Source organism: Streptomyces sp. XY006 (genome assembly GCF_002237655.1).
Taxonomy (GTDB): domain Bacteria; phylum Actinomycetota; class Actinomycetes; order Streptomycetales; family Streptomycetaceae; genus Streptomyces; species Streptomyces levis.
Window position 1 is genome coordinate 1 of sequence record NZ_NOKT01000015.1, and the last position, 57,671, is coordinate 57,671.

Here is a 57,671-nt window from a genome sequence, read left to right on the forward strand (position 1 = left end):
CGGCGCCCCGCCCATGCCGGCCGCGCCGCCGCCCGGCGGCCGCCCCGGCGGGTACGGCTATCCGCCGGCCGCGGGCGCCCAGCGCCCCCCGGCCTCCCCGGCCGCCGGCGGACGGACCCGCCACTGGATCGAGATCAACGGCACCCGCCACCAGATCTCCCGCCCGACGCTCGTGCTGGGCCGCAGCACCGACGCCGACGTGCGGATCGACGACCCCGGCGTCTCCCGCCGGCACTGCGAGATCCGGACCGGAACGCCCTCGACGATCCAGGATCTCGGATCCACCAACGGCATCGTGGTGGACGGACAGCACACCACCCGCGCTACGCTCCGCGACGGCTCGCGGATCGTCGTGGGCAGCACCACCGTTATCTATAGGCAAGCCGAAGGGTGAAGCGGGGGCAATGTCAGAGCTGACCCTCACGGTCATGCGGCTGGGGTTCCTGGCCGTACTGTGGCTGTTCGTGATCGTGGCCGTGCAGGTCATCCGAAGTGACCTGTTCGGGACGCGGGTCACCCAGCGCGGATCGCGCCGCGAGGCCGGCCGCCAGCAGCAGGCCGCCCGCCAGGCGCCGCCGCAGCAGCGCCAGCAGTCCGGCGGCGGCCGGCGCGGGCGCAACGCCCCCACCAAGCTGGTCGTCACCGAGGGCACCCTCACCGGCACGACGGTCGCGCTCCAGGGCCAGACCATCACCCTGGGCCGGGCGCACGACTCGACGATCGTGCTGGACGACGACTACGCCTCCAGCCGCCATGCCAGGATCTACCCGGACCGCGACGGCCAGTGGATCGTCGAGGACCTCGGCTCCACCAACGGCACGTACCTGGACCGGACCCGGCTGACGACTCCCACACCGATTGCACCGGGCGCGCCGATCCGCATCGGCAAGACCGTCATCGAGCTGCGGAAGTAGTGCTACATCATGGATAGGCGCGAGCGGAGCGAGCACGCAGTGGCGGGCCCCACCCCGGGCCCCGGCGCGCTCCCGACCGGAGGGTGGGCAGTGTGGCTCGACACGACCGGCTGTACCCGGAGCCGACAGGCGAGGTGCGCATGAGTCTGTCACTGCGCTTCGCGGCCGGATCGCACAAGGGCATGATCCGGGAGGGCAACGAGGACTCCGGATACGCCGGCCCGCGCCTGCTCGCCATCGCCGACGGCATGGGCGGCGCCGCCGCCGGTGAGGTCGCCTCCTCCGAGGCCATCTCCACCATCGTCGCCCTCGACGACGACGTCCCCGGCTCCGACCTCCTCACCTCACTCGGCACGGCGGTGCAGCGCGCCAACGACCAGCTGCGCTCCATGGTCGAGGACGACCCCCAGCTGGAGGGCATGGGGACCACCCTCACCGCCCTGCTGTGGACCGGTCAGCGGCTCGGCCTGGTGCACGTCGGCGACTCCCGCGCGTATCTGCTCCGCGACGGTGTGCTCACGCAGATCACCCAGGACCACACCTGGGTGCAGCGCCTGGTCGACGAGGGCCGCATCACCGAGGAGGAGGCGACCACGCACCCGCAGCGCTCGCTGCTGATGCGCGCCCTCGGGTCGGGCGACCACGTCGAGCCGGACCTGTCCATCCGCGAGGTCCGCGCCGGCGACCGCTACCTGATCTGCTCCGACGGCCTGTCCGGGGTGGTGTCCCACCAGACGCTGGAGGACACCCTCGCCAGCTACCAGGGCCCCCAGGAGACCGTCCAGAACCTCATCGAGCTGGCCCTGCGCGGCGGCGGCCCCGACAACATCACGGTCATCGTCGCCGACGTCCTCGACCTCGACACCGGCGACACCCTGGCGGGGCAGCTCTCCGACACCCCGGTCGTGGTCGGCGCCGTCGCCGAGAACCAGCACCAGCTGCACGACAACGGCATCATGCAGACCCCCGCCGGCCGCGCCTCCGGGCTCGGCCGCCAGGGGCACGGCGGCGGTGGCGGCGAGTTCGGCCCGCCCGGCTCCGGCGACACCACCGGCTACATCCCCGCGGCCGGCTTCGACTACGACGACGGTGACTTCACCAAGCCCCGCAAGAAGGGCCGCTGGCTGAAGAGATCCCTCTACGGCGTCCTGGCCCTGGCCGTCGTCGGCGGCGGCCTGTACGGCGGCTGGCGCTGGACGCAGACGCAGTACTACGTCGGCGCCGAGGACGAGCACGTCGCGCTGTACCGGGGCATCAGCCAGGACCTGGCGTGGGTGTCGCTGTCGAAGGTCGAGAAGGACCACCCCGAGATCGAACTCAAGTACCTGCCGCCCTACCAGCAGAAGCTGGTCAAGGCGACGATCGCCGAGGGCGACCTGAAGAACGCCCAGGCGAAGATCGAGGAACTGTCGGTGCAGGCCTCCGCGTGCAAGAAGGAGGCGCAGCGGCGCGAAGCCGAGAGCAACAACGCCAGGACCGGCGAAGGCGAGGCCGGGGGCACCACGGGAACCACTCCCGCCTCCTTCACGTCCAAGGCCACACCGACGCCGAACCCGTCGAATCCGTCGGGCTCGCCGTCGGCGCCTGAGAAGTCCACGCCCCCGACCACGACCGCACCCACTCCCAGCCCCGGCCCCAGCCTCTCGGAGGAAGAGCAGAAGGTCGTCTCGCTGTGCGGTAAGCAGTAGGCAAGCCGTGAGAGGCCCCGTCACACGATGAGCAGTACTTCCAACTCGCCGACGCACCACACGTCCACCATCGGCGCGATCGGCGCCCCGAGCCGCCGCAACACCGAGCTGGCACTGCTGGTGTTCGCCGTCGTCATCCCGGTGTTCGCCTACGCCAACGTCGGGCTGGCCATCAACGACTCGGTGCCGCCGGGCCTGCTGAGCTACGGTCTCGGACTCGGCCTGCTCGCCGGTGTCGGCCACCTGGTCGTACGGAAGTTCGCGCCGTACGCGGACCCGCTGATGCTGCCGCTGGCGACGCTGCTGAACGGACTCGGCCTGGTCGTCATCTGGCGGCTCGACCAGTCCAAGCGGCTCAGCAACTACGCCGAGGCCGCTCCGCGCCAGCTGCTGTACTCGGCGATGGGCGTCGCGCTGCTCGCGGTCGTGCTGATCTTCCTCAAGGACCACCGCGTCCTGCAGCGCTACACGTACATCTCCATGGCCGGTGCGCTGTTCCTGCTGATCCTGCCGCTGGTGCCGGGCCTCGGCGCGAACATCTACGGCGCGAAGATCTGGATCAAGATCCCCGGTCTCGGCACGCTGCAGCCCGGCGAGTTCGCGAAGATCGTGCTCGCGGTCTTCTTCGCCGGCTATCTCATGGTCAAGCGGGACGCGCTGGCCCTGGCCAGCCGCCGCTTCATGGGCCTGTACCTGCCGCGCGGCCGCGACCTCGGCCCGATCCTCGTGGTCTGGGTCATCTCGATCCTCATCCTGGTCTTCGAGACCGACCTCGGTACGTCCCTGCTGTTCTTCGGGATGTTCGTCATCATGCTGTACGTCGCCACCGAGCGGACCAGCTGGATCGTCTTCGGTCTGCTGATGTCCGCGGTCGGCGCCGTCGGCGTGGCGAGCTTCGAGCCGCACATCCAGACGCGTGTGCAGGCCTGGCTCGACCCGATGCGCGAGTTCGAGCTGTCCCGCGCCGGCGTCCAGGACGGCGTCGTCCACTCCGAGCAGGCCATGCAGGCGCTGTGGGCCTTCGGCTCCGGCGGCACCCTCGGCACGGGCCTCGGGCAGGGCAACTCCGACCTCATCGGCTTCGCCGCCAACTCCGACTTCATCCTCGCCACGTTCGGCGAGGAACTCGGGCTGGCCGGCGTCATGGCGATCCTGCTCCTGTACGGCCTGATCATCGAAAGGGGCGTGCGCACCGCGCTCGCGGCCCGCGACCCGTTCGGCAAGCTGCTGGCCATCGGCCTGTCCGGCGCCTTCGGCCTCCAGGTCTTCGTGGTGGCCGGCGGTGTCATGGGCCTCATCCCGCTGACCGGTATGACGCTGCCGTTCGTGGCCTACGGCGGTTCCTCCGTGATCGCCAACTGGGCGCTGATCGGCATTCTGCTGCGCATCAGCGACACCGCCCGACGCCCGGCCCCCGCTCCCGCCGCCAACCCCGACGCCGAGATGACCCAGGTGGTCCGCCCGTCATGAACAAGCCCCTGCGCCGGATCGCGATCTTCTGCGGCCTGCTCGTGCTGGCTCTGCTGATCCGCGACAACTGGATCCAGTACGTCCAGGCCGACGAGCTGAGGACCGACCCCAAGAACCGTCGCGTCATCATCGAGCGGTACGCCGCCCCGCGCGGCGACATCATCGTCGGCGGGAAGCCGATCACCGGCTCCACCGAGACGTCGGGCAGCGACTTCAAGTTCAAGCGGACCTACAAGGACGGCCCGATGTGGGCGCCGGTCACCGGGTACGCCTCGCAGGCCTTCGGCGCCACGCAGCTGGAGTCCATCGAGGACGGCATCCTCACCGGCAACGACGACCGGCTCTTCTTCCGCAACACCCTCGACATGCTCACCGGCGAGAAGCAGGGCGGCGGCAACGTCGTCACGACGCTCAACCCCGCCGCGCAGAAGGCCGCGTTCAACGGTCTGAAGCAGCAGGGCGGCAAGGGCGCGGTCGTCGCCCTCGAGCCGTCGACGGGCAAGATCCTGGCGCTGGCCTCCTACCCGTCGTACGACCCGTCGTCCTTCGCCGGGAACTCCACGACCACGGACACCAAGGCCTGGCAGAAGCTCCAGAAGAAGAACAACGCCAACGACCCGATGCTCAACCGGGCGCTGCGCGAGACGTACCCGCCCGGCTCCACCTTCAAGGTGGTCACCGCGGCGGCGGCCCTGGAGAACGGGCTGTACACGGACCCGGACGCGAAGACGGACTCGCCCGACCCGTGGGTCATGGAGGGCACCACCACCAAGCTGCCCAACGAGGGCAACATCCCCTGCAAGAACGCGACGCTGCGGGTGGCGCTCCAGTACTCCTGCAACACCGTCTTCGGCAAGATCGGCTCCGACCTCGGCAACGAGAAGATGCTGAAGGAGGCGCAGGAGTTCGGCTTCGGCGAGGAGCAGTTCACGCCGGTGCGGGCCAACGCCTCGGTGTTCTCCGACGACATGAACCCCTCGCAGACCGCGCTGTCCTCCATCGGCCAGTTCAACACCGCCGCCACGCCGCTGCAGATGGCCATGGTGGCCTCGGCCGTCGCCAACGACGGCAAGCTGATGAAGCCGTACATGGTCGACGAGCTCCAGTCGCCCGGCCTGGACCCGGTCGAGAAGACGGACCCGGAGGAGCTGAGCCAGCCGCTGTCCGCGGAGAACGCCCAGATCCTGCAGTCGATGATGGAGACCGTCGTCGAGAAGGGCACGGGCTCCAACGCCAAGATCGACGGCGTCAAGGTGGGCGGCAAGACCGGTACCGCCCAGCACGGTGTGGACAACAGCGAGAACCCCTACGCCTGGTTCATCTCCTACGCCAAGAACGCCGACGGCAGCGCACCGGTCGCCGTCGCGGTCGTGGTCGAGGACGACAACGCCGTGCGTGACGACATCTCCGGCGGCGGCCTCGCGGCGCCGATCGCGCGGAACGTGATGGAGGCGGTCGTCAACGGCAAGAAGTGACCCCGCTCACGTCTGCTTCACATCGGTGCACGGTGCGATACCGGTCCTGTATCGGCTGACGGGCTTGGCCAGGTCACACAAAGCGAGCCGGGTACGGTAGGCCCGGACGGCAGCCTCCGACCGTACAAGCGTGCCGGTCGGGACCGACGGAGAGGGCTGGTAGGTAGCTATGGAAGAGCCGCGTCGCCTCGGCGGCCGGTACGAACTGGGCCAGGTGCTCGGGCGTGGTGGCATGGCGGAGGTCTACCTCGCGCATGACACCCGCCTCGGCCGCACCGTGGCGGTGAAGACGCTGCGCGCGGATCTCGCGCGCGACCCTTCCTTCCAGGCCCGGTTCCGCCGGGAGGCCCAGTCGGCCGCCTCGCTCAACCATCCCGCGATCGTCGCGGTCTACGACACGGGCGAGGACTACATCGACAACGTGTCGATCCCGTACATCGTCATGGAGTACGTGGACGGCTCGACGCTCCGTGAGCTCCTGCACTCCGGCCGCAAGCTGCTGCCGGAGCGTGCCATGGAGATGACCATCGGCATCCTCCAGGGCCTGGAGTACGCCCACCGCAACGGCATCGTCCACCGTGACATCAAGCCCGCGAACGTCATGCTGACGCGCAACGGCCAGGTCAAGGTGATGGACTTCGGCATCGCCCGCGCCATGGGCGACTCCGGCATGACGATGACGCAGACCGCGGCCGTCATCGGCACCGCCCAGTACCTCTCCCCGGAGCAGGCGAAGGGCGAGCAGGTCGACGCCCGCTCGGACCTGTACTCCACGGGCTGTCTGCTCTACGAGCTGCTGACGGTCCGCCCGCCCTTCGTCGGCGACTCCCCGGTGGCCGTCGCGTACCAGCACGTGCGGGAGGAGCCCCAGGCCCCGTCGGTCTTCGACCCCGAGATCACGCCCGAGATGGACGCGATCGTACTGAAGGCCCTGACGAAGGACCCCGACTACCGCTACCAGTCGGCCGACGAGATGCGCGCCGACATCGAGGCCTGCCTCGACGGCCAGCCGGTCGCGGCGACGGCCGCGATGGGTTCGGTGGGTTACGGCGGCTACCCGGACGACCAGCCGACCACGGCCCTGCGCGCCGACTCCGGCGCCGGCGCGACGTCGATGCTGCCCCCCATGAACCCGGACGACGGCGGCTACGGCTACGACGAGCGCCCCGACCGGCGCCGCGGGCAGCAGCGCAAGTCCAGCACCTCCACGATCCTGCTGGTGGTGGCGGGCATCCTCGTCCTGGTCGGCGCGATCCTGATCGGCCGGTGGGCGTTCAGCGGCGACGGCGCGGGCGACGACACCCTGCCGGCGCCGAACTTCGTCGGCGAGACCGAACAGAACGCCCGCAAACTGGCGACCAACTCCGACCTGGAACTGACGTTCTCGAAGAAGCCCTGCGAGAACCAGGCCAAGGGCAACGTCTGCTCCCAGAACCCCAAGGCCGGCACGGACGTCCAGAAGGGCGACACGATCGAACTGGTGGTGTCGACCGGGGCGCCGAAGGTGACGGTCCCCGACGTCACGGGCTTGACCTACGAAAAGGCCAAGGCCGAACTTGAAGACAAGGGCTTCCAGGTCGAGCAGAAGACCGAAGAGTCGGATCGCACCCCTGGGGTGGTCACCAAGCAGGATCCCAGTGGCGACACGGAGCAGGAGAAGGGCTCCACGATCACCTTGACCGTGGCCAAGGAGGCCGCAAAGGCCACTGTTCCCGACGTGCTCGGCCAGAGCTGTGACGCGGCCAAGCAGCAGATGCAGGCCAGCGACCTGGTCGGCAACTGCACCGAGGTCGAGACCGACGACGACAACCAGGTCGGCAAGGTCATCCAGACCACGCCGCAGGCCGGCACCTCCGTCGACAAGAACTCGTCGGTCACCATCCAGATCGGCAAGAAGAAGCAGCAGCAGAAGGTGCGCGTCCCGCAGGTCGTCGGGCAGACCGTCGGCCAGGCCAAGCAGACCCTGGCGGCGGCCGGCTTCACGAACATCCAGTTCGCGAACGGCAGCGACCAGAACGACAACGCCCGCGTCGTGGCCCAGGACCCCCAGGGCAACCAGGAGGTCGACAACCCGGCGGGCACCACGGTGACCCTGCAGACTGTCAACTTCGACGGGACCGGCGGCAACAACAACGGCGGCAACGGCAACGGCGGCATCTTCGGCGGCCTCAACGGCGACGACTAGGACGACTGGCAGCACGTTGCATGGGTGGGGCTTCCACCCCCTTCAAGGGGTGGAAGCCCCACCCATAGTCATGCGTCTCCTGAATACCAGTCAGTTATCATGTTCACGTAAGTCGCTCAGAGACCTCATAAGGCTCACATCACTCAAGGGGGGATACGCTTGAAGAGGGCAGCGCAGATGCTTGGAGTGGCAGCGACCGCAATGCTCATCGGGACTCTGACCACCAGTCCCGCTCAGGCGGCAGCAGTAAGCCCGGGCTGCACGACCAAGGGCGCAGAGGGCTTCATCTACATACCGAAGTTCGACGGCCCGGTGACGTCACTCAAGCTCGAGTGGCACATCACGGACATCCTGGCGGATGATCACCACGCGCGTATCCGCTTCCTCTCCAAGCAGCACAACGGGAAGATCCATTACTGGCCGTGGCACAAGGCCATGGGTGGTAAAGGTGACCATCAGTACGCTCCCACCACCGCAAACGACGACTATGGGATCTTCGACGTCGGCGCGGAGGTGGCCCGGTTCGAAGGCAACACCAAGCTGAACTCGTGCGTCGAATGGGCGTGACGAACGGGTCTTGACTCCGAATGCCATTGGGGCGCCGCTTCGGAGCTCAACCTGTGGGACTAGCCGCATGGCTGTGATCGAGGCCCGAAGCAGCAGTGGGAATCTGCGGCTTCGGGCCTCTCTCGTAATGACGACTACTTCCCGCGACCGCCACTGTCAGCCAAGTTCCTTCGGTGGGGTCCGGTTCTCGTCGACCTTCTCGACTCGCTCCAGTTCGCCCCAGACCACGTAGCGGTAGGTGCTCGTGTAGACCGGCGTGCACGTCGTCAGCGTGATGTAGTGGCCCGGCTTCTTGCGGCCGGACTCCTTCGGGACGTTCGAGAGGACCTTGACGTTGAACTTCGACGTCTCGGGAAGGATCGCGTAGGTCTTGTAGACGTACCACTTGTCCTTCGTCTCGAAGATGATCGGGTCGCCCTTCTCGATCTTGTCGATGTTGTGGAACTTGGCGCCGTGCCCGTCGCGGTGCGCGGCGAGCGAGAAGTTGCCCGGCTTGCCCGACATCGGCAGGGTCGCCTTGACGGGGTCCGTGTAGTACCCGGCGACACCGTCGTTGAGGATCTTGTTCGAGGTGCCCTTCTCGACCAGGACCTCGCTGCCGCTCATCGCCGGCACGTGCAGGAACCCGATGCCGTTCTTCGTGTCCAGCGCGCCGGGACCACCGCGGCCGTGCGCCCAGTCGTCCCGGACCTGGTCCGCCTGCCGGCCGGCCGCGCGGTCCGCGACGACGTTCGTCCACCACAGCGAGTAGACGACGAACAGGCCGAGGACCAGGCCCGCCGTGATGAGAAGTTCCCCGAAGAAGCTGACCGCCCTCGCGATCGGGCCGGGCCGGCGGCGGACCGCGGGCGGCCGGGACGCCGTGCCGGTGTGCTCTTCGTGCTCCGTGTCGGTGGTCGCTGCCACTGGTCATCTGCCCTTAATTGACGAGCGCATCCGGCTTGCCCTTGCTGCGCGGCCGTTCCTCGACCATCTTGCCCCAGACGATCATCCGGTACTTGCTGGTGAACTCCGGCGTGCACGTGGTCAGCGTGATGTAGCGGCCGGGCTTGGTGAACCCCGACCCCGTGGGGATCGGATTGAGGACGCTCGTGTTGCTCGGCGACGTCACCGGCAGGATCGAGGCCATCTTGTAGACGTAGTACTCGTCCTGCGTCTCCACGACGATGGGATCGCCGGGAGCGAGCCTGTTGATGTAGCGGAACGGTTCTCCGTGGGTGTTGCGGTGCCCCGCGAGCCCGAAGTTCCCGGTCTTGTCCCCGGGCATCGCGGTCTTCAGCGCGCCCTCGGCGTAGTGCCCGACCATGCCCCGGTCGAGCACGCCCTTGCTGCTGGTGCCCTCCGCGATCGGCACCACCACGTCCAGCTTGGGGATGTGCAGGATGGCGAAGCCCTGCCCCGGCTCGAAGACACCCGGGTTGCGCTTGCCGCTCGCCCAGTCGTTCTGGAGGCTGCTGGCCTCCTTGCCGGCCTGTGCGTGCGCCCGGACGTTGGTCCACCAGAGCTGATAGGTGACGAACAGCAGCATCAGCACACCGGTGGTGATGAACACCTCGCCGATCGCCCGGCTGGCCACGACCGCCGCACCCGGTTTGCGGGCCCGCGCCTGCCGCCGGGCCTCGACGCGGGACAGCGGCGCCCGGGCCCCTTCCCGGGCCGTGGCGGGCGTCGAGGCCTCCGCGGAGTTCCCCTGGCGCCCGTGGCGGCGTTTGGCGGCCTTTCTGCGGGCCGCACGGCCTCCGGGGGCGGACCGGTCCTGCCGCGCACGGGAAGCGGCCCGAGAGCCCGGTACGGGGCCGTCCGGAGCCTCCCCGTCCGCGGGCGGTGGATCCGGTATCCGCAGCGCCACCGTCTCCTCGTCGACGGGCGGCAGGAAGGACTCCCCGCCACCGGCTCCGTACGCCCCCGCGTACGGCTCCGGAGCCGGCTCCGGCACGAAGGGCTGTGCCCCCGGCTCATAGGCCTGCTGCCCCGCCTCGTACGGCTGCGGCCCCGCTGCGTAGGGCTGCGGTCCCGCAGCGTAGGGCTGCGCCTCCGGCCCGTGCGGGTACGGTCGCTGCGGGTAGGGCCCCTGCGGGTGGGGCCCCTGCGGGTGGGGCTGCGCCTCCGACCAGCCCTCCGACGCGCCCGGCACCCCGTACGACTGCTGCCCGTACGAGGTGTCGGACTCGCGCTCGGGGCGCAGCGCGGTCACGCCGTGGCCCTGCCCACCACCGGGGCGAGCCCGGCCGACCTCGCCACCGCGCCCTGGTCGCCGCACTCCACCAGCCAGTTGGCCAGCATCCGGTGCCCGTGCTCGGTCAGTACCGACTCGGGGTGGAACTGCACGCCCTCGACCGGCAGTTCACGGTGCCTGAGGCCCATGACGATGCCGTCGTGCGTCCGGGCCGTGACCTCCAGCTCGGCCGGGACCGTCGCCGGCTCGGCGGCCAAGGAGTGGTAGCGCGTCGCCGTGAAGGGCGACGGCAGGCCCGCGAAGACGCCCCCGCCGGTGTGCTCCACCAGCGAGGTCTTGCCGTGCAGCAGCTCGGGCGCCCGGTCGACCACACCGCCGTACGCCACCTGCATCGACTGCATGCCGAGGCAGACGCCGAAGACGGGCACACCGGTCGCGGCGCAGTGCCGGACCATGTCCACGCACACCCCGGCCTGCTCCGGCGTCCCGGGTCCCGGGGAGAGCAGGACCCCGTCGAAGCCGTCCTGGGCATGTGCCGTGGAGACCTCGTCGTTGCGCAGGACCTCGCACTCGGCGCCCAGCTGGTACAGGTACTGAACCAGGTTGAAGACGAAGCTGTCGTAGTTGTCGACGACGAGAATGCGCGCGCTCACTGGTTGTCCACCGTCACATCGTTGAAGGGCAGCAGCGGTTCCGCCCACGGGAAGACGTACTGGAAGAGGACGTAGACCACGGCCACGACCAGGGCGAGCGAGATCACTGCCTTCACCCACGTGTTCCCCGGCAGATGCCGCCAGATCCAGCCGTACATGCCGTCCCTTCCGTCGTACCACGGCACCAGACCCACGCCGTACAGCCACCAGACTAACGGCGCAACGCCTCAGGTTTCCCGGCCTCCACAGGCTGGGTGGAGTCCAGGTGCGCCCAGACGATCAGCCGGTGACTGTGCCCCCACTCGGGTTCGCACGTGGTCAGCGTCAGATACCGGCCCGGACGCGTGTACCCGGAAGTACGGGGGAGAGGGTCGATCACCTCGATGTCGGAGGGCACTGTTTTGTACGGGCCTTTGTCGATCCGATAGGTGAACCAGGTCGTGCCGTCCGTCAGCACCACCGCGTCCCCGCGCCTGAGCCGGGGAAAGTCCTTGAAGGGGTCGCCGTAGGTGCGGCGGTGGCCGGCGACGGCGAAGTTCCCCCGCTGTCCCAGCTGGGCGGTCTCCGCGTAGTGGCCGAGCCCCTTCTTCAGGGTGGAGGTGGCGGTGCCCTCCAGCACCGGCTTGTTCCACGTGAAACCAAGCCGCGGGATGTACATGATCGCGAAAGGCTTGCCCTTCACGTAGGGCTTGGGCTTCTCGGGGCCCGCCGGTAAGGCGTCACCGGGCGGGCGGGGCTTCGACCACTCCTCGCGGAGCCGGTCGATCTGGTCGTCCATGACGCCGTCGGCCCGCACGCCCGTCCAGAAGAGCGCGTACACGACGAACAGCACGATCAGAGTGCCGACGGTGACGCAGAGTTCGCTGACGGTCCTGACGATCACGCGCACCGGCGGCTCCCCCGGCCTGGGCTGCTACTCCACGGGCTTCGCGTAGTGCAGATCCACTGTGCCCGAGTAGCCGGGCAGAGTCACCGGGCCGTTCTCCTCGACTTTCCATCCGAGTCCGTAGACATTGACGTAGACCATGTAGTTCTGGATGGCCGGGGACGCCGCGAGGGCCTGCTTCAGCTTCCCCGGGTCGCCGACCGCGGTGATCTTGTAGGGGGGCGAGTAGACGCGGCCCTGGAGGATCAGGGTGTTGCCCACGCAGCGCACCGCGCTCGTGGAGATCAGCCGCTGGTCCATGACCTTGATGCCCTTGGCCCCGCCCTGCCACAGCGCGTTCACCACGGCCTGCAGGTCCTGCTGGTGGATGACCAGGTAGTCGGGCTGCGGCTCGGGATATCCGGGCAGCTTGGCGGTGGCGTCCGGCGGGGCGTCGTTGAGCGTGACCGTGAGCGAGTCGCCCGTGAGCTTCTGCGTGCCGGCGCGCTTCTCCAGCGCGGCGAGCTTCGCGTCCTCGGCCTTGGTGGAGCCGTCGTCCCGCTCGGCGAGCGCCTCTATGTCCTTGCGGAGGGCGCCGTTGGTCTCGTCCAGCTCGCCGTTGGCCCGGCTGCGTTCCTGGATCAGGTCGGACAGCTTCAGCAGCGAGGTGTCCGAGCGGATGTTGGTGCCCTTGGCGGTGTTGAAGCTGGTGAAGAAGATCAGTCCGGCCAGGGCGAAGACGGCCGCCGTGAGGATCCGCACGGGCCGGAAACGGCGCGCGCGCTCAGGGGTGGATCCCGTCCCGGGGAAGTCGGCAGAATTGCTCAACGTACCCTTATCTCCTTCGGCGCGGCGGAAGCACTACGCTAACGGACGCCCGGGGGAGCATTCGGAGTCCCCTTACGCTGCCCCGAGACCGACCCAGTTACCTGCGCGGCCACGCAGCGCATCGACAGGAGAGACCCTCGTGCCGAAGTCACGTATCCGCAAGAAGGCCGATTACACGCCGCCGCCGTCGAAGCAGACGACCGCGATCAAGCTGAACAGCCGGTCCTGGGTCGCACCGGTCATGCTGGCCATGTTCCTCATCGGCCTGGCCTGGATCGTCGTCTTCTACGTCACCGACGGCTCGCTGCCCATCGACTCCCTGGGCAACTGGAACATCGTGGTGGGCTTCGGCTTCATCGCCGCCGGATTCGGCGTCTCCACCCAGTGGAAGTAGCGGTCGCCGGCCGGTGAACGCAGCTCTGCCCAGGGCTGTTCGCTGAGTTATCCACAACCGTTATCCACATGGGGAAAAAGAAAGACGATCTGTGGATAACTCATCGGGCGTTGACGCCGGTATGACGGAAGTACCGCGACTCGAAAACGTGTTCGCCCCCTGCCTGACCTGCGGAAACGCGGCCCGGTGACAGGGGGCACATGTGTTCCCGCACACTGTGCACAAGATCCGGCACCCGCTGTGGACAACGGGCGCGCTCAGCTGAGCTGGGCCGTCCTCAACAGGGTCACCAGCACCACCACCGCCAGGACCAGGGCGCATGTGCCGTACTGGATCAGGGCCCGGCGCTCGCGCGGCGCGTGGACCATGGCGTACCCGATGACGACACCGGCGACGAGGCCGCCGATGTGGGCCTGCCAGGAGATGTTGAAGCCCGGGCTGAACGTGAAGATCAGGTTGATCGCCAGCAGCGCGATGATCGGCCGCATGTCGTAGTTGAGCCGGCGCATCAGCACGGCCGTGGCGCCGAAGAGGCCGAAGATCGCACCCGAGGCGCCGAGCGTGGCCGTGTTCGGGGCGGTCAGCAGGTAGGCCAGCGCGCTGCCCGCGAGGCCCGAGACGAGGTAGAGCGCGAAGTAGCGCACCCGTCCCAGGGCCGCTTCGAGGGGGCCGCCGAGCCACCAGAGACTGAGCATGTTGAACGCGATGTGCCAGATCTCCTGGTGCGTGAAGACCGACGTCACCATGCGGTACCACTCGCCTCCCGCCACACCCTGGACGGGAGTGAAGGGCGCGGGCGGCCACGCGCCGAGCAGGACGAGATCGCCGAGGAGCGACTCGTGGACCTTGACGGCGATGAAGACCGCGAGGTTGATCCCGATGAGGATCTTCGTGAGCAGGCGGGGGTCGGAGGCGATGCTGCCGCCGGCCAGGGTCCGGGGCATCGAGGCCGAGGGGGCGTGCCCGGTGCCGGAGCCGGTGCGGACGCACTCGGGGCACTGGAAACCGACGGAGGCGTCGACCATGCACTCGGGGCAGATCGGGCGCTCGCAGCGGGTGCAGCGGACGCCCGTCTCACGGTCCGGGTGGCGGTAGCACATGGGGACGCTGTGGGCGTCCTGCGGGCTGCCCGCAGCCTGCTCGTCCATGGGTTCCCCTCGGTCGTGGTGGAAAAAGCCCGCCCTGCCCATCCCTACGGATGAGCAGGGCGATTGGTTCCCTGCGAAGGCCCCGGTGGGCGCCTCAGCGGGTCTCGATCACGACGGACTCGATGACCACGTCCTGCAGCGGGCGGTCGGTGCGCGGGTTCGTCTGCGTGGTGGCGATGGTGTCCACGACCTTCTGGCTGGCCGCGTCGGTGACCTCGCCGAAGATCGTGTGCTTGCGGTTCAGCCACGCCGTCGGGGAGACGGTGATGAAGAACTGCGAGCCATTGGTGCCCGGGCCGGCGTTGGCCATCGCCAGCAGGTAGGGCTTGTCGAAGCGCAGGTCCGGGTGGAACTCGTCCTCGAACTGGTAGCCGGGGCCGCCGGTGCCGTTGCCCAGCGGGTCACCGCCCTGGATCATGAAGCCGCTGATCACCCGGTGGAAGACCGTGCCGTCGTAGAGCCTGTCCGTGGACTTCTGGCCCGTCTCCGGGTGCGTCCACTCCCGCTCGCCCTGGGCGAGCTCGACGAAGTTCTTGACCGTCTTGGGGGCGTGGTTCGGCAGCAGCCGGACCTCGATGTCGCCGTGGTTGGTCTTCAGGGTGGCGTAGAGCTGCTCAGCCACGATCTGCCTTCCGTTGTCTTTCTGTGACTCCCTGATCCTCGCATGGACGGGCCGCCGCGTCGCCCGACCTCGGCGCAGCGGGGGGAAACCCTCGGCGGGCGGTCACGGAAAACCGGTCGAGTAGTGCCGGGGCGGGGGCGCTCGGCAACGATCCGTGGCATTGTCGACGACAAGCTCCTGTTGCCCCCTATTCATCCGCTCTTGCACGTACTCGGCATGGGATGCCGGTTTCCGTGACCCGGATGCTCGCTCGCGCATGCCTGGTCGTGCACCCGGAGGCATGATCCGTAAAAGGGTGGAAAGTCGAAATACCGTACGCCACCGAGGAGGAGGAACCCGTGACCCGCATCGACAGCGTGCGCGCCGCGACTGGTTCGGCGAAGGACAGCGTGCTGCACGCCGCGGAAGTGGTGGCGCCCTACGCCGACACGGCCAAGGACAGGGCCGCGCACTACGCACACGAGGCGCGCGTACGGCTGGCGCCCAAGGTGACGCAGGCCGCCGGGCAGGCACGTGTCCAGTACGGCGCCCATGTGCAGCCTTATCTGGAGCAGGCCCGCTCACACGTGCCGCCGAAGGTCGACCAGGCCGCCCATGAGGCCGCCGTCCGCACACGCAAGGCCGCCCGTCAGGCGGCGGAGTACTCACGGCCGAGGCTGGAGCAGGCGATGGCCGCGGCCGTGCCCGTGACGACCGAGGCCGCCGCCCGCAGCGCGGCGGCGATGGCCGCACTGCGCGGTCAGGTCTCGTCGAAGGAGATCCAGAAGCTGGTCCGCCGGCAGGAACGGCGGGCGAGGGCCGGTAAGGCCGTGAAGACTCTGGTGATCCTCGGCGCCCTGGCGGGCGGTGCCTTCGCCGCGTGGAAGTGGTGGGACAAGCAGGCCAACCCGGACTGGCTCGTCGAACCGCCCGCCGCGACGGAGGTCCCCGAGTCGGGCCGGCTGTCCGCCGTGGACGGCACGGGCCAGTCGTCTCTCGACCCCGAGGTCCAGGCCAAGGAGGCCGAGGAGGCCGCAAACCGCGACGACCGTTCCTGAACGTCGCCGATCAACAACGCGGCGGGGCGGGAGACTTGAGGTCTCCCGCCCCGCCGCACTGTTTCACGTGAAACCCCCACCGCCCACCAGCCCCGGACTCACGAAAAACGCCCCCCGCATCTGCGTTTCCGCAGATCGGAGGGCGTTTCCAGTGGAGCCTAGGGGAGTCGAACCCCTGACATCTGCCATGCAAAGACAGCGCTCTACCAACTGAGCTAAGGCCCCGGAAGAAGACGTCCGACCGGAGATGTCTCGTCCCGGCGGGCGTCGGAGACCAGAGTACCGGGTCACCCCCGTGATTCCGCAAAAAGATTGGGGGTCCCCGTCGCCGACCACTCTCCGTAAGATGCTCGGCGTGGTTCGCTACCGCGAACCGCCGTACTTGGGGAAGCGATGGGGAGACGCAATGGACGCCGCACAGCAGGAAGCCACCGCAAGAGCGCGGGAACTGCAGCGGAACTGGTACGGGGAGCCGCTGGGGGCGCTCTTCCGTAAGCTCATTGACGATCTTGGTCTCAACCAGGCTCGTCTCGCGGGGGTGCTGGGACTGTCCGCGCCGATGCTGTCGCAGCTGATGAGCGGTCAGCGGGCGAAGATCGGCAACCCTGCCGTGGTGCAGCGCGTGCAGCTGCTGCAGGACCTGGCGGGGCAGGTCGCGGACGGCAGCGTCAGCGCGGCCGAGGCCACCGAGCGCATGGAGGAGATCAAGAAGTCGCAGGGGGGCTCGGTGCTCAGCAACACCACGCAGACGACGAGCAGTTCCGGGGCCCCCACGGTCAAGCGGGTCGTCCGCGAGATCCAGTCGCTGCTGCGCTCGGTCGCGGCCGCGGGCGACATCATCGACGCCGCCGACACCCTCGCCCCGACCCACCCGGAGCTGGCAGAGTTCCTCCGGGTCTACGGCGCCGGACGTACCTCGGACGCGGTCGCGCACTACCAGTCCCACCAGAGCTGATCCCTCCGTCCGGCCACCGAAGGGGGTGGGGCAGCCGGCGCGGGGTGAGGTGACGGGGCGCGTCACAGTGACGGGGGTGCGTGACGGTGACGGGGGTGCGTCACGGGGCGGGCGGGCACGAGGGGGCGTGTGCCGCGCGGGGGACCGTCGGAGGACCGTGGAGCGTCGGGGGAGTCGTAGCGCTCGCCGCGGGGGAAGCAAGGGGGGAGACCACAGGGGGAGGAGCGACGTACAGCCATGGGTGAGGTCTTCGCCGGCCGGTACGAACTGGTCGACCCGATCGGACGCGGAGGCGTCGGCGCGGTCTGGCGCGCCTGGGACCACCGCCGTCGCCGTTATGTGGCCGCCAAGGTCCTGCTGCAGAGCGACGCGCACTCGCTGCTGCGCTTCGTCCGCGAGCAGGCCCTGCGGATCGACCATCCCCATGTGCTCGCCCCCACCAGCTGGGCCGCCGACGACGACAAGGTCCTGTTCACGATGGACCTGGTCGCCGGGGGATCCCTGGTCCATCTCGTCGGGGACTACGGCCCCCTGCCGCCGGCGTTCGTCTGCACCCTGCTCGACCAGTTGCTGGCGGGCCTGGCCGCGGTGCACGCGGAGGGCGTGGTCCACCGGGACGTTAAGCCCGCCAATGTCCTGCTGGAGGCCACCGGCACGGGCCGGCCACGGCTGCGGCTGTCCGACTTCGGCATCGCGATGCGGCTGGGCGAGCCCCGGCTGACCGAGACCAACCTCGTGGTGGGGACGCCCGGCTACCTCGCCCCCGAGCAGCTGATGGGCGCCGAGCCGGACTTCCCCGCCGACCTGTTCGCCGTGGGTCTGGTCGCGCTGTATCTGCTGGAGGGCGCGAAGCCGGACAGCAAGGCGCTGATCCAGTACTTCGCCGAGCACGGCACGCCGGGAGCGCCCAAGGGCATCCCCGAACCTCTGTGGCAGGTGGTCGCCACCCTGCTGCAGCCCGACCCGGAGGCACGGTTCCGCACGGCGACGGGGGCGCGCAAGGCGCTCGCTGCCGCGGCCGAGCTGCTCCCCGAGCCGGGCCCGGACGACGAGCTGATCGAGATCTTCGACCAACTCGGGCCGCTGCCGAAGGGGTTCGCCCCCGAGGGACCGCTGGAGCGGGCTCGGGGACTGGGGCCGAGGGAGGACGACCGGACGCCATCGGAGCCGGGGAAGGACGGCAGCAGTCATTCGGGCTCGGCAGCGGACGAGGACCCACTGGCGGCCTCGCAACGACGAGCGGCGGCCTCACGGCAGGAAGCGGCGGCCCCGCAACGAGAACCGGTCGCCCCGGGGCAGGAAGCGGCGACCCCGCGGCGAGCGGCCCAGGACCCGGCCCCGGCCCCGGCCCCGGCCCCGGCCCCGGCCGGAACGACATACACGGGACCCCGGCAGCGCGCCGACGCCTCCGCCCAGGACAACGACCGGCCGGACGCGAGCACAGACTCCGCACTCCCCGACCCCCGCCGGTCACCGGCTGCGGCGCCCACTCCCACTCCGCAGCCCTCCATGTCGGACACCGGCAGCTTCCACCTGCCGCCTCCGCAGCCCACGGTCACCACCTCCTCCCCCACACCGGACGCGCCCCACCCGGCGCAGGGCCAACTCCCCGACCACCAGCCCCGGTTCTCCCCCTACGACCCCACGCACCCCCGGCCCGCCGCCCAGCCGCTCCCCCCGGCGTACCCGAGCCCGCACCTGCCCCCGGCCCAGCCGCACCGCGCCGACGCCATCACCGCCTCGTACACCGCCCACAGCCCGGCGGCCCCGCAGGCACCGCAGGCACCGCAGGACACGGGCGGCCGGCAGGCGTCCCGGCACCGGGCCCGACGGCCCGCCCGCCCCGGTCCCCCGGCCACCGTGGCGGTCCCTCTGCTCCTGCTGGCCCTGGTCTGCTACGCCGTGGGCTTCTGGGCGCTGACCCGCATCTGAGGTCCCGGCCCGGGGCGACGGCCGGGCACGGCTACGCGGCGCTTCGGCGCCGAGCCACCAGGGTCCACACCCCGAGCCCCACGAGCAGCGCGCTCCCGGTGCCGATGCCGCCCACGGCGACCACCCGCATCACGGCGTCGTCGTCCGACGCGGGCACGCCCTCCGCCGCCGCCTCCCGGTCCTGCTCCGAGACGTCGAAGACACCCTCCGGCCGGGACTCCCCCGCGTACCCGGGCCCACTCCGGGGCTCGCCGGTCACCCGCACGCGCAGGGTCATCTTGAACGGCCCGTCACCGAAGCTGTCGGCGACGTTCGGCGCGAGGTGGGCGACGAGGTAGTAGGAGCCGGCGAAGCGCATCGCCCCGACCTGGGCCACGGCCCCGTAGCGGTTGGCGTGGTCGACCGGCGGCAAGGGGGGCAGGCTGCCGGACGCCTGATCGCCGTCGTAGCCGACGCTCACACCGGCGACACGGCCGCGCGCGGGGTTGTAGAGGGCCAGGTCGAGGGCGCCGGACGCGTAGCCGGTGCCGCCGGAGTCGGAGCTGCCCAGGTCAGCCGTTACCGCGAGCTGCCGGCCCCAGTCGACCGGCACCTCGTAGAAGAGCGTCTGGCCGGGCCGGATGTCGTCGCGCCAGACCCCTTGGTCGAGAGGGGTCGCCCCGGCGAATCCCGCCCCGCCGTGCCGGGGCTCGGGGTCGCCCTGGAGCGGCTGGGGGGTGGCGGAGTTCCACACCTGGGGCGCGCCGGTGGCGCCGGTCTTCGCCGTCGGCTCGGTCGTGGTGAACAGTTCCAGGTCCCAGGCGCCGGGTGAGGAGCCCTCGCCCTCGGGGTCGGCGCGCTCGACGGACACGTAGTACGCGCCGGCCTCCTGGCACAGCGACTTGGTGGGGGAGATCTCGCGCACGCCCCACGCGGCGATCGGGTGGGGGCTGCGCGCGGCGCCGAAGCTCGCCGTGTCGCCGGAGCAGGAGTTGCCCTCGGCGTCCTGCACGGACACCTTCAGCCCGTCGATGACGGAGACGGTGCTGCCCGGGGGAGGGACGGCGGTGACGGAGACGTACGCGCTGGACGTGGCGTCGAGCTGGAGGCGGTAGTTGACCTTGCCGCTGTCCGGCAGGGAGCTCCGATAGGCCGTGCCGAGCGCCAGGCGTTCGGCGTCGGCGGTGCTGCGCGCTCCCTCGACGCTGCGGGCGCCCTCGGCGAAGGCGTACGGGCTCGGCGTGGCCGCCCGGGCGGAGTCACCGGCGGCCCATGCGGCCGGGGCCGGTCCCACGGCGGCCGTCGTGCCCAGCACCAGGGCGACGGCGCCCAGGCGCACGGCCGTCGACGACCGGCCGCGCCACGCCCCCGTACGCCGCTCGCGCGCCGTACACCACCGTCCCCTCACGCGCCACCTCTCACCGTCGCCGGACCTCGGAACCGTGAACCGGGGCCCATCCTGCCTCGCCGCGCGGGTTCACGACCGGCCCTCGGTACACAAAACCCCGACCGCGAGGCGGCCGGGGTGTGCTCGAAAGGGGTTGTCGTGACTCACGAACCCGTGGGCACGGAGTCAGTCGCCTCCGTCCACAGATCCTGCTCGGCGCGATCCGCCTGGATCTGGCGGTACACGAGGAGCCCGCCGATGGCGGCCAGTGCGACCAGGAGAAGCTTCTTCACCGCGCGACCTCGTCTTTCCTTGACGTAGGGGACCTCTGGCGCCCGACTATACACACCGACCGATACCGATCGGTGACCTGCTCCGGCTGTCAACTCCCGTCCCGGACACCGGGATAGAAGCGGAGTTCACCGCTCCGATCGGAGGGTGATCACACGCCGACACAGGGTTACTTCGCCCCCTCTCCTCCCCTCTCCTCACGTTTCCGGGCCTCTTGCGTCCATCCGGGTGGTGTTCATCAGAACATCGCCGCGCCACGGCCGGAGGTCCACCACTTCCCGGCCCCCATACACATCATGAGGAAAGTACGCAAATCGCCCAACCCGAAAGTGAGGGGCCATGGCCCGGAACAAGGTCATGAAGCTGTGGACCGCGATCGTCACCGCCTTCCTCGCCCTGTGCACGGCGCTCGGATTCATCACCACGACCGCGGCGGCCGCGGTACCGCAGGCCGAGCAGAAGCGCAACAGCGGTGAGCGCATCCCGCACCAGCGGACGGCGCCGGCGGCCGCCCCGTGGTCCCAGGCGAGGGCCCTGCCCCCCACGATGAAACAGCGCATCCGCGCCGAGGCCCACGGCAAGTCCCCGCGCTGCCGCCACCGCTCCCTCACGGACTCGACGGCGACGACCACGACCGACTGCACGGACGAGGACACGGACGACCAGGGCGACCCCGCCCCCGCGCACCTCACGCCCCTCAAGCGCTGACCGCCCGGTCCCTGGTACGTCCTGGCGATCTTGCGTACCCCCACGACCCACCAGAGACCCGGAAGACCCCGGCCACTCCCGGCCGGGGTCTTCGCATGTCCCGGCCGGACCTCAGCCGGTGGCTCGCCGGTCCCGGAGATCGGCTACGCCTGTCACCCCGGCGGCAGGCATCCTCGCGACCACAAGGTCCGGAAGCACGGCCTCAACGCATCGACTGATGTCCGCCACGGACGCGAAAGACCCCCAGTCGCTACCGACTGGGGGTCTTCTCGCTGGTGGGGCTAACAGGATTTGAACCTGTGGCCTCATCCTTATCAGGGATGCGCTCTAACCAACTGAGCTATAGCCCCGCCGCGCTCTGCGGTGTGTGTCCCGCGCGCTGACTCCTGAAGATTAGCGCACGACATGGGCAGTCCCAAAATCGGTTGTCGGGGCGAGAGCGCAGGGCCGTCACTCGTCCTCGGCGAGCGTCAGCTCCACCCCGCCCACGAAGCCCGCGGAGAGGTTGTAGATGAACGCGCCGAGCGTCGCGAGGGCCGTCGCGAGGACGACGTCGATGACCGCGATGACCGACGTGAACAGCAGGACGTTGGGCAGCGACAGGAAGGCCTGCAGGTCGAAGCCGTTGGACTCGTTGGAGCCGGTGGCCTCGGAGATCGTGCCGCCGACCGTCGAGAACACGCCCATCGCGTCCATGACCATCCACAGCACCGCGGCCGCGACGATCGTGCAGATGCCCAGCGCGATGGAGAGCAGGAAGCTGACCTTCATCACCGACCACGGGTCGGCCTTCGCCACCCGCAGGCGCGCCTTGCGCACCCGCGGCGTGGTGCGCGCCCCCGTGCGCGGCCGCCGCACGGCGGCACCTGCCCCCGCGTCGGCCCCGGGCGCAGCCCCCTGCTGCGCCGGGTAGGCCTGCGGCGGGTGGTACGGCCCGGCCTGCTGCTGTGTCCGCCGCTCCCCCGGCAGCGGAGAGGCCGGCTGCGCGGCGCCCTGGTCCTGGGCGGCCGGCTGCGGCTGCGCTGCCGCACCGGTGGCGGCCGGGCCCGCTCCAGGCTTCTGCTGGGTCTGCGGACCTCGGGTGTCCGTCACAGTTCCCCCCTGTGATCCATGCGTGTCAGGCGAGGACGAGTCCTTGGTCGGGGACTTGATCGCCTTCAGGTTGGTCGTGTGCGGATCCGCCGCACGCGCGGCGGAGCCACGGCCGCCGCCGTCCGTCTCCGTACCCTTCGAGGTACCGGCCGGTCCGGCGCCCGTGGCTCCGCTCACGCTGACTCACTCCTCGTGCTACTCGGCCGAGGGCGCCTCACCCTCGTCCGTGCCGGTGGTCGCGGGACCCTCGGCGGTCTCGTCGACGACCACGTCGCCGTCGACCTCCTCCGCCTCGCGTCCCGCCTCGGCGTTGCGAGCGATGCCCACGACGGCATCGCGCTTGCCCAGATTGATCAGTTGGACGCCCATGGTGTCACGGCCGGTTTCCCTGATCTCGTTGACTCGCGTACGAATCACACCGCCCGACAGCGTGATGGCGAGGATCTCGTCGGTCTCCTCGACCACCAGCGCGCCGACGAGGGAACCGCGGTCCTCGACGATCTTGGCGGCCTTGATACCGAGGCCGCCGCGACCCTGGACGCGGTACTCGTCGACGTTGGTCCGCTTCGCGTACCCGCCGTCTGTGGCAGTGAACACGAACGTACCGGGTCGAACAACATTCATCGAGAGGAGCTCGTCCCCTTCGCGGAAGCTCATGCCCTTCACGCCCGAGGTGGCACGGCCCATGGGACGCAGGGTGTCGTCCGATGCGGTGAACCTGATCGACTGCGCCTTCTTGCTGATCAGAAGCAGATCGTCATCGGCCGAGACGAGTTCGGCACCGATCAGTTCGTCGTCCGAACCATCCTCCATCGACCGCAGATTGATCGCGATCACACCGCCGGAACGGGGCGAATCGTAATCCTTCAGAGGCGTCTTCTTCACAAGTCCGGCCTTGGTGGCGAGCACCAGGTACGGAACGGCCTCGTAGTCGCGGATCGCCAGGATCTCGGCGATCGCCTCGTCCGGCTGGAAGGCGAGCAGGTTGGCGACGTGCTGGCCGCGCGCGTCCCGGCCGGCGTCGGGCAGCTCGTAGCCCTTGACGCGGTAGACCCGGCCCTTGTTGGTGAAGAACAGCAGCCAGTGGTGCGTGGTGGACACGAAGAAGTGGTCGACGATGTCGTCTTCCTTGAGCTTCGCGCCGCGCACGCCCTTGCCTCCGCGCTTCTGGGCGCGGTAGTCGTCGGTCTTGGTGCGCTTGATGTAGCCGCCCCGGGTGACCGTGACGACGATGTCCTCCTCGGCGATCAGGTCCTCGATGGACATGTCGCCCTCGTACGGGATCAGCTTGGTCTTGCGGTCGTCGCCGTACTTCTCGACGATCGCGGCCAGCTCCGCGCTGACGATGCCCCGCTGGCGGACCGGGGATGCCAGGATCTCGTTGTACTCGTTGATCTTCGCCTGGAGCTCGTCGTGCTCCTGGACGATCTTCTGGCGCTCCAGTGCGGCCAGCCGGCGCAGCTGCATCTCCAGGATGGCGTTGGCCTGGATCTCGTCGATCGTCAGCAGGTCCATCAGGCCGCCGCGGGCGATCTCGACGGTCTCACTGCGCCGGATCAGCGCGATGACCTCGTCGATGGCGTCCAGGGCCTTCAGCAGACCGCGCAGGATGTGCGCCCGCTCCTCGGCCTTGCGCAGCCGGAAGCGCGTACGGCGGACGATGACCTCGATCTGGTGTGTCACCCAGTGGCGGATGAACGCGTCGAGCGAGAGCGTGCGCGGCACGCCGTCGACCAGGGCCAGCATGTTGGCGCCGAAGTTCGTCTGCAGGTCGGTGTGCTTGTAGAGGTTGTTCAGCACGACCTTGGCGACCGCGTCCCGCTTGAGCACGATCACCAGGCGCTGGCCGGTGCGCGAGGACGTCTCGTCGCGGACGTCCGCGATGCCGCCGATCTTGCCGTCCTTGACGAGGTCGGCGATTTTCTGGGCCAGGTTGTCCGGGTTCACCTGGTACGGCAGCTCGGTGACCACCAGGCACTGTCGGCCCTGGATCTCCTCGACCTCGACCACCGCGCGCATGGTGATGGAGCCGCGGCCGGTGCGGTACGCCTCCTCGATGCCCTTGCGGCCGACGACGAGCGCGCCGGTCGGGAAGTCGGGGCCCTTGATGCGCTCCAGGAGGGCGTCCAGCAGCTCCTCGTGCGAGACCTCGGGGTTCTCCAGGTACCACTGGGCACCGGCGGCGACCTCGCGCAGGTTGTGCGGCGGGATGTTGGTCGCCATGCCGACCGCGATACCGGCCGAGCCGTTGATCAGCAGGTTCGGGAAGCGGGCCGGCAGGACGGTCGGCTCCTGGGAGCGGCCGTCGTAGTTGTCCGTGAAGTCGACGGTCTCCTCGTCGATGTCACGGACCATCTCCATCGACAGCGGCGCCATCTTGCACTCGGTGTACCGCATGGCCGCGGCCGGGTCGTTGCCCGGGGAGCCGAAGTTGCCGTTGGAGTCGACCAGCGGCATGCGCATCGACCAGGGCTGGGCGAGGCGCACGAGCGCGTCGTAGATGGAGGAGTCGCCGTGGGGGTGGTAGTTGCCCATGACGTCGCCGACGACGCGGGCGCACTTGTAGAAGCCGCGCTCGGGGCGGTAGCCGCCGTCGTACATGGCGTACAGCACGCGGCGGTGCACGGGCTTGAGGCCGTCACGGACGTCGGGCAGCGCACGCGAGACGATGACGGACATCGCGTAGTCGAGGTACGAACGCTGCATCTCCGTCTCGAGCCCGACGGGCTCGACACGCATCGCGAGGTCGCCGCCCTGCTCGGGGGTGACGGGAGTGTTCTCGTCGGTCATTGCTGGTGAAGATCCTTCCTGGTGCGGTCAGCTGAGACCGACTCAGATGTCGAGGAAGCGGACGTCCTTGGCGTTGCGCTGGATGAACTGGCGGCGCGCCTCGACGTCCTCGCCCATCAGGACCGAGAACAGGTCGTCGGCCTGCGCGGCGTCGTCCAGGGTGACCTGGCCGAGGACCCGGTGCTCCTGGTCCATCGTGGTCACGCGCAGCTCCTCGGCGTTCATCTCGCCGAGGCCCTTGAAGCGCTGGATCGAGTCCTCGCGGACCCGCTTGCCGCGCTGGCGGCCCATCTCGATGAGCGCGTCGCGCTCGCGGTCCGAGTAGGCGTACTCCACGTCGTCCCGGCCCCACTTGATCTTGTACAGCGGGGGACGGGAGAGGTACACGTGGCCGGCCTCGACCAGCGGCCGCATGAAGCGGAACAGGAAGGTCAGCAGCAGGGTGCTGATGTGCTGGCCGTCGACGTCGGCGTCCGCCATCAGGATGATCTTGTGATAGCGGAGCTTCTCGATGTCGAAGTCCTCGTGCACACCGGTGCCGAAGGCCGAGATCAGCGCCTGGATCTCCTGGTTCTGCAGGATCTTGTCGATCCTGGCCTTCTCGACGTTGAGGATCTTGCCGCGGATCGGGAGGATCGCCTGGTACTGCGGGTTGCGGCCGGACTTGGCCGAGCCGCCGGCGGAGTCACCCTCGACGATGAAGATCTCGCACTTGGTGGGGTCGTTCGACTGGCAGTCCGAGAGCTTGCCCGGCAGGGACGCGGTCTCCAGCAGGCCCTTGCGGCGGGTCAGGTCGCGGGCCTTGCGGGCGGCCACGCGCGCGGTGGCGGCCTGGATGCCCTTGCGGACGATGTCCGCGGCCTCGTTCGGGTTGCGGTCCAGCCAGTCGTTGAGGTGCTCGTAGACGGCCTTCTGGACGAAGGTCTTCGCCTCCGTGTTGCCCAGCTTGGTCTTGGTCTGGCCCTCGAACTGCGGCTCGCTCAGCTTGACCGAGATGATCGCGGTCAGACCCTCGCGGATGTCGTCGCCCGTGAGGTTGTCGTCCTTCTCGCGGAGCAGCTTCTTGTCGCGCGCGTACTTGTTGATCAGGTTCGTCAGCGCCGCGCGGAAGCCCTCTTCGTGGGTGCCGCCCTCGTGGGTGTGGATGATGTTGGCGAAGGAGTACACGCCCTCGCTGTAGCCGCTGTTCCACTGCATGGCGACTTCGAGGGAGAGGGACTTGTCCTTGTCCTCGGCCTCCAGGTCGATCACCGACGGGTGCACCGCTTCTCCCTTGCGGGAGTTGAGGTACTTCACGAAGTCGACGATGCCGCCCTCGTAGTGGTACGTGACCGTCTTGACCTCGGCGGTCTCGTCCGCGCCGGCCTCGTCCGCCCCGGAGGTGGCCTTCGCCGACTCGCGCTCGTCCGTGAGCTTGATGGTCAGGCCCTTGTTGAGGAACGCCATCTCCTGGAAGCGCCGCGACAGCGTCTCGAAGGAGTAGTCGGTCGTCTCGAAGATGTCGCCGTCGGCCCAGAAGGTGACCGAGGTGCCGGTCTCCTCCGTGGCCTCGTGCTGGGCGAGGGGGGCCGTCGGGACGCCCATCTTGTAGTCCTGCGTCCAGCGGTGGCCGTCGGTCTTCACCTCGACGGAGACCTTGCTGGACAGGGCGTTCACGACCGAGACGCCGACGCCGTGCAGACCACCGGAGACCGCGTAGCCGCCGCCGCCGAACTTGCCGCCCGCGTGGAGCACGGTCAGCACGACCTCGACGGCCGGCTTGCCCTCGGACGGGACGATGCCCACCGGGATGCCACGGCCGTTGTCGACGACCCGGACGCCGCCGTCGGCGAGGATCGTCACCTCGATCGTGTCCGCGTGCCCGGCCAGCGCCTCGTCGACGGAGTTGTCGACGACCTCGTAGACGAGGTGGTGCAGGCCGCGCTCACCGGTGGAACCGATGTACATACCGGGTCGCTTGCGGACCGCGTCCAGACCCTCGAGGACGGTGATGGCACTGGCGTCGTACGACGCCGTTACGGAGGCCTCGGCGACTCCGGCCGGGGCCTCGGTGGACGGGATGTTCTCGTTGGGGTTGCCGGAATCGGCCACGAAGCGCCCTTTCTGGCACAGCACGAGCCAGGCTCTGGGGGTCCCCCCTCCGGGGGAGGGTTGCCGGAGCGGCTGCGGCATGTTGCGTTGGTAAGCCTTGATCAGCGTTGCTCAGCTTTTCCCGGACGGTCCCCAGCGAGTGGGGCGGGATTGCTTCCAGTCTACCGGTAGCACTGACACTGATGGGGGTTTGCCGGTACCTGAGTCCGCATGTGCCGCCCTCGACGGGTCTTGCCCGACTCCCGATATACGGATGGGGGCTCCAAGAGGCTCACAGAGCCACTCAGCGCTTCCAGCCGTCAACCCTTGGCTACTTCGGAGTCAGGTCGCGATTCGCAACCGTGTGCGGTGCCGCGACGGGACGGCCGCGCAGGCCGGTCCGGGGCAGGAAGACGTGATGTAAGTCACCTGTAGGAAGGGCCAGGACCACCGCTGCCGGGGGCGCGCAGGGGGCCGTAGCGGCGCGTGGGAGCGCTGGGGCCGACCACCTTGATCTGCCGCACGGTGCCGTGTCCCAGGTCCTCGTTGAGCCGCGCGACGAGCACGGGCGCCAGCCGGCGCACCTCCGTCGCCCAGGCCGGCGACTCGCACTGCACGACCAGGACCCGCTCGTCCTCGTCGTACCGCTGCGGGGTGCAGTGGTCGGCGAGCTTCTCGCCGACGATCTGCGGCCAGCGGCCCATCACACCGCCCACCGCGGCCGGGGCCTCCCAACCGCGTTCGGTGATCAGCCGGTTGATCGCGGGGCCGAGCGCCATGGGGTCGCGGCCGTCGGCGCGCGCGCCGGAGCGCAGCCCGCCGCCCCGGCGTGCCTGCTTCTTCTGCTGCGCCGCGTCCCCCCGCGCGCGGGCGGCCTCCTTCGCGGCGCGCAACGCCACGCGCGCGAGGTCCACGCCGGAGGGCTCGGGGTCCTTCTTCGGCTCCTGCGTGCTCATACGCGCTCCACCGTCCCCTCGGACACGGCGAACCGCACCCCGGACAGCACGTGCGGGACGTCGTCGTCCACCGCCGCGGTCACCAGGACCTGCTCACCGGGCGCGACCAGCTCGGCGAGCCGCTCGCGCCGGCGGGTGTCCAGCTCGGCGAAGACGTCGTCGAGCACCAGCACCGGCTCGTTGCCCTCCGCCCGCAGCAGGTCGTACGAGGCCAGGCGCAGCGCCAGCGCGTACGACCAGGACTCGCCGTGGGAGGCGTAGCCCTTGGCGGGCAGCTGGCCGAGCTTGAGCAGCAGGTCGTCCCGGTGCGGTCCGACCAGCGTGACGCCCCGCTCGATCTCCTGCTTGCGGGCCTCGGCGAGCGCGGCCGTCAGCTGCTCGAACAGGTCGTCGCGGGTGTGCGCCTCGCCCGGCGCGGACGGCTTGTACTCCAGCGCGACCGGACCGCCGCCGGGGGCGAGCTGCTCGTACGCCTTGTCGGCCAGCGGCTGGAGCGTGGCGATCAGATCGAGCCGCTGGGCGAGCAACTCGGCGCCCGCGCGCGCGAGGTGCTGGTCCCAGACGTCCAGGGTGGACATGTCCATGGAGCGGCCGCCGTGCCGCCGGGCCAGCGCGGCCGACTTCAGCAGGGTGTTGCGCTGCTTGAGCACCCGGTCGTAGTCGGAGCGGACGCCGGCCATGCGCGGGGAGCGGGCGGTGATCAGCTCGTCGAGGAACCGGCGCCGCTCCCCGGGGTCGCCCTTGACCAGGGCGAGATCCTCCGGCGCGAACAGCACGGTCCGTACGATCCCCAGCACGTCACGTGGTCTGACCTGCGTGGACCTGTTGATCCGGGCACGGTTGGCGCGGCCCGGGTTGAGTTCCAGCTCGATCAGCTGCTGCCGCTCGCCCTGCCGCACCTGGGCCCGGACGATCGCGCGCTCGGCGCCCATGCGGACCAGGGGCGCGTCGGAGGAGACCCGGTGGCTGCCGAGGGTGGCGAGATAGCCGACGGCCTCGACGAGGTTGGTCTTGCCCTGTCCGTTCGGCCCGACGAAGGCCGTGACCCCCGGGTCGAGGGGGACCTCGACCCGGGGATAGGAGCGGAAGTCGGCCAGCGACAGATGCGTGACGTGCATGGTCGTTTCGCCGACCTCCCTCGGTGCTCGGTTACTTCTTCTCGACCGCGTGGCCGCCGAACTGGTTCCGCAGCGCCGCGATCATCTTCATCTGGGGCGAGTCCTCCTGGCGGGAGGCGAACCGCGCGAACAGCGACGCGGTGATCGCCGGCAGCGGCACCGCGTTGTCGATCGCGGCCTCCACAGTCCAGCGTCCCTCGCCGGAGTCCTGTGCATAACCCCGGAGCCCGTCCAGGTGCTCGTCCTCGTCGAGCGCGTTCACCGCGAGGTCGAGCAGCCAGGAGCGGATGACCGTGCCCTCCTGCCAGGAGCGGAAGACCTCCCGGACGTCGGTCACGGAGTCGACCTTCTCCAGCAGCTCCCAGCCCTCGGCATAAGCCTGCATCATCGCGTACTCGATGCCGTTGTGGACCATCTTGGCGAAGTGGCCCGCGCCGACCTTGCCGGCGTGCACCGAGCCGAAGTCGCCCTCCGGCTTGAGGGCGTCGAAGACCGGCTGCACCTTCGCGACGTTCTCCGGGTCGCCGCCGTACATCAGCGCGTAGCCGTTCTCCAGGCCCCAGACGCCGCCGGAGACACCGCAGTCGACGAAGCCGATGCCCTTGGCCGCCAGCTCCTCGGCGTGCTTCTCGTCGTCCGTCCAGCGGGAGTTGCCGCCGTCCACGACGACGTCGCCCGGCTCGAGCAGCTCGGCGAGCCGGTCGATGGTGGACTGGGTGGCCTCGCCCGCCGGGACCATCACCCAGACCACGCGCGGTCCGCTGAGCTTGCCCACAAGCTCTTCCAGGCTGTGGACATCGGCGAGGTCCGGGTTGCGGTCGTATCCGTAGACGGTGTGGCCCGCGCGGCGGATCCGCTCGCGCATGTTGCCGCCCATCTTGCCGAGGCCGACGAGACCGAGCTCCATCAGTTGTTTTCCTTAGGTTTGCAGGTGTCCGACGTGGCGCTGCGGCACTGGTGTGCCGCGTCCGAGCCTAATCCCGGACGCTCGTGCACATCTGTGGGCATACGCGCTCACTCGCACGCCCTCACCTGCGGGTTTCCCCCAGCCTGTGGACAGCCGGCGGAGCTCAGCCGCTGAGGCGCACCGGCATGATCAGGTACTTGTAGGCCTCGTCCGCCTCGGCGTCCAGCGCCGGCTTGCCGCTGAGCAGCGCGGGCTTGGTGGACGTCGTGAAGGACAGCTGGGCGACCGGGGAGTCGATGGCGCTCAGACCGTCGAGCAGGAAAGTCGGGTTGAAGGCGATCGAGATGTCGTCGCCCTCCAGCTGGGCGTCGACCCTTTCCACAGCCTGTGCGTCGTCGCTGGAGCCGGCCTCCAGGATGAGCACGCCCTGCTCGAAGCTGAGCCGCACCGGGGTGTTGCGCTCGGCGACCAGGGCCACACGCTTGACGGCCTCCACGAAGGGGGCGGTCTCGATCACGGCGACGCTGTTGAACTCCGTCGGGAACAGCGTGCGGTACTTCGGGAGGTCGCCCTCCAGCAGGCGGGTCGTGGTGCGGCGGCCGGCGCCCTCGAAGCCGATCAGGCCCTCGCCCGAACCCGAGCCGGACAGCGCCAGGGTCACCTGGTCGCCGCTGGTCAGGGCCTTGGCGGTGTCCAGGAGCGTCTTGGCGGGCACCAGGGCGACCGCGGAGGCGTCCGGGTTCTCCGGCTTCCACAGGAACTCGCGGACCGCGAAGCGGTAGCGGTCGGTGGAGGCCAGCGTGACCGTGTCGCCCTCGATCTCGATGCGGACGCCGGTGAGCACGGGCAGCGTGTCGTCACGGCCGGCGGCGATGGCGACCTGGGCGGCCGCGGAGGCGAAGACCTCGCCGGGGACCGTGCCCGTCGCGTTCGGCATCTGCGGCAGGGCCGGGTACTCCTCCACAGGCAGGGTGTGGAGGGTGAACCGCGAGGAGCCGCAGACCACCGTCGCCCGTACACCGTCTGTGGAAATCTCCACCGGGCGGTTGGGGAGCGCACGGCAGATGTCCGCGAGCAGGCGGCCGGAGACCAGGACCGTGCCCTCCTCCTCGACCTCGGCCTCGACGCCCACCCGGGCGGAGACCTCGTAGTCGAAGCCGGACAGGCTCAGCTGGCCGTCCTCGGCCTTGAGGAGCAGGCCGGCGAGGACAGGCGCCGGCGGACGGGCCGGGAGGCTGCGAGCCGCCCAGGCCACTGCCTCCGCGAGTACGTCGCGTTCCACCCGGATCTTCACTGTTGCCGCCTCCTGCTGTTGCCGGCGCTTCTCGCTCTGCCTGGCCCTCGTCGTCTGTCTCGGTGTCGACGGTCCCTGAGACGGGGAGGACACCGGGGACCAGTCTGACGCACGGCACTGACAGTAGGTGCCTCTCGGGGTCAAGTCGTGACGAGGGGCGGCCGGGCTCCGGAGAGCGAGTTGTGCACAGGGCCCACTTCGAAACGAATTCCGCTCTCTCTCTAGTCGGGAGTAGTAGTAGGGCCTGTGGATACCGTGGATAACCACGTTTGCCCAGCTCAGAGCGGAAATTTTGTCCACGGGGCCTGTGGGTGACGGCGGTGGACAACCCGGCGTCTCTGTGGAGAACGGAAAGTTCTGCACACCCCGTGCACAGGAGGAGGCGAGTTCTCCCCAGTGCCGTCCCCAGGTTTACCCACCTTTCCCACAGCCCAACCCGGCACCTTGGTGTGACGCCTTTCACTCGACCCGGTGAGGAGGCGCGTCGGGTTGCCGAACAGTGGACAGCCATGTGGAGAAGCGGCCGATCGCTGGGGACAACCGCCCCCAGCCTGTGGGCAGCCCGTGGACAACTTGGTGCACAGCCTGTGGATCACCGCTTCGTCCACAGTCTGTGGAGATCGTTCGTCCACCAATCCACAACCGGCTGAGCTGGTCTGATGGTCTTTCGACAGTGCTCCCTGTGGACACGATCTGGACAACTCCCCGGTCCCCAGGATGTGGACGGCAGAAAGTCCCCGAATCTGTGGAGGGAGGCCGTAACCCGGCGACTATTCGAACACCGGGCTGCGGCCGCGGGCCGGCACGAGCCCCCGCGGATATGCGCGAGGGCGCCCCCGGGAGGCTCCGGGGGCGCCCTCAGCGGTCTGGGGAGCGGCGCTCAGCCGTTCTTGATGCGGTTGGTGAGCTCCGTGACCTGGTTGTAGATGGAGCGCCGCTCGGCCATCAGATTGCGGATCTTGCGGTCCGCGTGCATGACCGTCGTGTGGTCCCGGCCGCCGAACAGCGCGCCGATCTTCGGCAGCGACAGGTCCGTCAGCTCCCGGCACAGGTACATGGCGATCTGCCGGGCGGTGACGAGGGCCCGCCCGCGGGAGGTGCCGCACAGGTCCTCGACGGTCAGCCCGAAGTAGTCCGCCGTCGCGCCCATGATCGCCGTGGAGGTGATCTCGGGCGCCGAGTCGTCGCCGCCGGGGATGAGGTCCTTGAGGACGATCTCCGTCAGCCCCAGGTCCACGGGCTGGCGGTTCAGCGAGGCGAACGCCGTGACCCGGATCAGCGCGCCCTCCAGCTCACGGATGTTCCGCGAGATCCGGGACGCGATGAACTCCAGGACCTCCGGCGGCGCGTTCAGCTGCTCCTGCACCGCCTTCTTGCGCAGGATCGCGATCCGCGTCTCCAGCTCGGGCGGCTGGACGTCCGTGATCAGTCCCCACTCGAAACGGTTCCGCAGCCGGTCCTCCAGCGTCACCAGCTGCTTGGGCGGCCGGTCGCTGGAGAGCACGATCTGCTTGTTGGCGTTGTGGAGCGTGTTGAAGGTGTGGAAGAACTCCTCCTGCGTCGACTCCTTGTCCGCGAGGAACTGGATGTCGTCGACGAGCAGGATGTCCATCTCGCGGTACCGCTTGCGGAAGCTGTCGCCCTTGCCGTCGCGGATGGAGTTGATGAACTCGTTCGTGAACTCCTCCGAGCTCACGTACCGCACCCGCGTGCCGGGGTACAGGCTGCGCGCGTAGTGCCCGATGGCGTGCAGCAGGTGCGTCTTGCCGAGCCCGGACTCCCCGTAGATGAACAAGGGGTTGTACGCCTTGGCCGGTGCCTCCGCGACGGCGACCGCGGCCGCGTGCGCGAAGCGGTTGGAGGCGCCGATGACGAACGTGTCGAAGAGGTACTTCGGATTCAGGCGGGCGGTGGGCTCGCCCGGGCCCGTCGCCGGCGCGGGCTGCGCGGCCAGCGGGCCGGGAGCCCCGGTCGTCGGCAGGTTCGGGCCGACGGGGCCGCCGCGGTGCACGTGCCCCGAGCCGGCCGGCGGCTCCGGCAGCTCGCGGCGGACCGGGTCGCGCTGGTCGTAGTCGGGGCGTGGGGTCTCGTACTGGGAGCGCGGCGGCTCGTAGGAGGGGCGCTCCACGGGCTGTGGACGGTAGTCCTGTGATCCGTAGGGCTCCTTGGGGGAGCCGTAGGAATCCTGCCCGCCGTACGAGTCCTGCCCGCCGTAGGAGTCCTGGGACGGTGACGCGTACGGGTCACGGTCGGGGAAGCCGAGGCGCTGCTGCTGCCAGCCGTAGTCGTCCTGCGTGGGGCGCGGCCAGGCGCCGGGCTCCGGGCGCTGGTACTCGCCGGGGTAGGCCGGGCGGGCCGTCGGGAGCTGGTCTGCGCGCGTAGGCGGGACCTGGTCACCGCCCGTGCCCGGCAGCGGCTCGGCGCGGTGCCGCCCGTATCCCTCGTAGCCGTCGCGGTCCTGGCGGCCGTCACGGTCTGCGCGGCCCTCGTATCCGTCGCGCTCGGGGCGATTGTCGTACGCGTCACGTTCCTGGCGCGCGTCGTAGCCGTCGCGGTCCTGGCGCTTGTCGTATCCGTCGCGCTCGGGGCGGCTGTCGTATCCGTCGCGGTCGGAGCGGTTTTCGTAGCCGTCCCGGTCGGAGCGGCTGTCGTACGCGTCACGTTCCTGGCGGGCGTCGTAGCCGTCGCGGTCCTGGCGTGCGGACGGGAGCTCGGGCTCCTCGTAGCGCTGAGGGCGGGCGGGCGGTGCCGGTGTGGCCGGGGGCTCGCCCGCGGAGTCGTCGACCGTGATCGCGATCCGGATCGGGCGGCCGCACTCACGGCTCAGCGTCTCGCTGACGACCGGCGCCAGACGGCCCTCCAGCACGCCCTTCGCGAATTCGTTCGGTACGGCGAGCAGTGCCGTGTCGGCGACCAGCGCGAGCGGCTGGCAGCGCCGGATCCAGTGCTCGTCCTTCGCCTCGACCCCCTGGCCGCGGCCCTCCCCGAGGAGCTGCTCCAATACGCGTGGCCACACTGCGGCAAGATCGGCAGGTACGTCAGCCACAGGGCACGCTCTCTCACGGGTCCCTCGAAGGTGTGATTCGGGGACGGGTCGGGATGTAAATCGGGTCGGGCAGGGATAAGGGAACGAATCGGAGTCCAGTCACGGTAGTCAGGGCGGCGGGTGCGGTTCAAGTTGTTGTCCCCAGGCTGTGGACAAGTGTCTCCCGGCGACTCCTGGTTTGACCGGATGGCGTAGCCGCGCGTACCGTAACCAGGTCGAGTTGTCGATGGCTGCTGCCGCCTGCCTCCGATGGGCACAGATCACTGGGGTGATCGGTAAGCGGTGCACTCGGGCGTAACTGCGAGCTACTCGTGGGCGCACGGTGACAGCCAGGACGGCACCCCGCAACCACCGATTCTTTCTGGAGCCCCCGAGTGAGCAAGCGCACCTTCCAGCCGAACAACCGTCGTCGCGCGAAGACCCACGGCTTCCGGCTGCGTATGCGCACCCGTGCCGGCCGCGCGATTCTCGCGTCCCGCCGTAGCAAGGGTCGCGCCCGCCTGTCCGCCTGATCCCGATCAGGTCATGACGTCGTGCTGCCCACCGAGAACCGGCTGAGGCGGCGCGAGGACTTCGCGACCGCGGTACGACGAGGTCGCCGGGCAGGCCGCCCGACGCTCGTCGTCCACCTTCGAAGCGGTGCCACGGACCCGCATGCGCCTGGGGAGAGCGCTCCCCCGACGCGTGCGGGTTTCGTCGTGAGCAAGGCCGTGGGTGGCGCGGTCATGCGCAACAAGGTGAAGCGCAGGCTTCGCCACCTGATGCGCGAGCGAGTCGCCCAGCTGCCCCCCGGTAGCCTGGTAGTCGTACGAGCGCTGCCCGGAGCGGGCGACGCCGACCATGCACAGCTGGCCCGAGACCTGGATGCCGCCCTTCAGCGGCTGCTGGGAGGGGGCGCGCGATGAAGTACCCGCTGCTGGCTCTGATCAAGCTCTACCAGTGGACGATCAGTCCGCTGCTCGGGCCGGTCTGCAAGTACTACCCATCGTGCTCCCACTACGGCTACACGGCCATCGACCGGCACGGTGCCATCAAGGGAACGGCACTCACGGCCTGGCGCATCCTGCGGTGCAACCCGTGGTCGCTGGGCGGTGTGGACCATGTCCCGCCGCGCAAGCGTCCGCGGTGGCACGAAATGCTGCGTAACGCGTGGCGCGCACGCAAGGGCGGGCCCTCCGCCGCCGACCCGGCCACCGAGGGACAGACTCTTCCCACAAGTCCGTCGAGTCCTTCGAGCCCGGCCGCAGAGACACCGTCCCATGCCCAAGGAGCATGATTAGTGGACACGATTGCCAGCCTCTTCAGCTTCATCACCACACCCGTCTCCTGGGTCATCGTCCAGTTCCACACGGTGTACGGCGCCATCTTCGGCCCCGACACCGGGTGGGCCTGGGGCCTGTCGATCGTGTCCCTGGTGATCCTGATCCGTATCTGCCTGATCCCGCTCTTCGTGAAGCAGATCAAGGCGACCCGGGCGATGCAGACGCTCCAGCCCGAGATGAAGAAGATCCAGGAGCGCTACAAGAACGACAAGCAGCGTCAGTCCGAAGAGATGATGAAGCTGTACAAGGAGACGGGCACCAACCCGCTCTCCTCGTGCCTTCCCATCCTGGCGCAGTCCCCGTTCTTCTTCGCCCTGTACCACGTGCTCAACAGCATCGCGTCGAACGACACCATCGGCGTGATCAACAACCGGCTGCTGGAGAGCGCGCAGCAGGCCCACATCTTCGGTGCACCGCTCGCGGCGAAGTTCACCGACAGCGCCTCGAAGGTGGAGGCCCTCGGGTCCTCCATCACCGATGTGCGGGTCGTCACGGCCATCATGATCGTCCTGATGTCGGCGTCGCAGTTCTTCACGCAGCGCCAGCTGATGACGAAGAACATCGACACCACGGTGAAGACGCCGTTCATGCAGCAGCAGAAGATGCTGATGTACGTCTTCCCGGTCATGTTCGCCGTCTTCGGCATCAACTTCCCCGTCGGTGTCCTCGTCTACTGGCTGACCACCAACGTGTGGACCATGGGCCAGCAGATGTACGTCATCCGCAACAACCCGACTCCGGGTTCCAAGGCCCAGGCCGAGTACCTGGAGCGTCTGCACAAGCACGTCACGCACCGCGACAAGGTCGCCCGTCGCCGGGACCGGGTCATCGTGAAGGCCATCGTCGCCAAGGGCCGGGACCGCAACGAGTACGAGCGCAAGTTCATCAACGGACTGAGCAAGGCCGGACTCGCCGCGCAGGCCGACGGCACGGTGATCAGGAGCGACGCCGCGGCCGCGGCCCAGGCCGAGGACGGTACGCCGGCCACCACCGGTACGCCGAAGCGCCAGCAGCCCAAGCGGCAGACCAAGGCGCAGCGCCAGTCCGGCACCGTCGGAGGTGCGAAGGCAGCGGGTGAGCAGGAGCCGAAGACCTCGCTGACCAAGTCCGACGAGCCCGAGGACGCCAAGCCCGCCGCCGCTGCCAAGAAGGGCGGCGCGAAGCCCGCCGGCGGTACCCGCAGCAAGGCCCAGTCCGGACAGCGCAAGGGCCCCCAGCGGCCCAAGTCCCCGTCCAAGAAGTAAGAAGGAGTCCATCCCGTGACGGAAGGCACCACCTCCGCCGCTGCCGAGGGTGTAGACACCCTGACTCGCCTGGAGCAGGAAGGCGAGATCGCGGCGGACTACCTGGAGGGTCTGCTCGACATCGCCGACCTCGACGGCGACATCGACATGGACGTCGAGGCGGACCGTGCCTCCGTCTCGATCATCAGCGACACGGGCGGCCGTGATCTGCAGAAGCTGGTCGGCCGTGACGGTGAGGTGCTGGAGGCCCTCCAGGAGCTCACCCGCCTGGCCGTGCACCGGGAGACCGGTGACCGCAGCCGTCTGATGCTCGACATCGCGGGGTACCGCGCCCAGAAGCGCTCCGAGCTGTCCGAGCTGGGCGCCAAAGCCGCCGCCGAGGCCAAGAGCAGCGGCGAGGCCGTGAAGCTGAAGCCGATGACGCCGTTCGAGCGCAAGGTCGTGCACGACGCGGTCAAGGCTGCCGGCCTGCGCAGCGAGTCCGAGGGCGAGGAGCCGCAGCGCTTCGTCGTCGTGCTGCCCGCCTGATCGGCCCCTGCTTTTCCCGGCCCCGTCTGTTGCGCAGACGGGGCCGAACTTTGTCAGCCTGATAGTTCTGTGGTTCTGATGTCGGCGCCGGGTGCGCCGACGCGGTACGGAAGGACGGTCCCCCGTGACGGAGGCAGCGGAGCTTCCCCCCGCGCCCGAGCAGGCGCGCGAGGTGTTCGGTGACCGCTTCGCGGATGCGGTGCGCTACGCCGAGCTGCTCGCTGAGGCAGGCGTGCAGCGCGGTCTCATCGGTCCACGCGAAGTGCCCCGCCTGTGGGAGCGGCACCTGCTGAACTGCGCTGTCCTCTCGGAGGTCGTGCCCGAGGGCGTGACGGTGTGCGACGTCGGCTCGGGCGCCGGCCTGCCGGGCATTCCGCTGGCGCTGGTCCGGGAGGACCTGAAGATCACCCTGCTGGAGCCGCTGCTGCGGCGCACCAACTTCCTCACCGAGGTCGTGGAGCTGCTGGGCCTCGACCATGTGACGGTCATGCGTGGCCGGGCCGAGGAGGTCATGGGGAAGATCCAGCCCGTCCATGTGGTGACCGCCCGAGCCGTCGCACCCCTCGACCGTCTCGCCACCTGGGGCATCCCGCTGCTGCGCCCGTACGGAGAGATGCTCGCGCTCAAGGGCGACGCCGCCGAGGAGGAGCTGAAGAGCGCCTCCACGGCGCTCAGCAAGCTGGGAGCCGTGGGGACCTCCATCCTGCATGTGGGTGAGGGTGTGGTGGACCCGATGTCCACGGTGGTGCGCGTCGAGGTCGGGGAGAGCCCGGGCGGTGTGCGCTTCGCCGCGAAGCGGGCCAAGGCGGCTCGCACGGGGCGCGCGCGTCGGCGCCGCTGATCCGTTCCTGCGGACGAGACGTACTCCACACAAGCTGCCAAACCTACGCATGCCGGAGTGTCGCGGCGGTCCGGCCACGGCTGCCCTGCATCGTGTTTCACGTGAAACGTCGCTCACTGCTGCACGGCATCATCAGTCGTGGCCGCGCTGCGGCCGAACCCCGCGACCGTAAGCCCCTCGGTTCACTCGACGAGGGAACTGAGTTGTCCACAGAGGTGGATTTCTCCACAGAACGTCAGGCCTCACTGGTTCGCGACCCCGAAGACATGGGAGGCTCTGTTCATTGCGAGCCTGAAGTCGAGGAGAGTGAATCCTTGCGGTCCGACGCCAACATCGCGGGACCGATGACCGATCCGGTCCCCGGTCCCCGTACCGAGTCGATGGGGGCGGATGTTTCACGTGAAACACCGCCTCCGATGGACGACACTCCCATCGGTCGTGCTGCCCAATTGGCGGTGGAGGCTCTGGGCCGCGCCGGCGAAGGCCTGCCGCGGCCTGAGCAGACCCGGATCATCGTGGTCGCCAATCAGAAGGGCGGTGTGGGCAAGACGACGACGACCGTCAACCTGGCCGCGTCGCTGGCTCTGCACGGCGGCCGGGTCCTCGTGGTCGACCTCGACCCTCAGGGCAACGCGTCCACTGCGCTGGGAATCGACCACCACGCCGAAGTCCCGTCCATCTACGACGTGTTGGTGGAGAGCAAGCCGCTCTCCGAGGTCGTCCAGCCGGTTCCCGATGTCGAGGGTCTCTTCTGCGCCCCCGCCACGATCGATCTCGCCGGTGCGGAGATCGAGCTGGTGTCCCTGGTGGCGCGGGAGAGCAGGCTGCAGCGCGCCATCCAGGCGTACGAGCAGCCGCTGGACTACATCCTCATCGACTGCCCGCCCTCACTCGGCCTCCTGACGGTCAACGCCTTGGTGGCGGGCCAGGAAGTCCTGATCCCGATTCAGTGCGAGTACTACGCGCTGGAGGGCCTGGGCCAGTTGCTGCGCAACGTCGACCTGGTGCGGGGGCACCTCAACCCCTCCCTGCACGTGTCGACCATTCTGCTCACCATGTACGACGGCCGGACGCGCCTGGCGTCCCAGGTCGCCGAAGAGGTACGCACCCACTTCGGCGACGAGGTACTGCGGACGAGCATCCCCCGGTCCGTCCGTATCTCCGAGGCGCCGAGTTACGGGCAGACGGTCCTGACTTACGATCCAGGATCGAGTGGTGCCCTCTCTTATCTTGAGGCGGCACGAGAGATCGCGCTGAAGGGCGTGGGCATCAGCTATGACGCCACACACGCCCACATCGGCGCACAGCAGAACGACCCGAGCATGGTGGAGGGCATTCAGTGAGCGAGCGACGGAGGGGACTGGGCCGTGGCCTCGGCGCACTGATCCCTGCCGCCCCGACGGAGAAGTCGGTGGCCCAGGCTGCGGCAGGAAATGCCGTGTCCACATCTCCTGCGGCAGTGCCCGCGCTGCCGACCGACCGTGGGGTGGCCGCGGCGAAGGTGGCGACGCTGCCGGCTGTTTCACGTGAAACCGAGGAAGCGGCGCAGCCCCCTGCTCCGGCCACCCCCGCTGCGCCGATCGGTGCGCACTTCGCCGAGATCCCGCTCGACGAGATCACGCCGAACCCGCGGCAGCCGCGTGACGTCTTCGACGAGGACGCGCTGTCCGAGCTCATCACGTCCATCAAGGAAGTGGGGCTCCTTCAGCCGGTCGTCGTCCGGCAGGTGGGCCCCGCCCGCTATGAGCTCATCATGGGTGAGCGTCGCTGGCGGGCTTGCCGTGAGGCGGGCCTGGAGGCGATCCCGGCGATCGTGCGCGCCACGGAGGACGAGAAGCTCCTTCTGGACGCCCTCCTGGAGAACCTGCACCGCGCTCAGCTGAACCCGCTGGAAGAGGCCGCCGCCTACGACCAGTTGCTCAGGGACTTCAACTGCACGCACGACCAGCTGGCGGACCGTATCGGCCGGTCCCGCCCGCAGGTCTCCAACACCCTGCGCCTGCTGAAGCTCTCGCCGGCTGTGCAGCGCCGGGTCGCCGCGGGGGTGCTCTCCGCCGGTCATGCGCGGGCCCTGCTGTCCGTCGAGGACTCGGAGGAGCAGGACAGGCTGGCCCACCGCATCGTCGCCGAAGGGCTGTCGGTGCGCGCCGTCGAGGAGATCGTCACCCTCATGGGGTCGCGGCCCCAGAAGGCTCAGAAGCCCAAGGGACCGCGTGCCGGGGCCCGGGTCTCTCCCGCCCTGTCCGAGCTCGCCACGCGCCTCTCGGACCGCTTCGAGACGCGGGTGAAGGTCGACCTGGGGCAGAAGAAGGGCAAGATCACCGTCGAGTTCGCCTCGATGGAGGACCTGGAGCGGATCCTCGGTTCTCTCGCTCCCGGCGAGGGGCCGGTCCTGCAGAGGAGTCTTCTGGAGGGCGACGCCGAGGACAGCGAGTCCTGAGCCTCCCCAGGGAGTCTCGGCTGCGCATCCGACAGAGCGGGCCGTGTCCGGTGTGTACCGGAACATGGCCCGCTCTTTCCTTTTCGGCGGTTTCGAGGGAATCGCATCGTCGATACCATGCGTTCGGGTACGGCGCGACCACCCGGCAGCACCTGTGAGAGGGAGGCAGGGGCCATGCGAACGATGAGCCGCACCGGACTGGTGAGCGCCGGTTTGGGGCTGGGGGCGGTCGGTGGATTCATCGGCAGCCTCCTCAGGGAACGGAGTGCTCTGACAGCCGCTCGCGATGCGGCGGGCGAAGGAAGCGAGGAACAGCCTCCATGGGGCGTCGGCTTGTACCGCTCACGCTGGACAACCTCCAGGACCTTCCCCAGCGCTGTCGCTCGTGCGTCTTCTGGGAGCTCGACCCGGTCAGCGGTGAGGCAGCGGTAAAGGCGGGCACGTCCGATCTGGAGAAGGAGGCCTGGATCTCAGCGGTGTTGCTGGACTGGGGCTCCTGCGGCCGTGTCGTCTACGTCGACGACGTGCCGGTGGGCTTCGTTCTCTACGCCCCTCCCGCCTACGTCCCGCGCTCCACGGCGTTCCCCACGAGCCCCGTCTCCCCTGACGCCGTCCAGCTGATCACCGCGTTCATCGTGCCGGGTTACCAGGGGCAAGGGCTGGGCCGGGTCATGGTCCAGACGGTGGCGAAGGATCTGCTGCGGCGCGGCTTCAAGGCGATCGAGGCATTCGGAGACGCGCGCTGGAAGGAGCCGGCCTGTGTGCTGCCCGCCGATCATCTCCTGGCGGTGGGCTTCAAGACGGTCCGGCAGCACCCCATCCATCCTCGGCTGAGACTGGAGCTGCGGTCCACGCTCTCCTGGAAGGAAGACGTCGAGATGGCGCTCGACCGGCTTCTGGGAGCTGTTCAGAAGGAACCGGCGCTGCGGCCGCTGTAGAAGCGAGCGAGCACACGCTGCGGCCGCTGGAAAGGCGGGTACACAAACGAATGGGCCAGCCCTTCCGGGCTGGCCCATTCGTGTTTCACGTGAAACATGCACCGTCGACTGACGGCTCAGCCGTCTTACTCGGCGATGAACTCCTCCAGGTCGCGAACGATCGCGGCCTTCGGCTTGGCGCCCACGATGGTCTTGGCGACCTCGCCACCCTGGTAGACGTTCAGGGTCGGGATGGACATGACGCCGTACTTGGCGGCCGTACCCGGGTTCTCGTCGATGTTCAGCTTGACGATCTCGATCTTGTCGCCGTACTCCGAGGCGATCGCCTCAAGGGACGGCGCGATCTGGCGGCACGGGCCGCACCAGGCAGCCCAGAAGTCCACCAGGACGGGCTTGTCGCTCTTGAGGACGTCCTGCTCGAAGGAGTCGTCGGTCACATTCTTCAGGGTGCCGGCCACTGCGGGCTCCTTAACTGTTGGTGCGTGGGGCGGGTAGGGAGGGGTCAGACAGCGGTCTTCTCGGGCTCCGCCTGCTCCTCGTCCGCGAGGGCGGCGAGGAAGCGCTCGGCGTCGAGAGCGGCGGAGCAGCCGGTCCCGGCCGCGGTGATCGCCTGCCGGTAGGTGTGGTCCACGACGTCGCCGGCACCGAAGACACCCGGCAGGTTCGTGCGCGTGGACGGCGCATTCACCTTCAGGTAGCCCTCTTCGTCCAGGTCGAGCTGACCCTTGAAGAGCTCGGTGCGGGGGTCGTGGCCGATGGCGATGAAGAGACCCGTCACCGGCAGGTCCGAGAGCTCACCGGTCTTGAGGTTGCGCAGCTTCAGGCCGGAGAGCTTCGGGTCGCCCTGGATCTCGGCGACCTCGCTGTCCCACACGAACGAGATCTTCGGGTCGGCGAAGGCGCGCTCCTGCATGGCCTTCGAGGCACGCAGGGTGTCCCGCCGGTGGACGACGGTGACCGACTTGGCGAAGCGCGAGAGGAAGGTCGCCTCCTCCATGGCGGTGTCACCGCCACCGATCACGGCGATGTCCTGGTCCTTGAAGAAGAACCCGTCGCAGGTGGCGCACCACGACACGCCACGGCCGGAGAGAGCGTCCTCGTTCGGCAGGCCGAGCTTGCGGTGCTGCGAGCCGGTCGCCACGATGACGGCCTTGGCCCGGTGGACGGTACCGGCAGTGTCCGTGACGGTCTTGATCTCACCGGTCAGGTCGACGGCCACCACGTCGTCCGGGACGAGCTCGGCGCCGAAGCGCTCCGCCTGGGCGCGCATGTTGTCCATGAGCTCGGGGCCCATGATGCCGTCCTGGAAGCCCGGGAAGTTCTCGACGTCGGTGGTGTTCATGAGCGCACCACCCGCGGTGACAGCGCCCTCGAACACCAGGGGCTTCAGCGACGCGCGTGCGGTGTACAGCGCCGCCGTGTAACCGGCGGGCCCGGAGCCGATGATGATCACGTTACGGACGTCGCTCACGGCTTGATTCCTCGTCTCTGGACTGCGTCGTTCGACCGGTGGGAGCTTCTTCCGAAGCTCTCACCCCACCCAACGGATCCTAAGGGGCGCGCATTCCCACTGTGTCCGGGCACACGGAGATGCGGGCCCCGTGCCGGATACCACGCAGGGACTGCCGGATACCACGCAGGGGGAAGACGAAGCGCCGGCTCAGGACGACGGGTAGGAACGCTCCAGGAGAACCGTGCCCTTGGACGCGGAGCCCTTCTGATCCACACAGGTCGCATCGACGACGTAGGCGGTGACCCGGGTCGCGTCGGCCGCGTCGGGAAGCAGCACGAGCATGGCCTTCTTCCCTTGGTAGCGGCCGTTCTCGACAGCGAGGGCGGCATCCTCACGCCCGATGCCGTCGCGCACGCAGCCGGGCACGACGACCTCCCTGAAGACCTTGGGCTGGTCGCTGCCGGGGGCGGTCGCCGCGCCGAAGGGAGTGCGTGAGCCGCCGTCCCCTTCGCTCTCGCTCTTGTTCTCGGACTTGTTCTCGGAGAGGAGATCGGAGACCTGGTTCCTCAGCTGCCCCTCGGAGAAGGTGTCCGCAGGGCTGGTCTGCCCCCCGCCCGCCGTGTCACGGGTGGGCTCACCGTCGCCGAGGGATGACAGCAGGACGGACCCCAGCCCGAAGGCGGCGACCGTGAAGACGGTGCCCAGAACGGCGATCCTGCGCCGCCCGTTCCGGGTGCGTCCCTTGCGTCCCGGGCCGGTGGTCGAGGCGCGGGGGCGTCCGGCGGGCCGGTCGGCGGAGGGCGATGTTTCACGTGAAACATGCGCACCGCTGTCGTCCCGCGCGTCGGATCCCACGTCGGAATCGGCGCCGTGATCGGAACCGACACCGTGACCGGAACCGGCACCGTGATCGGACTCGGCTGCAGCGTCCCCGGCGGGGGCACTCGTGGACGCGGCCGGGCTGTCCGAGGTCTCCGGGCGCGTGGCCGTCAGGAGGGCCTCGGCGGCGAGAGCGGCATCGATGCGGCCGGCCACCTCGGCGGGCATGCGCGGCGGCCCCGGCAGGGTGCCGAGCAGGCCGCGGATCTCCTCCAGGGAGGCGTAGACGTCCGCGCAGAGCTCACACGAGTCGAGGTGCCGCCGCAGATCGCTGCTCCGGGCCGGCGGGAGGAGACCCTCGGCGAGGTCGGAGATCTCCGCGACGTCCGGGTGCCAGTCCATGTCGGTCGTCGACGTCACGCTCGTCCACCTCCGCCCTTCACTACAGCTGAGTCGCTCGGTCCTGTGTCCGGCGGTTCCGCTGGACGCGGTCCCGCTGCGGGTGGGACGGCCGAGTCCGGCGTCCGGTTCCGCTCCGGGCCCGTCTTCTTGCCGCCGCCGTCGGGCCGCAGGTGGGTGAGCAGCGGCAGGAGCCTGGCTCTGCCGCGGGCGCACCGGCTTTTCACCGTGCCGGTCGGCACATCGAGGATGCGGGCGGCCTCCGCGACGGGGTAGCCCTGCATGTCCACCAGGACGAGCGCCGCGCGCTGGTCGGCGGGCAGCGTGCCCAGCGCCTCGATGAGCTGGCGGTGGAGATCGTTGCGCTCGGCGGGTGCCGAGGCCGACTCGTGCGGCTCCAGCAGTTGCTCGAGGCGCTCGGTGTCGTCGACGGGGGAGGTCTTCCGGGAGGCCGCCTTGCGGGCCCGGTCCAGGCAGGCGTTCACCGTGATCCTGTGCAGCCACGTCGTGACGGCCGACTGGCCCCGGAAGGTGTGGGCGGCCCGGTAGGCGGAGACGAGGGCGTCCTGGACCGCGTCAGCGGCCTCCTCGCGGTCTCCCAGTGTTCTCAGGGCGACGGCCCAGAGCCGGTCGCGGTGCCGTCGGACGATCTCACCGAAGGCGTCGGGGTCACCCTCGACATGGCGGGCGAGGAGTTCTTGATCCGTGGCACCGCTGTGCTCGGCGCGGTCCCCCATCGAACCCCCTTCCCCTCGGTCGGCGCTCAGCCCGTGAACTTCACTTCGGTGATGGCCTGCTTGTAGCCCGGGTCGCTGAAGTTGGACGGGTCGGCGCCCGAGTACGGCAGCGCCGTCAGCCAGACCAGGACGTACCGGCTCTTCACGGGCTTGTCGACGGTGACCTTCGCGGAGGTGCCGCTGGTCGTCACATCGCCGAGCTTCTTCATGGAGCTCAGCGGGGTGGAGGAACCGGAGGAGTCGGTCGCGTACAGCTCGACCGTGGTGTGGTCGCCGCCGTACCGCAGTGACAGGGCCGCTGCCGAGACCTGCTGCTCGGATCCGAGGTCGTAGACGATGCCGACACCCGGCTTTATCACCATCTTCGGACCGTCGAGGTAGCTGTTGGTCCGCCAGCCCGTGGACGGGTCGCCGTCGTAGGTCTTGCCGACGTCGGCGGCGTGCTGGGCCTCGCCCTTGGCCACGTACTCCTCGGACCCCTTGATCGCGACGGGCTTCGGGGCCGGACGGTTCCTGTTCTTGTCACCGCCCTCGTTGTTCTGCGTCTTGGTCGGATCGTCCGGCGCGCCGCCCTGGTCCATGAGGGCGTCGGCCAGCTGCCAGCTGCCGAGGCCCAGCGCGGCGATCAGAAGGGCGGACACGGCCCACTTCAGGGCCTTGCCGGTGCGGCTCTGCAGCGGGGGCGGCGGGGCCGCGATCGGCTGGGCGGAGCCCGGGTGCGGGGCCTGACGGCCGTAGGTGCCCTGCTGGTACGTCGTGCGCTGGTACTCGGGCGGGGCGGTGAAGGCCGGCTCCGGCGGGCGGATGCGGGGCATCTCGCCGATCGCCTTCACCAGCTCCTCCGGCGTGGTGCACGGCGACTCGTGCCGGGAGGCGGTGGCACCGTCGTTGGCGAGGGCGCGCATGGAGAGCTCGGACAGGCCCCGGTGCACCCCGGCCCGCACCTGGTCCGGCGCGATGAGGCCGATGTCCTTCGGCAGCCCCGACAGCCCGTAGGCGTCGCTCTCGTACGGCCAGCGCTGGGTCAGCGCCGCGTACAGCAGGGCGCCGATGGCCTCGGTGTCGGTGCGCTGCGGGGTGTCGGACGAGATGCCGCGCAGCGCGGCGTTCACGGCCAGGCCGCGGATGCGCCACTGGCCGGTCGAGGCGCGCAGCACGGCGTTGGGGTTCAGCCGCAGATGGGCGAGGCCCTCACGGTGGGCGGCGGCCATGGCGGCGGAGACCTGGCTGACCATCTGGTAGGCGTCGTACGGCTCCAGGGGCCCGGCGGCGAGGAGCGTGGTCAGCTCCGTCGCGTCCGGGAGCCACTCGTGGACCACGTAGACGAGGTCGTTCTCCTCCACCGCGTCCAGCACCTGGACGAAGCGCGGGTCGCCGAGGAGCGCGGAGGAGCGCGCGGCGGCCAGGACGGACCGGGCCCGCGCATGGTCCGCGGGCAGGATGTGCACGCCCACGGCACGGCGCAGTTTCTCGTCCACGGCGCGCCAACTGCTGAAACCGTCCAGACGGGTGACGCACTCCTCGAGGCGGTAGCGCCTGGCGAGCTTGTGACCGCTGTGCAGTTCAGGCGTCGAGGTCTTCTCGGAGCCGTCGCTCCGGTTGCTCTCCTGTACCTCGTCGCTGTCCGTGTCCCGCTCCCGGTTCTTGGCCACCCCGTCGGCCGTGGACTGGTCCGCCTGTGCGGTCAGCGACGACTCGCCGCTGTTGTCTGCCACGTCGACGGCAGCCGTACTCCGTTCCGCCACCGTCGTTCCTGCCTCCCCATCCATTGCGCGCCGGCCGGCATCCGTTGCGCGCCGTCCGACGCCGAAACCAATTGTGCCCACAGTCCGCCGCTATGCACGACACGCGGTGGCTGACGATGGTTGTGCGCCTACCCCCCGACTCAGCGTCCCAGGCGTCCGCGGACCATGCCGACCAGCGAGTTGAGCTCCTCGATGCGCATGCGGCGGGCGGCGACGAAGAAGACCCCGAGCAGCACGACACCTCCGGCGAACACCGCGGCGAGCGAGCCCGCGACGCCCTGGCCGAGCGTCTGCCCGATGCCGTAGACGGCCGCGCCGCTGAGCAGGGCAGCCGGGATCGAGGCAATGCACAGCCGGGCGTAAGTCCGCAGGACACGGGCGCCGTCGAGGTCTCCGCCCAGCCGCTTGCGCAGCCGGCGCCAGGCGACGCCGACGCCGATCGCGTAGGCCAGTCCGTAGGAGGCGGCCATGCCGACCACGGCCCAGCGGGACGGGAGGACGAAGAAGCAGACCGCCGAGGCGCCGGCGTTGACCGCGGCCACGATGACCGTGTTGTAGAAGGGAGTTCGGGTGTCCTCGTAGGCGTAGAAGGCGCGCAGGACCACGTACTGCACGGAGTACGGGATCAGGCCGAGGCCGAACGCCATCAGCATGTAGCCCATGTTGGTCGCCTCGCTGGTGCCCGAGGAGCCGAACATCAGCGTGCACATCGGGATGCCGAGCGAGAGGAAACCGAAGGCGATCGGCACGATCGCCACCGCCGTGTTGCGCAGGCCCTGCGAGATGTCGTCGCGGACCGCGCCGCCGTCGCCCTCGGCCGCCGAGCGCGACAGGCGCGGCAGCAGAGCGGCCATGAGGGAGACGGTGATGATGGCCTGCGGCAGGCCCCAGATCAGCTGGGCGTTGGCGTAGGCGGCGAAACCGGTGCCGTCGACCGGCGAGGCCTTGCCCGCCGCGGTGGACAGCTGGATGACGATCATGGCGCCCGCCTGGTTGGCGAGGACGAAAAGCACCGTCCACTTGGCGAGCGTGACGGCCTTGCCGAGCCCCTGGCCCTTCCAGTCGAAGCGCAGCCGCAGCCGGAAGCCGGTCTCGCGCAGGTAGGGGATCATCGCCAGCGCCTGGACCACGAGGCCGAGCAGGACGCCGACGCCCAGCAGGCGCTGGCCCTCCGGCGGGATGGTGGTGACCTCCATGCCGGAGTCGGCCGCCGTGCCGTAGACGTAGATGAACATGCCCAGCGTCACGATGATGACGATGTTGTTCAGGACCGGGGTCCACATCATCGCGCCGAACTTGCCGCGGGCGTTGAGGATCTGGCCCATCACCACGTGGATGCCCATGAAGAAGATCGTGGGCAGGAAGAACTGGGCGAAGGTGGTGGCGACCTGGTTCGCCGCGGGGTCGCTGGCGACCGGATCGGACAGCACCCGGATCAGCAGGGGCGCACCGAGGACCGAGAGCGCGGTGAGTCCGCCGAGCGTCACGATGACCAGGGTCAGCAGACGGTTGGCGTAGGCCTCACCGCCGTCCTCGTCGTCCTTCATGGCGCGCACGAGCTGCGGTACGAAGACCGAGTTCAGACCGCCGCCGACGGTGAGGATGTAGATCATCGTCGGCAGCTGGTAGGCGACCTGGAAAGTGTCACCGAGCAGGCCGACGCCCAGGGCCGAGACGATCAGCGCGGAGCGGATGAAGCCGGTGAGGCGGGAGACCATCGTGCCGGCCGCCATCACGGCGCTGGACTTCATCAGGCCCGCGGCGCGTCCGGCCTTCTTCGGGGCGGGCGAGGGCGCCGACTCCTGGGCCGGGGCGTCCTCCGTCACGGGCGTCATCGCCGCGGTCTGTTCGGGTGCCGGGTACTGGCCCTGCGCCATGGGCGCCGGGGACGGGCCGGGGACCGAGGGCGACTCGTACGAGGGGTGGCCGCTGCTCTGCTGCTGGTCGCGGAAGAGGTGCGCGAACGCGTCCGGTTCCTGGCGCGGCTCGCCCGCCTGGGAGACGAGGTCGTCCACCCCGACGTACTGCGTGGTGCGCGGGTCGTCGCCGTACGGAAGGTGCCGCGTCGGGCCGTCCGGCTCGGGCGCGGGCGTCTGGGCCCACACCCGCGGGTCGGGGGCGTACGGCGACTGCGGCGGCTGGGCGTACAGCTGCTGCTGGGGCTGGTAGGTGCCCGGGGCGGGCGGCGGGTGCGCGGCGCGGTCGTAGAGCGCCTCGCCGACCGGGTCCTGGGCGGAGAGGTCGTGCGCCTGGTAGGGGTCCTGGGCGTAGGCGTCCTGGAGGTACATGTCCGCGGGCGGCTGCGGCGGTACCTGGCCGTGCTCGTCCGGCGAGCCCTCGAGCCCGCCCGCCTCGGGGTGGCCCGGGCTGCCCGCGGCACGGCCGCGGTCACCGTCGTACGGCGCGTTCATGGTTACCCCACCTCATCGTCCCGGGCCCACCGGCCACGACATCTCAACGGTCCACTCTCTCACCCGTGCCGGACGGGTCGGCGCTTTCCGCTGCGGTGTCCGGGGCCGGGTCACTCGGCTGCTCCGGGGCGCCTGCCCGGGAGCCGGCGGCGGGCTCCTCCGTGAGACGGTCGCCGGCGGTGTGCGGGTTCTGCGGGGCGCCGGCCGGTTCCTGCTCGCCGGCGGACTCCTCGGGCTCGATCTCCTCGGGCTCGGCGGCCTCGCGGGCGGCGGCGCGCTTGCGCTGGGTGTACATCCGGAAGCCGGCCAGGACCAGGAGCAGGAAGCCGCCGCCGATGACGAGCATCACCGTGGGAGTGACCTCGGTGACCCGCACGTCGAAGGTGACGGGGTCGCCGTAGGGACGGCCGTCCTCGGTGTAGAGCTGGGCGACCACTTCGGCCCGCCCGTTGGCGTTGGCGGACGTGGTGAACTTCACCGACTGGCTGTGGCCGCCGTTGACCGCGACGGGCTCCTCCTCGTAGGAGGCGTCGCCGATCTTGAGCCGGGTCGGGTTCTTCGACGTCAGCCGCAGCTCCAGGTGCTCGACGCCCTGCACCAGGTTGTTCTGGACGGTCACGGGGATCGTGGCGCTGCGGCCGGAGAGCTTGGTCTCCGTCTTCTGGATCAGCTTGACGCCGTCGATGATCCCGTCGAGGTAGGACTCGATGTCGTCGCGGTAGCCCACCGCCTCGACGCCCCGGCCGCGCCAGGACGTGGACATCTCGCGGTTCATGGCCCGCCCGAACGGGGTGACCACGCGGGACTGGATGGTGAGGATGACCTTGAACTTGTCGAGCTTGCCCTGCGTCTCGGCGATCTGCTCGAACGCGGCCCGCGGCAGTTCCTGCTTGCGCAGGTCACGGGGGTACGCCGAGGCCGGCGGCACCTTCGTGTTGGCCGCGGGGTCCGGCTTGGCCTTGGCGGCGTCCGCGAGGTCCTGCGCCTCGGACCAGTTCCCGCCCTCCAGGGCCGCCAGGGCTTCGGACATGGCCTGGGCCTGGCTGACGGACGGCATGCGCTGCGGGGCGACGACCACGCTGCGCTGCTTGCCGGTCTGCAGGCCCAGCGTCAGGCTCTGGGCGAGGAAGCGCTGCACGGCGAGCGTGGACGCGGAGGCCTTCGTCAGGTCGCCCTGGAAGGGCGTGGACATCCTGGCGTCCGCCACGACCGCCGTGGTGCCCCCGCCGATGGGCCGGGCCGCGGAGGGCGTGTACGACAGGTTGTCCTGGAGACTGTCGCCGCGCGCGATCACCTTGTCGGCGCCCGCGGACGTGGCGACCTTCACGATCGACGGGTCGACGGCGCCCTCGGCGGGCCAGGCGAAGTCCGTGTTCGGCTTCACATGGAGGATGGTCTCCACCGTGTCGTCCACGACGTCGGTGGCTTCCTTGAGGTGACTCAGCGAGCCGGTGACGTTCGTGCCGTTGTGGGCGAGGGAGGCCAGGTCGGGGTCGCCGTAGGGCAGGGCGACGACCTCCTTGCCGGCGACCGCCTGCTGGAGCTCGGTCAGCCACTTCTTGGCGAGCTCCTGGTTCCTGCCCGGGACGGTGGTGCCGTCCGCGGCGCGGACCTCGTAGCTCCTGGTCATGGCGTCGACGGACGCCAGCAGGTCCGGGTCGACCACCCAGGTGACGTCGAGGCCCTTGCCCAGCGACACCATCTGTTCCAGGCGGCCGCCCGGGGAGATCTCCTCGGCGAGTTCCTCGTCGCGGAAGACCGGCGTCTGCTGCTCGTTCGACCCCGTCTCGGCGGCCATGTGGGAGGTGGAGACGAGAGGCCACAGGAACGTGGTCTTCGTCTTCGTGCCGGCCTCCTCCGGCTGCCAGGGCAGGAACGTGCGCTGGATGCCGAGGAGCCGCTCCCAGGGCTGTGCGGTGGTCTCCCCGGAGAGGGTGACGCCCAGCTGGTAGACGCCGTCCCCGCCGAGGTCCAGCTCGTCCACGGGCACCGAGATCGAGAAGGGCTGGGCCACGCCGGGCGTGAGCTGGGGGAACGTCTCGGTGTACTTCCCGCCGACCTCCTCGCCGATGGGGCCCTGGAGGTCGGCGCTCTTCCTGGCCAGGGTGTCGATGGACGAACGGGTCTCGACCTGGGGGCCCACCCGCAGATCGACGTGGGCGTCGGTGACCGGCTGCTTGCCGTTGTTGATGACCGTGCCCGAGACCGTCACCGTGTCCCCCTCGGTGGGGGCGCTGGGGGTGAGCGAGTCGACCGCGACGGCGACCGAGCCCGCGCCGGAGGCAGCCTGCGGGGACTCCTGTCCCGCCGCGTCCGCGGGGGTCGCGGCGGGCAGCTGGAGGAGCCCGGCCAGCAGGGGCGCACCAGCGAGCAGTGCCCCGGTGCGCCGTAGCCACCGGCGGGCAGGTGAGGCACTGGTCCCCTGGAAGTCTGCCGCGTCGGCCACGCGCTCGCCCGTCCCTCGTCGTCGTCAGTGGTGGTCGTCGGAATGTGCGTCCACGCATGGTAACGATGCGCGCTGAGGGGAAGTGCCGCGGTCCGCCTCACAAGATCGCGGGCCGGCGCCCCGCTGCCCGGTATGACGCTCTAGGGAAGAGAGCGGTTCTCTGCCGCTCAAAGGCATCCCTTGTGCGCGTATGACGTGACCTGTCCCCACCCGGAATACGGGGAGCTGCGGGGCGCCCGGGCCACGTACCCTCTTCTTTTGTGCCGAACGCCAACGAAGAAACGTCCAGCGTCCTGAGCCAGGTGCAGCACCGCGCGGTGAGTGAACTGCTGCGGGTCGCCCCTGTCGCCGACGACCTCGCCCGCCGCTTCCAGGAGGCCGGGTTCTCCCTCGCCCTGGTCGGCGGCTCGGTCCGGGACGCGCTGCTGGGCCGGCTCGGCAACGACCTGGACTTCACGACCGACGCCCGTCCCCAGGACGTGCTCAAGATCGTGCGCCCCTGGGCGGACGCCGTCTGGGAGGTCGGGATCGCCTTCGGCACGGTCGGCGCCCACAAGGGCGGCTACCAGATCGAGGTGACCACCTACCGGTCCGAGGCCTACGACCGCACCTCGCGCAAGCCGGAGGTGTCGTACGGCGACTCGATCGAGGAGGATCTCGTCCGCCGTGACTTCACGGTGAACGCGATGGCCGTCGCGCTGCCGGAGAAGGACTTCATCGACCCGCACGGCGGTCTGGAGGACCTCGCGGCGCGTGTCCTGCGCACCCCGGGCACTCCCCAGGACTCCTTCTCGGACGACCCGCTGCGGATGATGCGGGCCGCGCGCTTCGCGGCTCAGCTGGACTTCGAGGTCGCGCCCGAGGTCGTCGCCGCGATGAAGGAGATGGCCGGACGGATCGAGATCGTCTCGGCCGAGCGGGTCCGGGACGAGCTGAACAAGCTGATCCTCTCCCCGCACCCGCGCAAGGGCCTGTCGCTGCTCGTGGAGAGCGGGCTCGCCGACCACGTGCTGCCCGAGCTGCCGGCCCTCCGGCTGGAGCGTGACGAGCACCACCGGCACAAGGACGTCTACGACCACACGCTGATCGTGCTGGAGCAGGCGATGGCGCTGGAGGACGACGGTCCGGACCTGACGCTGCGGCTGGCCGCCCTGCTGCACGACATCGGCAAGCCGCGCACCCGGCGCTTCGAGAAGGACGGCCGGGTCTCCTTCCACCACCACGAGGTGGTCGGGGCGAAGATGACCAAGAAGCGCATGACCGCGCTGAAGTACTCCAACGAGCTGGTGAAGGACGTCTCCCGGCTGGTCGAGCTCCACCTGCGGTTCCACGGCTACGGCACCGGCGAGTGGACGGACTCCGCGGTCCGCCGCTACGTCCGTGACGCCGGCCCGCTGCTCGACCGTCTCCACAAGCTGACCCGCTCGGACTGCACCACGCGCAACAAGCGCAAGGCGACGGCGCTGTCCCGGGCGTACGACGGGCTGGAGGAGCGGATCGCCCGGCTGCAGGAGCAGGAGGAGCTGGACTCGATCCGTCCCGACCTCGACGGCAACCAGATCATGGAGATCCTCGGCGTCGGTCCCGGTCCGGTCATCGGCCGCGCGTACAAGCACATGCTGGAGATGCGGCTGGAGCACGGGCCGATGGAGCACGACGCGGCGGTCGCGGTGCTCAAGGAGTGGTGGGCCGAGCAGGAAGGCTGAGGCGGTGGAACGGGGTCATGTTTCACGTGAAACATGACCCCGTTCCACCGCACGAGGGGCGGTGTTTCACGTGAAACACCGCCCCTCTACGCGTCCGCGTTCTTACTTGTAGTCCTTCAGGCAGAGCAGGAAGTCCTTGCCGTCACCGCTCTCGGTGTACGTGTACTGGAAGTCCTTGGCCTCGGCCTCGCACTTGCTCGACGCCAGGGTCTCCGTCAGGAAGGAGCCCTCGATTTTGGCCAGCACCTTGTACTGAGCCTTCGCGTCGCTGCACTCGACGACCTCGAGGTCGGGGTTGTTGTCGTTGGTGCTGCCGCGGTGCATGCAGTCGCCCACAGCCGCCGTGTTCGCGTCGTCCCGGCTGGTGATGTAACCGCCGATGGCGATGCCCGCCACCGCGACGACGATCACGATGTTCTTGATCGTCTTGAAGCTCAGCTTGCGGCCGGACGGCTGCGGCGGAACCGGGGCGTACGGGCCCGCGCCCTGGGGCGGGATGCCGGGCTGGCCGGGCTGCGGCGGGTACGGAGCCTGGGGCTGACCCGCGGGCTGGTTCTGGGCGAACGGGTTGCCCTGGGGCGGCGGAGTAGACACTTGGGGGTCCCCCTAAAAAGCATGGATGAGTGACGCGAACATGTCGCGAGATAAGACCCACGTAAGGTAGCGGTCGCCACTGACACCGCAGTAGTCAGGAGTGGCTCTGTGTCATTGATGTGACACAGGCTCACGGCCAAACCGGGCCATAGCAGTCGCTACTGCCGCGTAGATAACGGCGATCGTGATCACCAGCGCCGCGGACCGGCCGTCCGGCGGCAGCATCAGGGCGGCCACCGCTGCCGCGCCCACGAAGAACACGTTGAACAGGACGTCGTAAACGGAGAAGATCCGGCCACGGAAGCCGTCGTCGACGGAGGACTGGACGATGGTGTCCGTGGCGATCTTCGCGCCCTGGGTGGTCAGGCCCAGGACGAACGCCGCCACCAGCAGGGGCACGGTGGCGAACGGCAGCCCGAGAGCGGGCTCCAGCAGGGCGGCGGCACCGGCGCACACGACGATCCAGCGGCCCGGCCCAAGGCGTCCCGCGGCCCACGGCGTCACCACCGCCGCCGCGAAGAACCCGGCGCCCGAGACGCCCAACGCCAGCCCCAGCAGGGCGAGTCCGTCGTCCGTGGTGTCGGTGAGCGCGTACCGGCAGAGCATCAGCAGCATGACGAGCAGAGCGCCGTAGCAGAACCGCATCAGGGACATCGCCGCCAGTGCCCAGGCGGCCTCCCGGCGCGGCGGTGCGGCCAGGTGCCGTACGCCCGCCGCGAGTTCGCGCAGCGTGCCGGTGAGGGCCGTGCCGATCCGCACGCGCACCACGCTCCGGTCGGGGCCGAGGAGTTCCGGCGCCATGCTCAGCGTCGCCAGGGCCGCGCACAGGTACAGCCCGGCCGCGACGAGCACGACGGCCGCGTCGGAGTCCGCCACCACCAGCCGGACGACGAAGGCGAGGCCGCCGCCGGCGGTCGCCGCCAGCGTTCCCGCGGTCGGCGAGAGGGAGTTGGCGAGGACGAGGCGATCGGCGTCGACGACGCGGGGCAGGGCGGCGGACAGACCGGAGAGCACGAAGCGGTTGACGGCGGTGACGCACAGGGCGGAGACGTAGAAGAGCCAGTCCGGAGCCGGACTGAGTATCAGCAGGGCCGTCGCACAGGCCAGCAGGGCGCGCAGCAGGCTGCCGTGCAGCAGGACTTGGCGCCGCCGCCAGCGGTCGAGCAGGACGCCGGCGAAGGGGCCGACGAGCGAGTACGGGAGCAGCAGGACGGCCATCGCGGAGGCGATCGCGGCCGCCGAGGTCTGCCTCTCCGGTGAGAACACGACGTAGGCGGCGAGCGAGACCTGGTACACCCCGTCGGCGCCCTGGGAGAGCAGGCGGACGGCGAGCAGGCGCCGGAAGCCCTGGAAGCGCAGCAGCACGCGCAGGTCACGGACGACGGCCATGGTGCCCAGCCTCACATACGGGGAGGGTCCCCGGGCCATACGACCCGGGGACCCTCACAGCCCTGGCAGGAGCGACTGTGTGCAGCGCGTCAGCGCTCGACCTCACCCTTGATGAACTTCTCGACGTTCTCGCGGGCCTCGTCGTCGAAGTACTGCACGGGCGGGGACTTCATGAAGTAGCTCGACGCCGACAGGATCGGGCCGCCGATGCCGCGGTCCTTGGCGATCTTCGCTGCGCGCAGGGCGTCGATGATGACGCCGGCGGAGTTCGGGGAGTCCCAGACCTCGAGCTTGTACTCCAGGTTCAGCGGGACGTCACCGAAGGCGCGGCCCTCCAGGCGGACGTAGGCCCACTTGCGGTCGTCCAGCCAGGCCACGTAGTCGGACGGGCCGATGTGGACGTTGCCCTCGCCCAGTTCGCGGTCGCGGATCTGGGAGGTGACGGCCTGCGTCTTGGAGATCTTCTTCGACTCGAGGCGGTCGCGCTCGAGCATGTTCTTGAAGTCCATGTTGCCGCCGACGTTCAGCTGCATCGTGCGGTCCAGGATGACGCCCCGGTCCTCGAACAGCTTCGCCATGACGCGGTGCGTGATGGTGGCACCGACCTGCGACTTGATGTCGTCACCGACGATCGGGACGCCCGCCTCGGTGAACTTGTCCGCCCACTCCTTGGTGCCGGCGATGAAGACCGGGAGGGCGTTGACGAAGGCGACCTTGGCGTCGATGGCGCACTGGGCGTAGAACTTCGCCGCGTCCTCGGAGCCGACGGGCAGGTAGCAGACGAGGACGTCGACCTGCCGGTCCTTGAGGACCTGGACGACGTCGACGGGCTCCTCGGCGGACTCCTCGATGGTCTCGCGGTAGTACCGGCCGAGGCCGTCGAGGGTGTGGCCGCGCTGGACCGTCACGCCGGTGCGGGGCACGTCGCAGATCTTGATGGTGTTGTTCTCGGAGGCGCCGATGGCGTCCGCGAGGTCGAGACCGACCTTCTTGGCGTCCACGTCGAACGCGGCGACGAACTCGACGTCGCTGACGTGGTAGTCGCCGAACTGGACGTGCATCAGGCCCGGCACCCTGGCCGCCGCGTCGGCGTCCTTGTAGTACTCGACTCCCTGCACCAGCGACGCGGCGCAGTTGCCCACGCCGACGATGGCTACGCGAACCGAACCCATTCCGGTTGCTCCCTGTGTGTACGAGTGAGGCCCGCGAGGGCTCTCACGTGGCGGTGTCGTCGGGCGTATCCGGACGGGGGTCGTCCCCCGGCCGGGGCAGGCCGCCCGACGCTCCAGATGTGGTGTCACGCGAAGCGGGGTCCCCGGAGGCGGGGCCCTTGAGGTCCCGTCCCGCCCGCTCGCTCTCGATGAGCTCGTTCAGCCAGCGCACCTCGCGCTCCACGGACTCCATCCCGTGGCGCTGAAGCTCGAGCGTGTAGTCGTCGAGTCGTTCCCGGGTCCGGGCCAGGGAGGCGCGCATCTTCTCCAGGCGCTCCTCCAGCCGGCTGCGACGGCCTTCCAGTACGCGCATGCGTACATCGCGTGAGGTCTGCCCGAAGAATGCGAAACGGGCGGCGAAGGTCTCGTCCTCGTACGCGTCGGGCCCGGTCTGCGAGAGCAGCTGCTCGAAGTGCTCCTTACCTTCCGCCGTCAACCGGTAGACGATCTTGGCGCGGCGGCCGGTGAGGGGCGCGGCCTCGGACTCGTTGCCCTGTTCCTCGATCAACCAGCCGTTGGCGACCAGCGTCTTGAGGCAGGGGTAGAGCGTCCCGTAGCTGAACGCACGGAACACGCCAAGGGACGTGTTGAGGCGTTTACGCAGCTCGTAGCCGTGCATCGGAGATTCACGGAGCAGGCCGAGTACGGCGAACTCGAGGATGCCGGAACGCCGGCTCATCGTCGCCTCCTCTCCGCCCGGTGCGCGGGTCTCCGTCCGGTGTATCGCTCCGATGTGTCGGAGCGATGTGTCGAGCTGATGTATCGACTCGATACATCTCGACGATAGAACGGCCTTCCGGATGCGACAAGAGGGGGTGTGGTGAACGGGATCACATCACCGATTCATCGGACGCGAGTTGCCTGATTTGAGGTGAACTTCGGGGCTCGGCAGGTTTTGACG

Annotated in this window: 51 protein-coding genes and 2 tRNA genes; 22 read left to right on the plus strand and 31 right to left on the minus strand. The window is 69.6% G+C overall.

Going from position 1 to position 57,671, the window contains the following annotated elements; translation table 11 throughout:
* From CHR28_RS18530 to CHR28_RS18565, 7 genes are all read left to right on the plus strand, one after another.
* Positions 1-394, plus strand: a 394-nt coding sequence (locus tag CHR28_RS18530; RefSeq protein WP_143655855.1) for an FHA domain-containing protein, incomplete at its 5' end; no start/stop codon positions are given.
* Positions 395-404: 10 nt separating this feature from the next.
* Complete coding sequence (locus CHR28_RS18535) at positions 405-914, plus strand: FHA domain-containing protein FhaB/FipA (protein WP_094054765.1); 510 nt, start codon at positions 405-407, stop codon at positions 912-914.
* 140 nt (positions 915-1,054) lie between these two features.
* A complete protein-coding gene (locus tag CHR28_RS18540) occupies positions 1,055-2,602 on the plus strand; it encodes a Stp1/IreP family PP2C-type Ser/Thr phosphatase (protein WP_094054766.1) in 1,548 nt (515 codons plus the stop codon).
* Positions 2,603-2,629: 27 nt separating this feature from the next.
* Positions 2,630-4,072 carry an FtsW/RodA/SpoVE family cell cycle protein gene (locus CHR28_RS18545; RefSeq protein ID WP_094054767.1) on the plus strand — a complete coding sequence of 481 codons (1,443 nt, stop codon included), beginning with the start codon at positions 2,630-2,632 and terminating at the stop codon, positions 4,070-4,072.
* Positions 4,069-5,547 (plus strand): peptidoglycan D,D-transpeptidase FtsI family protein, encoded by a 1,479-nt coding sequence (locus CHR28_RS18550; RefSeq protein ID WP_094054768.1) that lies wholly within the window; start codon positions 4,069-4,071, stop codon positions 5,545-5,547. The genes CHR28_RS18545 and CHR28_RS18550 overlap by 4 nt, the downstream gene beginning before the upstream one ends.
* Before the next feature lie 169 nt (positions 5,548-5,716).
* A complete protein-coding gene (gene pknB / locus CHR28_RS18560) occupies positions 5,717-7,732 on the plus strand; it encodes a Stk1 family PASTA domain-containing Ser/Thr kinase (protein ID WP_094054769.1) in 2,016 nt (671 codons plus the stop codon).
* 186 nt (positions 7,733-7,918) lie between these two features.
* Complete coding sequence (locus CHR28_RS18565) at positions 7,919-8,299, plus strand: hypothetical protein (protein WP_143655857.1); 381 nt, start codon at positions 7,919-7,921, stop codon at positions 8,297-8,299.
* Positions 8,300-8,455: 156 nt separating this feature from the next.
* On the opposite strand, the gene CHR28_RS18570 is transcribed toward CHR28_RS18565, so the two are convergent.
* From CHR28_RS18570 to CHR28_RS18595, 6 genes are read right to left on the minus strand one after another with little or no spacing between them, the layout of a single operon-like run.
* Positions 8,456-9,205 carry a class E sortase gene (locus tag CHR28_RS18570; protein ID WP_094054771.1) on the minus strand — a complete coding sequence of 250 codons (750 nt, stop codon included), beginning with the start codon at positions 9,203-9,205 and terminating at the stop codon, positions 8,456-8,458.
* Positions 9,206-9,218: 13 nt separating this feature from the next.
* Positions 9,219-10,493, minus strand: a complete 1,275-nt coding sequence (locus CHR28_RS18575) for a class E sortase (protein ID WP_094054772.1) — start codon at positions 10,491-10,493, stop codon at positions 9,219-9,221.
* Entirely contained in the window at positions 10,490-11,128 is a 639-nt protein-coding gene (locus CHR28_RS18580; protein WP_094054773.1) for an aminodeoxychorismate/anthranilate synthase component II, read from the minus strand. The genes CHR28_RS18575 and CHR28_RS18580 overlap by 4 nt, the downstream gene beginning before the upstream one ends.
* Positions 11,125-11,322 carry a hypothetical protein gene (locus tag CHR28_RS18585; protein ID WP_179272487.1) on the minus strand — a complete coding sequence of 66 codons (198 nt, stop codon included), beginning with the start codon at positions 11,320-11,322 and terminating at the stop codon, positions 11,125-11,127. Before CHR28_RS18585 ends, CHR28_RS18580 begins: the two co-directional genes overlap by 4 nt.
* Positions 11,323-11,339: 17 nt before the next feature.
* A complete protein-coding gene (locus tag CHR28_RS18590; protein WP_094054775.1) occupies positions 11,340-12,017 on the minus strand; it encodes a class E sortase in 678 nt (225 codons plus the stop codon).
* Between the two features lie 24 nt (positions 12,018-12,041).
* The gene (locus CHR28_RS18595) at positions 12,042-12,821 is read right to left on the minus strand and encodes a DUF881 domain-containing protein (RefSeq protein WP_094054776.1); all 780 of its coding nucleotides are present in this window, start codon (positions 12,819-12,821) and stop codon (positions 12,042-12,044) included.
* Between the two features lie 139 nt (positions 12,822-12,960).
* Between CHR28_RS18595 and crgA the strand changes: the two genes are divergently transcribed.
* The gene (gene crgA, locus CHR28_RS18600) at positions 12,961-13,215 is read left to right on the plus strand and encodes a cell division protein CrgA (RefSeq protein WP_094054777.1); all 255 of its coding nucleotides are present in this window, start codon (positions 12,961-12,963) and stop codon (positions 13,213-13,215) included.
* A 257-nt stretch (positions 13,216-13,472) separates the two neighbouring features.
* On the opposite strand, the gene CHR28_RS18605 is transcribed toward crgA, so the two are convergent.
* Positions 13,473-14,363, minus strand: coding sequence for a rhomboid family intramembrane serine protease (locus tag CHR28_RS18605; RefSeq protein WP_094054778.1), 891 nt, complete (start codon positions 14,361-14,363; stop codon positions 13,473-13,475).
* Between the two features lie 94 nt (positions 14,364-14,457).
* On the minus strand, positions 14,458-14,985 hold the full coding sequence (locus tag CHR28_RS18610) for a peptidylprolyl isomerase (RefSeq protein ID WP_094054779.1): 528 nt from the start codon (positions 14,983-14,985) through the stop codon (positions 14,458-14,460).
* 338 nt (positions 14,986-15,323) lie between these two features.
* Here CHR28_RS18610 and CHR28_RS18615 point away from each other — a divergent pair, with 338 nt between their 5' ends.
* Positions 15,324-16,022, plus strand: coding sequence for a DUF5324 family protein (locus CHR28_RS18615; RefSeq protein WP_094054780.1), 699 nt, complete (start codon positions 15,324-15,326; stop codon positions 16,020-16,022).
* Positions 16,023-16,174: 152 nt separating this feature from the next.
* Here the strand turns inward: CHR28_RS18615 and CHR28_RS18620 are convergent.
* Positions 16,175-16,247 (minus strand) — tRNA-Ala (locus CHR28_RS18620).
* A gap of 181 nt (positions 16,248-16,428) precedes the next feature.
* Between CHR28_RS18620 and CHR28_RS18625 the strand changes: the two genes are divergently transcribed.
* Positions 16,429-16,977 carry a helix-turn-helix domain-containing protein gene (locus tag CHR28_RS18625; protein ID WP_067018270.1) on the plus strand — a complete coding sequence of 183 codons (549 nt, stop codon included), beginning with the start codon at positions 16,429-16,431 and terminating at the stop codon, positions 16,975-16,977.
* 237 nt (positions 16,978-17,214) lie between these two features.
* The gene (locus CHR28_RS18630) at positions 17,215-18,909 is read left to right on the plus strand and encodes a serine/threonine-protein kinase (RefSeq protein WP_094054781.1); all 1,695 of its coding nucleotides are present in this window, start codon (positions 17,215-17,217) and stop codon (positions 18,907-18,909) included.
* Positions 18,910-18,940: 31 nt separating this feature from the next.
* Here CHR28_RS18630 and CHR28_RS18635 read toward each other — a convergent pair whose 3' ends face one another.
* Together CHR28_RS18635 and CHR28_RS38000 are read right to left on the minus strand one after the other, a co-directional pair.
* Positions 18,941-20,296 (minus strand): hypothetical protein, encoded by a 1,356-nt coding sequence (locus tag CHR28_RS18635; RefSeq protein WP_094054782.1) that lies wholly within the window; start codon positions 20,294-20,296, stop codon positions 18,941-18,943.
* Positions 20,297-20,439: 143 nt separating this feature from the next.
* Positions 20,440-20,568, minus strand: a complete 129-nt coding sequence (locus CHR28_RS38000) for a DLW-39 family protein (RefSeq protein WP_003999697.1) — start codon at positions 20,566-20,568, stop codon at positions 20,440-20,442.
* A gap of 337 nt (positions 20,569-20,905) precedes the next feature.
* Here CHR28_RS38000 and CHR28_RS18645 point away from each other — a divergent pair, with 337 nt between their 5' ends.
* Positions 20,906-21,274 carry a DUF6344 domain-containing protein gene (locus CHR28_RS18645; RefSeq protein WP_094054784.1) on the plus strand — a complete coding sequence of 123 codons (369 nt, stop codon included), beginning with the start codon at positions 20,906-20,908 and terminating at the stop codon, positions 21,272-21,274.
* Positions 21,275-21,547: 273 nt separating this feature from the next.
* Here CHR28_RS18645 and CHR28_RS18650 read toward each other — a convergent pair.
* From CHR28_RS18650 to dnaA, 9 genes are all read right to left on the minus strand, one after another.
* Positions 21,548-21,624, minus strand: a tRNA-Ile gene (locus tag CHR28_RS18650).
* 100 nt (positions 21,625-21,724) lie between these two features.
* Positions 21,725-22,543 carry a DUF3566 domain-containing protein gene (locus CHR28_RS18655; RefSeq protein WP_094054785.1) on the minus strand — a complete coding sequence of 273 codons (819 nt, stop codon included), beginning with the start codon at positions 22,541-22,543 and terminating at the stop codon, positions 21,725-21,727.
* An 18-nt stretch (positions 22,544-22,561) separates the two neighbouring features.
* On the minus strand, positions 22,562-25,156 hold the full coding sequence (gene gyrA / locus CHR28_RS18660; RefSeq protein WP_094054786.1) for a DNA gyrase subunit A: 2,595 nt from the start codon (positions 25,154-25,156) through the stop codon (positions 22,562-22,564).
* A gap of 42 nt (positions 25,157-25,198) precedes the next feature.
* A complete protein-coding gene (gene gyrB / locus CHR28_RS18665) occupies positions 25,199-27,271 on the minus strand; it encodes a DNA topoisomerase (ATP-hydrolyzing) subunit B (RefSeq protein ID WP_094054787.1) in 2,073 nt (690 codons plus the stop codon).
* Positions 27,272-27,651: 380 nt separating this feature from the next.
* Positions 27,652-28,182, minus strand: coding sequence for a DUF721 domain-containing protein (locus tag CHR28_RS18670; RefSeq protein ID WP_094054788.1), 531 nt, complete (start codon positions 28,180-28,182; stop codon positions 27,652-27,654).
* The gene (gene recF, locus CHR28_RS18675) at positions 28,179-29,300 is read right to left on the minus strand and encodes a DNA replication/repair protein RecF (protein ID WP_094054789.1); all 1,122 of its coding nucleotides are present in this window, start codon (positions 29,298-29,300) and stop codon (positions 28,179-28,181) included. Before recF ends, CHR28_RS18670 begins: the two co-directional genes overlap by 4 nt.
* A gap of 31 nt (positions 29,301-29,331) precedes the next feature.
* Complete coding sequence (gene gnd, locus CHR28_RS18680; RefSeq protein ID WP_094054790.1) at positions 29,332-30,207, minus strand: phosphogluconate dehydrogenase (NAD(+)-dependent, decarboxylating); 876 nt, start codon at positions 30,205-30,207, stop codon at positions 29,332-29,334.
* A gap of 163 nt (positions 30,208-30,370) precedes the next feature.
* Positions 30,371-31,501 (minus strand): DNA polymerase III subunit beta, encoded by a 1,131-nt coding sequence (gene dnaN, locus CHR28_RS18685; protein ID WP_094054791.1) that lies wholly within the window; start codon positions 31,499-31,501, stop codon positions 30,371-30,373.
* Between the two features lie 880 nt (positions 31,502-32,381).
* Positions 32,382-34,547: a chromosomal replication initiator protein DnaA gene (gene dnaA, locus CHR28_RS18695; RefSeq protein ID WP_094054793.1), complete on the minus strand. Its 2,166-nt coding sequence runs from the start codon at positions 34,545-34,547 to the stop codon at positions 32,382-32,384.
* Between the two features lie 374 nt (positions 34,548-34,921).
* Between dnaA and rpmH the strand changes: the two genes are divergently transcribed.
* The 9 genes from rpmH (at position 34,922) to CHR28_RS18740 (ending at position 41,860) form a co-directional block, all read left to right on the plus strand.
* Positions 34,922-35,059: a 50S ribosomal protein L34 gene (rpmH, locus tag CHR28_RS18700; RefSeq protein WP_003956500.1), complete on the plus strand. Its 138-nt coding sequence runs from the start codon at positions 34,922-34,924 to the stop codon at positions 35,057-35,059.
* Positions 35,060-35,080: 21 nt separating this feature from the next.
* Complete coding sequence (gene rnpA, locus CHR28_RS18705; RefSeq protein WP_094054794.1) at positions 35,081-35,452, plus strand: ribonuclease P protein component; 372 nt, start codon at positions 35,081-35,083, stop codon at positions 35,450-35,452.
* Complete coding sequence (yidD, locus tag CHR28_RS18710; RefSeq protein WP_094054795.1) at positions 35,449-35,823, plus strand: membrane protein insertion efficiency factor YidD; 375 nt, start codon at positions 35,449-35,451, stop codon at positions 35,821-35,823. The genes rnpA and yidD overlap by 4 nt, the downstream gene beginning before the upstream one ends.
* A 3-nt stretch (positions 35,824-35,826) precedes the next feature.
* Positions 35,827-37,113 (plus strand): membrane protein insertase YidC, encoded by a 1,287-nt coding sequence (gene yidC / locus CHR28_RS18715; RefSeq protein WP_094054796.1) that lies wholly within the window; start codon positions 35,827-35,829, stop codon positions 37,111-37,113.
* 15 nt (positions 37,114-37,128) lie between these two features.
* Complete coding sequence (locus CHR28_RS18720) at positions 37,129-37,641, plus strand: Jag family protein (RefSeq protein WP_094054797.1); 513 nt, start codon at positions 37,129-37,131, stop codon at positions 37,639-37,641.
* Positions 37,642-37,765: 124 nt separating this feature from the next.
* Positions 37,766-38,482 carry a 16S rRNA (guanine(527)-N(7))-methyltransferase RsmG gene (rsmG, locus tag CHR28_RS18725; protein ID WP_094054798.1) on the plus strand — a complete coding sequence of 239 codons (717 nt, stop codon included), beginning with the start codon at positions 37,766-37,768 and terminating at the stop codon, positions 38,480-38,482.
* A gap of 266 nt (positions 38,483-38,748) precedes the next feature.
* A complete protein-coding gene (locus CHR28_RS18730) occupies positions 38,749-39,825 on the plus strand; it encodes a ParA family protein (RefSeq protein WP_094054924.1) in 1,077 nt (358 codons plus the stop codon).
* A complete protein-coding gene (locus tag CHR28_RS18735; RefSeq protein ID WP_094054799.1) occupies positions 39,822-40,922 on the plus strand; it encodes a ParB/RepB/Spo0J family partition protein in 1,101 nt (366 codons plus the stop codon). The genes CHR28_RS18730 and CHR28_RS18735 overlap by 4 nt, the downstream gene beginning before the upstream one ends.
* Before the next feature lie 320 nt (positions 40,923-41,242).
* Complete coding sequence (locus CHR28_RS18740) at positions 41,243-41,860, plus strand: GNAT family N-acetyltransferase (RefSeq protein ID WP_094054800.1); 618 nt, start codon at positions 41,243-41,245, stop codon at positions 41,858-41,860.
* Between the two features lie 125 nt (positions 41,861-41,985).
* On the opposite strand, the gene trxA is transcribed toward CHR28_RS18740, so the two are convergent.
* From trxA to CHR28_RS18775, 7 genes are all read right to left on the minus strand, one after another.
* On the minus strand, positions 41,986-42,318 hold the full coding sequence (trxA, locus tag CHR28_RS18745; protein ID WP_030847066.1) for a thioredoxin: 333 nt from the start codon (positions 42,316-42,318) through the stop codon (positions 41,986-41,988).
* Between the two features lie 44 nt (positions 42,319-42,362).
* Positions 42,363-43,331: a thioredoxin-disulfide reductase gene (trxB, locus tag CHR28_RS18750; RefSeq protein ID WP_094054801.1), complete on the minus strand. Its 969-nt coding sequence runs from the start codon at positions 43,329-43,331 to the stop codon at positions 42,363-42,365.
* 189 nt (positions 43,332-43,520) lie between these two features.
* Positions 43,521-44,552: an anti-sigma factor family protein gene (locus tag CHR28_RS18755; RefSeq protein ID WP_094054802.1), complete on the minus strand. Its 1,032-nt coding sequence runs from the start codon at positions 44,550-44,552 to the stop codon at positions 43,521-43,523.
* Positions 44,549-45,268: an RNA polymerase sigma factor SigM gene (gene sigM / locus CHR28_RS18760; protein WP_094054803.1), complete on the minus strand. Its 720-nt coding sequence runs from the start codon at positions 45,266-45,268 to the stop codon at positions 44,549-44,551. The genes CHR28_RS18755 and sigM overlap by 4 nt, the downstream gene beginning before the upstream one ends.
* A gap of 26 nt (positions 45,269-45,294) precedes the next feature.
* Positions 45,295-47,013, minus strand: a complete 1,719-nt coding sequence (locus CHR28_RS18765; RefSeq protein ID WP_094054804.1) for a protein kinase family protein — start codon at positions 47,011-47,013, stop codon at positions 45,295-45,297.
* Between the two features lie 140 nt (positions 47,014-47,153).
* Positions 47,154-49,424 (minus strand): murein biosynthesis integral membrane protein MurJ, encoded by a 2,271-nt coding sequence (gene murJ / locus CHR28_RS18770; protein WP_094054805.1) that lies wholly within the window; start codon positions 49,422-49,424, stop codon positions 47,154-47,156.
* A gap of 43 nt (positions 49,425-49,467) precedes the next feature.
* Positions 49,468-51,870, minus strand: a complete 2,403-nt coding sequence (locus CHR28_RS18775; RefSeq protein WP_094054806.1) for a DUF6049 family protein — start codon at positions 51,868-51,870, stop codon at positions 49,468-49,470.
* A gap of 260 nt (positions 51,871-52,130) precedes the next feature.
* Between CHR28_RS18775 and CHR28_RS18780 the strand changes: the two genes are divergently transcribed.
* Positions 52,131-53,576, plus strand: a complete 1,446-nt coding sequence (locus CHR28_RS18780) for a CCA tRNA nucleotidyltransferase (RefSeq protein ID WP_094054807.1) — start codon at positions 52,131-52,133, stop codon at positions 53,574-53,576.
* A gap of 102 nt (positions 53,577-53,678) precedes the next feature.
* Here the strand turns inward: CHR28_RS18780 and CHR28_RS18785 are convergent, their stop codons facing one another.
* The 4 genes from CHR28_RS18785 to CHR28_RS18800 all read right to left on the minus strand — a co-directional run bounded on the left by CHR28_RS18785 (position 53,679) and on the right by CHR28_RS18800 (position 57,449).
* Entirely contained in the window at positions 53,679-54,170 is a 492-nt protein-coding gene (locus CHR28_RS18785; protein WP_094054808.1) for an LppU/SCO3897 family protein, read from the minus strand.
* A gap of 111 nt (positions 54,171-54,281) precedes the next feature.
* On the minus strand, positions 54,282-55,559 hold the full coding sequence (locus tag CHR28_RS18790) for an MFS transporter (RefSeq protein ID WP_094054925.1): 1,278 nt from the start codon (positions 55,557-55,559) through the stop codon (positions 54,282-54,284).
* 89 nt (positions 55,560-55,648) lie between these two features.
* A complete protein-coding gene (locus tag CHR28_RS18795) occupies positions 55,649-56,731 on the minus strand; it encodes an inositol-3-phosphate synthase (protein ID WP_094054809.1) in 1,083 nt (360 codons plus the stop codon).
* Between the two features lie 43 nt (positions 56,732-56,774).
* A complete protein-coding gene (locus CHR28_RS18800) occupies positions 56,775-57,449 on the minus strand; it encodes a PadR family transcriptional regulator (RefSeq protein ID WP_094054810.1) in 675 nt (224 codons plus the stop codon).
* Positions 57,450-57,671: the final 222 nt, after the last annotated feature.

Bases quoted from the DNA above. Each gene is read 5' to 3' on its own strand.
- recF (WP_094054789.1), bottom strand. From the start codon at position 29,300: ATGCACGTCACGCATCTGTCGCTGGCCGACTTCCGCTCCTATCCCCGG.
- CHR28_RS18550 (WP_094054768.1), top strand. From the start codon at position 4,069: ATGAACAAGCCCCTGCGCCGGATCGCGATCTTCTGCGGCCTGCTCGTG.
- CHR28_RS18605 (WP_094054778.1), bottom strand. From the start codon at position 14,363: ATGGACGAGCAGGCTGCGGGCAGCCCGCAGGACGCCCACAGCGTCCCC.
- CHR28_RS18625 (WP_067018270.1), top strand. From the start codon at position 16,429: ATGGACGCCGCACAGCAGGAAGCCACCGCAAGAGCGCGGGAACTGCAG.
- CHR28_RS18535 (WP_094054765.1), top strand. From the start codon at position 405: ATGTCAGAGCTGACCCTCACGGTCATGCGGCTGGGGTTCCTGGCCGTA.
- gnd (WP_094054790.1), bottom strand. From the start codon at position 30,207: ATGGAGCTCGGTCTCGTCGGCCTCGGCAAGATGGGCGGCAACATGCGC.
- sigM (WP_094054803.1), bottom strand. From the start codon at position 45,268: ATGGGGGACCGCGCCGAGCACAGCGGTGCCACGGATCAAGAACTCCTC.
- CHR28_RS18790 (WP_094054925.1), bottom strand. From the start codon at position 55,559: ATGGCCGTCGTCCGTGACCTGCGCGTGCTGCTGCGCTTCCAGGGCTTC.
- CHR28_RS18730 (WP_094054924.1), top strand. From the start codon at position 38,749: ATGGGAGGCTCTGTTCATTGCGAGCCTGAAGTCGAGGAGAGTGAATCC.
- pknB (WP_094054769.1), top strand. From the start codon at position 5,717: ATGGAAGAGCCGCGTCGCCTCGGCGGCCGGTACGAACTGGGCCAGGTG.
- CHR28_RS18740 (WP_094054800.1), top strand. From the start codon at position 41,243: ATGGGGCGTCGGCTTGTACCGCTCACGCTGGACAACCTCCAGGACCTT.
- CHR28_RS18540 (WP_094054766.1), top strand. From the start codon at position 1,055: ATGAGTCTGTCACTGCGCTTCGCGGCCGGATCGCACAAGGGCATGATC.
- yidD (WP_094054795.1), top strand. From the start codon at position 35,449: ATGAAGTACCCGCTGCTGGCTCTGATCAAGCTCTACCAGTGGACGATC.
- CHR28_RS18545 (WP_094054767.1), top strand. From the start codon at position 2,630: ATGAGCAGTACTTCCAACTCGCCGACGCACCACACGTCCACCATCGGC.
- CHR28_RS18645 (WP_094054784.1), top strand. From the start codon at position 20,906: ATGGCCCGGAACAAGGTCATGAAGCTGTGGACCGCGATCGTCACCGCC.
- gyrA (WP_094054786.1), bottom strand. From the start codon at position 25,156: ATGACCGACGAGAACACTCCCGTCACCCCCGAGCAGGGCGGCGACCTC.
- CHR28_RS18800 (WP_094054810.1), bottom strand. From the start codon at position 57,449: ATGAGCCGGCGTTCCGGCATCCTCGAGTTCGCCGTACTCGGCCTGCTC.
- CHR28_RS18630 (WP_094054781.1), top strand. From the start codon at position 17,215: ATGGGTGAGGTCTTCGCCGGCCGGTACGAACTGGTCGACCCGATCGGA.
- CHR28_RS18795 (WP_094054809.1), bottom strand. From the start codon at position 56,731: ATGGGTTCGGTTCGCGTAGCCATCGTCGGCGTGGGCAACTGCGCCGCG.
- murJ (WP_094054805.1), bottom strand. From the start codon at position 49,424: ATGAACGCGCCGTACGACGGTGACCGCGGCCGTGCCGCGGGCAGCCCG.
- CHR28_RS18670 (WP_094054788.1), bottom strand. From the start codon at position 28,182: ATGAGCACGCAGGAGCCGAAGAAGGACCCCGAGCCCTCCGGCGTGGAC.